The 53,600-nt window shown below is 69.7% G+C and carries 55 protein-coding genes, 1 tRNA gene and 2 pseudogenes (1 of these 58 running past the window's edge); 26 read left to right on the plus strand and 32 right to left on the minus strand.

Going from position 1 to position 53,600, the window contains the following annotated elements; all coding sequences use genetic code 11:
* Positions 1-225 precede the first annotated feature (225 nt).
* Complete coding sequence (locus tag ACFYZ4_RS35200) at positions 226-402, plus strand: hypothetical protein (protein ID WP_158711848.1); 177 nt, start codon at positions 226-228, stop codon at positions 400-402.
* Between the two features lie 233 nt (positions 403-635).
* On the opposite strand, the gene ACFYZ4_RS35205 is transcribed toward ACFYZ4_RS35200, so the two are convergent.
* The 6 genes from ACFYZ4_RS35205 to ACFYZ4_RS35230 form a co-directional block, all read right to left on the minus strand.
* The gene (locus ACFYZ4_RS35205) at positions 636-998 is read right to left on the minus strand and encodes a transposase (protein ID WP_390785850.1); all 363 of its coding nucleotides are present in this window, start codon (positions 996-998) and stop codon (positions 636-638) included.
* Entirely contained in the window at positions 889-2,304 is a 1,416-nt protein-coding gene (locus tag ACFYZ4_RS35210; protein ID WP_390785851.1) for an ISL3 family transposase, read from the minus strand. The genes ACFYZ4_RS35205 and ACFYZ4_RS35210 overlap by 110 nt, the downstream gene beginning before the upstream one ends.
* Positions 2,305-2,526: 222 nt before the next feature.
* Positions 2,527-2,600: transfer RNA gene (locus ACFYZ4_RS35215), tRNA-Met, on the minus strand.
* A 231-nt stretch (positions 2,601-2,831) separates the two neighbouring features.
* Entirely contained in the window at positions 2,832-3,587 is a 756-nt protein-coding gene (locus tag ACFYZ4_RS35220; RefSeq protein ID WP_390785852.1) for a hypothetical protein, read from the minus strand.
* Between the two features lie 607 nt (positions 3,588-4,194).
* Positions 4,195-5,565 (minus strand): hypothetical protein, encoded by a 1,371-nt coding sequence (locus ACFYZ4_RS35225; protein ID WP_351295943.1) that lies wholly within the window; start codon positions 5,563-5,565, stop codon positions 4,195-4,197.
* Between the two features lie 361 nt (positions 5,566-5,926).
* Positions 5,927-6,055, minus strand: a complete 129-nt coding sequence (locus tag ACFYZ4_RS35230; protein ID WP_390785853.1) for a hypothetical protein — start codon at positions 6,053-6,055, stop codon at positions 5,927-5,929.
* A 464-nt stretch (positions 6,056-6,519) separates the two neighbouring features.
* On the opposite strand from ACFYZ4_RS35230, the gene ACFYZ4_RS35235 reads away from it, so the two are divergent.
* The gene (locus ACFYZ4_RS35235) at positions 6,520-6,726 is read left to right on the plus strand and encodes an EF-hand domain-containing protein (RefSeq protein ID WP_351295940.1); all 207 of its coding nucleotides are present in this window, start codon (positions 6,520-6,522) and stop codon (positions 6,724-6,726) included.
* Positions 6,727-6,826: 100 nt separating this feature from the next.
* Here the strand turns inward: ACFYZ4_RS35235 and ACFYZ4_RS35240 are convergent, their stop codons facing one another.
* Positions 6,827-7,054, minus strand: coding sequence for a hypothetical protein (locus ACFYZ4_RS35240; protein WP_390785943.1), 228 nt, complete (start codon positions 7,052-7,054; stop codon positions 6,827-6,829).
* Between the two features lie 218 nt (positions 7,055-7,272).
* Between ACFYZ4_RS35240 and ACFYZ4_RS35245 the strand changes: the two genes are divergently transcribed.
* Positions 7,273-7,473 (plus strand): hypothetical protein, encoded by a 201-nt coding sequence (locus tag ACFYZ4_RS35245; RefSeq protein WP_351304391.1) that lies wholly within the window; start codon positions 7,273-7,275, stop codon positions 7,471-7,473.
* A gap of 29 nt (positions 7,474-7,502) precedes the next feature.
* Here ACFYZ4_RS35245 and ACFYZ4_RS35250 read toward each other — a convergent pair.
* A pseudogene (locus ACFYZ4_RS35250) lies at positions 7,503-7,622 on the minus strand (DUF5994 family protein); the annotation flags it as partial.
* 312 nt (positions 7,623-7,934) lie between these two features.
* Here ACFYZ4_RS35250 and ACFYZ4_RS35255 point away from each other — a divergent pair.
* From ACFYZ4_RS35255 to ACFYZ4_RS35265, 3 genes are all read left to right on the plus strand, one after another.
* On the plus strand, positions 7,935-8,507 hold the full coding sequence (locus ACFYZ4_RS35255) for a DUF5994 family protein (RefSeq protein ID WP_390785854.1): 573 nt from the start codon (positions 7,935-7,937) through the stop codon (positions 8,505-8,507).
* A gap of 5 nt (positions 8,508-8,512) precedes the next feature.
* Complete coding sequence (locus tag ACFYZ4_RS35260; RefSeq protein WP_390785855.1) at positions 8,513-8,701, plus strand: hypothetical protein; 189 nt, start codon at positions 8,513-8,515, stop codon at positions 8,699-8,701.
* Positions 8,702-8,797: 96 nt separating this feature from the next.
* Positions 8,798-9,067: a hypothetical protein gene (locus tag ACFYZ4_RS35265; RefSeq protein ID WP_351299047.1), complete on the plus strand. Its 270-nt coding sequence runs from the start codon at positions 8,798-8,800 to the stop codon at positions 9,065-9,067.
* A 131-nt stretch (positions 9,068-9,198) separates the two neighbouring features.
* Here the strand turns inward: ACFYZ4_RS35265 and ACFYZ4_RS35270 are convergent, their stop codons facing one another.
* A complete protein-coding gene (locus ACFYZ4_RS35270; RefSeq protein ID WP_390785856.1) occupies positions 9,199-10,467 on the minus strand; it encodes an ATP-binding protein in 1,269 nt (422 codons plus the stop codon).
* 1,129 nt (positions 10,468-11,596) lie between these two features.
* Here ACFYZ4_RS35270 and ACFYZ4_RS35275 point away from each other — a divergent pair.
* A complete protein-coding gene (locus ACFYZ4_RS35275) occupies positions 11,597-12,430 on the plus strand; it encodes an ABC transporter ATP-binding protein (protein WP_390785857.1) in 834 nt (277 codons plus the stop codon).
* On the opposite strand, the gene ACFYZ4_RS35280 is transcribed toward ACFYZ4_RS35275, so the two are convergent.
* Both ACFYZ4_RS35280 and ACFYZ4_RS35285 read right to left on the minus strand, forming a co-directional pair.
* Positions 12,357-12,731, minus strand: a complete 375-nt coding sequence (locus ACFYZ4_RS35280) for a hypothetical protein (RefSeq protein WP_390785858.1) — start codon at positions 12,729-12,731, stop codon at positions 12,357-12,359. The two genes, ACFYZ4_RS35275 and ACFYZ4_RS35280, sit on opposite strands and share 74 nt — an antisense overlap.
* A 58-nt stretch (positions 12,732-12,789) precedes the next feature.
* Positions 12,790-13,107 (minus strand): annotated as a pseudogene (locus tag ACFYZ4_RS35285) (carboxylesterase family protein); the annotation flags it as partial.
* A 218-nt stretch (positions 13,108-13,325) separates the two neighbouring features.
* Between ACFYZ4_RS35285 and ACFYZ4_RS35290 the strand changes: the two are divergent.
* The 4 genes from ACFYZ4_RS35290 to ACFYZ4_RS35305 all read left to right on the plus strand — a co-directional run bounded on the left by ACFYZ4_RS35290 (position 13,326) and on the right by ACFYZ4_RS35305 (position 17,015).
* On the plus strand, positions 13,326-14,096 hold the full coding sequence (locus ACFYZ4_RS35290) for an MBL fold metallo-hydrolase (protein WP_390785859.1): 771 nt from the start codon (positions 13,326-13,328) through the stop codon (positions 14,094-14,096).
* Between the two features lie 3 nt (positions 14,097-14,099).
* Positions 14,100-14,993 (plus strand): LysR family transcriptional regulator, encoded by an 894-nt coding sequence (locus ACFYZ4_RS35295; protein WP_390785860.1) that lies wholly within the window; start codon positions 14,100-14,102, stop codon positions 14,991-14,993.
* Positions 14,994-15,050: 57 nt separating this feature from the next.
* Positions 15,051-16,106, plus strand: a complete 1,056-nt coding sequence (locus ACFYZ4_RS35300; protein ID WP_390785861.1) for a tartrate dehydrogenase — start codon at positions 15,051-15,053, stop codon at positions 16,104-16,106.
* A gap of 363 nt (positions 16,107-16,469) precedes the next feature.
* A complete protein-coding gene (locus tag ACFYZ4_RS35305; protein WP_390785862.1) occupies positions 16,470-17,015 on the plus strand; it encodes a GNAT family N-acetyltransferase in 546 nt (181 codons plus the stop codon).
* A gap of 82 nt (positions 17,016-17,097) precedes the next feature.
* Here ACFYZ4_RS35305 and ACFYZ4_RS35310 read toward each other — a convergent pair whose 3' ends face one another.
* Positions 17,098-18,342, minus strand: coding sequence for an MFS transporter (locus ACFYZ4_RS35310; RefSeq protein ID WP_390785863.1), 1,245 nt, complete (start codon positions 18,340-18,342; stop codon positions 17,098-17,100).
* Between the two features lie 457 nt (positions 18,343-18,799).
* Here ACFYZ4_RS35310 and ACFYZ4_RS35315 point away from each other — a divergent pair, with 457 nt between their 5' ends.
* Positions 18,800-19,522, plus strand: coding sequence for a phosphatase PAP2 family protein (locus tag ACFYZ4_RS35315; protein WP_390785864.1), 723 nt, complete (start codon positions 18,800-18,802; stop codon positions 19,520-19,522).
* 882 nt (positions 19,523-20,404) lie between these two features.
* Here ACFYZ4_RS35315 and ACFYZ4_RS35320 read toward each other — a convergent pair.
* Positions 20,405-21,775, minus strand: coding sequence for a cytochrome P450 (locus ACFYZ4_RS35320; RefSeq protein ID WP_390785865.1), 1,371 nt, complete (start codon positions 21,773-21,775; stop codon positions 20,405-20,407).
* Positions 21,776-21,947: 172 nt separating this feature from the next.
* Between ACFYZ4_RS35320 and ACFYZ4_RS35325 the strand changes: the two genes are divergently transcribed.
* Positions 21,948-22,955 (plus strand): LacI family DNA-binding transcriptional regulator, encoded by a 1,008-nt coding sequence (locus ACFYZ4_RS35325; protein WP_390785866.1) that lies wholly within the window; start codon positions 21,948-21,950, stop codon positions 22,953-22,955.
* Between the two features lie 7 nt (positions 22,956-22,962).
* On the opposite strand, the gene ACFYZ4_RS35330 is transcribed toward ACFYZ4_RS35325, so the two are convergent.
* Both ACFYZ4_RS35330 and ACFYZ4_RS35335 read right to left on the minus strand, forming a co-directional pair.
* A complete protein-coding gene (locus ACFYZ4_RS35330; RefSeq protein ID WP_351299008.1) occupies positions 22,963-23,469 on the minus strand; it encodes a phosphatase PAP2 family protein in 507 nt (168 codons plus the stop codon).
* A 339-nt stretch (positions 23,470-23,808) separates the two neighbouring features.
* Positions 23,809-24,747, minus strand: a complete 939-nt coding sequence (locus ACFYZ4_RS35335; protein ID WP_351299005.1) for an alpha/beta hydrolase — start codon at positions 24,745-24,747, stop codon at positions 23,809-23,811.
* A 264-nt stretch (positions 24,748-25,011) separates the two neighbouring features.
* Here ACFYZ4_RS35335 and ACFYZ4_RS35340 point away from each other — a divergent pair, with 264 nt between their 5' ends.
* From ACFYZ4_RS35340 to ACFYZ4_RS35375, 8 genes are all read left to right on the plus strand, one after another.
* Entirely contained in the window at positions 25,012-26,634 is a 1,623-nt protein-coding gene (locus ACFYZ4_RS35340; RefSeq protein WP_390785867.1) for an AMP-binding protein, read from the plus strand.
* Positions 26,635-26,656: 22 nt separating this feature from the next.
* Entirely contained in the window at positions 26,657-27,154 is a 498-nt protein-coding gene (locus tag ACFYZ4_RS35345; protein ID WP_351298999.1) for a thioesterase family protein, read from the plus strand.
* Between the two features lie 102 nt (positions 27,155-27,256).
* Positions 27,257-29,575, plus strand: coding sequence for an FAD-dependent monooxygenase (locus tag ACFYZ4_RS35350; RefSeq protein WP_390785868.1), 2,319 nt, complete (start codon positions 27,257-27,259; stop codon positions 29,573-29,575).
* Positions 29,576-29,587: 12 nt separating this feature from the next.
* The gene (locus ACFYZ4_RS35355) at positions 29,588-30,622 is read left to right on the plus strand and encodes a carbon-nitrogen hydrolase family protein (protein WP_351298994.1); all 1,035 of its coding nucleotides are present in this window, start codon (positions 29,588-29,590) and stop codon (positions 30,620-30,622) included.
* Positions 30,619-31,731 carry a cupin domain-containing protein gene (locus ACFYZ4_RS35360; RefSeq protein ID WP_390785869.1) on the plus strand — a complete coding sequence of 371 codons (1,113 nt, stop codon included), beginning with the start codon at positions 30,619-30,621 and terminating at the stop codon, positions 31,729-31,731. Before ACFYZ4_RS35355 ends, ACFYZ4_RS35360 begins: the two co-directional genes overlap by 4 nt.
* A 190-nt stretch (positions 31,732-31,921) precedes the next feature.
* The gene (locus ACFYZ4_RS35365; RefSeq protein ID WP_351300475.1) at positions 31,922-32,827 is read left to right on the plus strand and encodes a fumarylacetoacetate hydrolase family protein; all 906 of its coding nucleotides are present in this window, start codon (positions 31,922-31,924) and stop codon (positions 32,825-32,827) included.
* Between the two features lie 9 nt (positions 32,828-32,836).
* Positions 32,837-33,628, plus strand: coding sequence for an Asp/Glu racemase (locus ACFYZ4_RS35370; protein WP_384341635.1), 792 nt, complete (start codon positions 32,837-32,839; stop codon positions 33,626-33,628).
* 118 nt (positions 33,629-33,746) lie between these two features.
* Complete coding sequence (locus tag ACFYZ4_RS35375) at positions 33,747-34,586, plus strand: PaaX family transcriptional regulator C-terminal domain-containing protein (RefSeq protein ID WP_390785870.1); 840 nt, start codon at positions 33,747-33,749, stop codon at positions 34,584-34,586.
* 213 nt (positions 34,587-34,799) lie between these two features.
* Here the strand turns inward: ACFYZ4_RS35375 and ACFYZ4_RS35380 are convergent, their stop codons facing one another.
* The 7 genes from ACFYZ4_RS35380 to ACFYZ4_RS35410 all read right to left on the minus strand — a co-directional run bounded on the left by ACFYZ4_RS35380 (position 34,800) and on the right by ACFYZ4_RS35410 (position 42,780).
* Entirely contained in the window at positions 34,800-36,380 is a 1,581-nt protein-coding gene (locus tag ACFYZ4_RS35380) for a carboxylesterase/lipase family protein (protein WP_390785871.1), read from the minus strand.
* Positions 36,381-36,394: 14 nt separating this feature from the next.
* On the minus strand, positions 36,395-37,741 hold the full coding sequence (locus ACFYZ4_RS35385; RefSeq protein ID WP_390785872.1) for a M20/M25/M40 family metallo-hydrolase: 1,347 nt from the start codon (positions 37,739-37,741) through the stop codon (positions 36,395-36,397).
* 543 nt (positions 37,742-38,284) lie between these two features.
* A complete protein-coding gene (locus tag ACFYZ4_RS35390) occupies positions 38,285-39,433 on the minus strand; it encodes a PP2C family protein-serine/threonine phosphatase (RefSeq protein WP_390785873.1) in 1,149 nt (382 codons plus the stop codon).
* Between the two features lie 167 nt (positions 39,434-39,600).
* Complete coding sequence (locus ACFYZ4_RS35395; protein WP_390785874.1) at positions 39,601-40,320, minus strand: alpha/beta hydrolase; 720 nt, start codon at positions 40,318-40,320, stop codon at positions 39,601-39,603.
* 176 nt (positions 40,321-40,496) lie between these two features.
* Positions 40,497-41,393 carry an MBL fold metallo-hydrolase gene (locus ACFYZ4_RS35400; RefSeq protein WP_390785875.1) on the minus strand — a complete coding sequence of 299 codons (897 nt, stop codon included), beginning with the start codon at positions 41,391-41,393 and terminating at the stop codon, positions 40,497-40,499.
* Positions 41,394-41,487: 94 nt separating this feature from the next.
* A complete protein-coding gene (locus ACFYZ4_RS35405; protein WP_390785876.1) occupies positions 41,488-41,916 on the minus strand; it encodes a hypothetical protein in 429 nt (142 codons plus the stop codon).
* A gap of 18 nt (positions 41,917-41,934) precedes the next feature.
* Positions 41,935-42,780, minus strand: a complete 846-nt coding sequence (locus ACFYZ4_RS35410) for an alpha/beta fold hydrolase (protein WP_390785877.1) — start codon at positions 42,778-42,780, stop codon at positions 41,935-41,937.
* A 105-nt stretch (positions 42,781-42,885) separates the two neighbouring features.
* Here ACFYZ4_RS35410 and ACFYZ4_RS35415 point away from each other — a divergent pair, with 105 nt between their 5' ends.
* Positions 42,886-43,497, plus strand: a complete 612-nt coding sequence (locus tag ACFYZ4_RS35415; RefSeq protein ID WP_390785878.1) for a TetR/AcrR family transcriptional regulator — start codon at positions 42,886-42,888, stop codon at positions 43,495-43,497.
* A 211-nt stretch (positions 43,498-43,708) separates the two neighbouring features.
* On the opposite strand, the gene ACFYZ4_RS35420 is transcribed toward ACFYZ4_RS35415, so the two are convergent.
* The 3 genes from ACFYZ4_RS35420 to ACFYZ4_RS35430 all read right to left on the minus strand — a co-directional run bounded on the left by ACFYZ4_RS35420 (position 43,709) and on the right by ACFYZ4_RS35430 (position 46,115).
* Positions 43,709-44,755: a nuclear transport factor 2 family protein gene (locus tag ACFYZ4_RS35420; RefSeq protein ID WP_390785879.1), complete on the minus strand. Its 1,047-nt coding sequence runs from the start codon at positions 44,753-44,755 to the stop codon at positions 43,709-43,711.
* A 164-nt stretch (positions 44,756-44,919) separates the two neighbouring features.
* Entirely contained in the window at positions 44,920-45,714 is a 795-nt protein-coding gene (locus ACFYZ4_RS35425; RefSeq protein ID WP_351300508.1) for an SDR family oxidoreductase, read from the minus strand.
* Positions 45,711-46,115, minus strand: coding sequence for a heme-binding protein (locus ACFYZ4_RS35430; protein ID WP_351300511.1), 405 nt, complete (start codon positions 46,113-46,115; stop codon positions 45,711-45,713). Before ACFYZ4_RS35430 ends, ACFYZ4_RS35425 begins: the two co-directional genes overlap by 4 nt.
* A gap of 306 nt (positions 46,116-46,421) precedes the next feature.
* Here ACFYZ4_RS35430 and ACFYZ4_RS35435 point away from each other — a divergent pair, with 306 nt between their 5' ends.
* Positions 46,422-47,381 carry a GlxA family transcriptional regulator gene (locus tag ACFYZ4_RS35435; protein ID WP_390785880.1) on the plus strand — a complete coding sequence of 320 codons (960 nt, stop codon included), beginning with the start codon at positions 46,422-46,424 and terminating at the stop codon, positions 47,379-47,381.
* Positions 47,382-47,697: 316 nt separating this feature from the next.
* A complete protein-coding gene (locus tag ACFYZ4_RS35440) occupies positions 47,698-48,330 on the plus strand; it encodes an HD domain-containing protein (RefSeq protein ID WP_390785881.1) in 633 nt (210 codons plus the stop codon).
* Between the two features lie 117 nt (positions 48,331-48,447).
* Here ACFYZ4_RS35440 and ACFYZ4_RS35445 read toward each other — a convergent pair whose 3' ends face one another.
* From ACFYZ4_RS35445 to ACFYZ4_RS35470, 6 genes are all read right to left on the minus strand, one after another.
* Positions 48,448-48,822 (minus strand): nuclear transport factor 2 family protein, encoded by a 375-nt coding sequence (locus ACFYZ4_RS35445; RefSeq protein WP_390785882.1) that lies wholly within the window; start codon positions 48,820-48,822, stop codon positions 48,448-48,450.
* A 69-nt stretch (positions 48,823-48,891) separates the two neighbouring features.
* On the minus strand, positions 48,892-49,467 hold the full coding sequence (locus ACFYZ4_RS35450) for an NAD(P)H-dependent oxidoreductase (RefSeq protein WP_351300523.1): 576 nt from the start codon (positions 49,465-49,467) through the stop codon (positions 48,892-48,894).
* Between the two features lie 121 nt (positions 49,468-49,588).
* On the minus strand, positions 49,589-49,873 hold the full coding sequence (locus ACFYZ4_RS35455; protein WP_390785883.1) for a hypothetical protein: 285 nt from the start codon (positions 49,871-49,873) through the stop codon (positions 49,589-49,591).
* Between the two features lie 108 nt (positions 49,874-49,981).
* Positions 49,982-50,605: a TetR family transcriptional regulator gene (locus tag ACFYZ4_RS35460; protein ID WP_351300529.1), complete on the minus strand. Its 624-nt coding sequence runs from the start codon at positions 50,603-50,605 to the stop codon at positions 49,982-49,984.
* 70 nt (positions 50,606-50,675) lie between these two features.
* Complete coding sequence (locus ACFYZ4_RS35465) at positions 50,676-51,386, minus strand: pirin family protein (protein ID WP_351300532.1); 711 nt, start codon at positions 51,384-51,386, stop codon at positions 50,676-50,678.
* A gap of 206 nt (positions 51,387-51,592) precedes the next feature.
* Complete coding sequence (locus tag ACFYZ4_RS35470; protein ID WP_351289028.1) at positions 51,593-52,063, minus strand: nuclear transport factor 2 family protein; 471 nt, start codon at positions 52,061-52,063, stop codon at positions 51,593-51,595.
* Positions 52,064-52,251: 188 nt separating this feature from the next.
* Between ACFYZ4_RS35470 and ACFYZ4_RS35475 the strand changes: the two genes are divergently transcribed.
* Positions 52,252-52,635: a hypothetical protein gene (locus ACFYZ4_RS35475; RefSeq protein ID WP_390785884.1), complete on the plus strand. Its 384-nt coding sequence runs from the start codon at positions 52,252-52,254 to the stop codon at positions 52,633-52,635.
* A 25-nt stretch (positions 52,636-52,660) separates the two neighbouring features.
* Complete coding sequence (locus tag ACFYZ4_RS35480; protein WP_390785885.1) at positions 52,661-52,978, plus strand: nuclear transport factor 2 family protein; 318 nt, start codon at positions 52,661-52,663, stop codon at positions 52,976-52,978.
* 92 nt (positions 52,979-53,070) lie between these two features.
* Here the strand turns inward: ACFYZ4_RS35480 and ACFYZ4_RS35485 are convergent, their stop codons facing one another.
* Positions 53,071-53,600, minus strand: partial view of an SDR family NAD(P)-dependent oxidoreductase gene (locus ACFYZ4_RS35485; RefSeq protein ID WP_390785886.1) — the 3' portion only. It continues 361 nt past the right edge of the window; 530 of the gene's 891 nt are visible here — the last part of the coding sequence; its start codon lies off the right edge, out of view; the stop codon is at positions 53,071-53,073.

The raw sequence follows: 53,600 nt of genomic DNA on the forward strand, positions 1-53,600 counted from the left end.
TGTGCAACCTCCTCCAGGCCGGATAGCCAGCAGACCTGGCCTCCGGGACGACGGCACGTCCACCCCGTGGAGATCGATTACGGGACAGCCCTTAGCACTGGCTCAAGACGGAGAAGTTCCTCGGCGGAACAGTCGGAATCAGGGTCTTCTACCAGGCAAAGAATGAATCCTCGTTCGTCCCGTCGGACCAGAGCCGACAAAAGACAGGAGTCCTTCGGAGAATCGATGCGCAAGGAGACGGTGTCGCCGCTGGTGAGCGCATCGTCAGCGAAGGAGGAACCCGCGTCGTTCGGCGAGCTGAAGAAGCTCCAGTGCCCGGTTGCAGCGTCCGGGCACGATGTGCCCCCCAACATCGCACTGTTCAGGCTTTCCCCCGTCATACCGTGGTCCGCCCGCAAGTGAAGAAGACCGCCACCCGGGCTACTCCACTCGCCCACAAGCGCCGACTGATCAATGCGAGCCGCGTCTCCACCTGCATCAGCGCAAGCAACGCAGGCCCACGCCAACGCGGCGACCAGAGCCGGCCACCGCCTCATTGAAGTGCTCATTCACATCCCACCTCGCACCCGACTGAACGCGTTCAGAATAGACGGCGGGCTCAGACGATCTCATAGCGGGAGGTCCCTGTCGCAGGGTCATGGGCCCAGGAGTATGCGTTGGCGTAGGAGGTCGAGGTTTGCTCGGCCGTAGCTCATGCGCTTGATGAGTTTGACGCGGGTGACGTGGCCCTCGACCTGGCCAGAGCTCCATGGTGTGGAGAGTCCTGCGGTGACGGCGTCGAAGTCGCGTCGCAGGCCGCTGACCAGTGAGTGGAGGGCTGGGAGGTCGTCAGCGAGGACTCGCTCCATCCAGTCGGGAAGTTGGTCTCCCCGGAGGTCGTGGAGCATTTCAGCGAAGTCGTGGACGTGCCGTGCGGCGGCGTCGAGGTGAGGGCAGGCCGTACGGATCTCCTTCAGTTCCGCGGCGTCGGCGGCCGCGAGGTGCTGGGGGTTCGTCATGATTCAGCGGACGACGCGTCGGGATTTCGGGGCCAGCCCGGGCCGCGGTCGGGACACCGGCTGCTGCTTCCTGCCTGGTTGGCGGGGAGGTCTGAAGGCGCGGAAGTAGCGGCGGAGGCACTGGACGCTCCCGGCGAATCCGCGCTCGCGCAGTTCCCGGTGGAGCTGGGGAATGTCGTGACAGCCCTCCAGCCAGCGGGCGTGGAGGTAGGGCGTGCTCGTCCAGGACTGACAGCCGTCCGGTGGCTTTGGCCAGGAGTTCGTCGAGGCTGGTGGCGCGGGCGAAACGGCGGACGGTGGAGTGGTCCAGCCGCAGTGTCCGTCCGATCGCCGCCAGAGACTTCCCCTCGGCCAGCAATGCCTGAACCGCCGCGTATCTCTCCGTGGTGCGGGCCACCAGGCGCCGGGGTTGGCCGCTGACGTCGAGCGTGCCGTCCGGCGGGACGAACGGCACGGCCAGCGGCCTGGACGGCTCCGGCGTGACCAGGTCCTTCGCGGTTGTCTCCGCTATGACCGGGGGCTCTGCGAACGCGGTCTGGATGCAACCGTGGTGAGAGCCGACCGTCCTCTCCACCGCCTCGGCGATGTTCCGCCACAGATGCCAGGCGTCGGCGACCTGCATCGCCTGCGGGGCACCGTTTCGGGCCCCCTCCGCGTAGGCACCGGCCCGGTCCCGGCAGATCACCTCCACTTCCGGGTGCCGGCGAAGCCAGGCTGCCAGGGGCTCAGCGTCCCGGCCAGGCAGGACATCGACAGGGCGGCGGGCTTCCAGATCAACCAGAATCGTCGCGTAGGAGTCGCCCTTGCGCAGAGCAAAGTCGTCCACTCCCAGGAACCTGACGGCGCCAACTGGTGGCTGCGGAACCGAGTGGAGCAGGTCCAGCAGCGCGTCCTTGGCGATGCGGATCCCGAGGGCCGCGGCCAGGCGGGCACCGGGACGGCCCGCCAGGCACAGAGCGATCGAGGCGAGCATCGACCGCAGTACCTGGGTCTGCCGGGCATGCGGCCTGGTCAGCCCCTCGATCTGCTCGGCGAACGTCACGGCCGGGCACCGACTGCTCAGACACTTGAAGCGGCGCACGGTCAGCTCGATGACTACCCGGCTGCCTGCCACGGGCGCATCGCCCAGCCGGCGGACGTACCGGCCGTGCACCCGCCACGACGGCATACCGCATCCCGGGCATCTCACCGGCAACGTCTGACACCCCGCGCGAAGCGTGATGACCCCGGCCGTTCGCTTGATCGACTCGATGACAACACCGGACAGATGCGGCAACAACCGCCCCAACACCCCTGAACCGCACATCCAGAGACTACCCAGCTCAGCCCGGCGACATCACAAGATCCCCGACAGAGCCGAATTACGCGAACGTCGACAGACGCCGGGATCGACAGGATCAGGGGGCTGGGGCGGCTCTGGGCTCGGAAGGCAGGGGGCATGAAGGGCGTAGCGCGCACATAAGAACGTCGGCGCCGGAGGCAACAGAAGGGCCCGGATCCTGTACGGAATCCGGGCCCTTCTGAGCAGTAGCGGGGACAGGATTTGAACCTGCGACCTCTGGGTTATGAGCCCAGCGAGCTACCGAGCTGCTCCACCCCGCGTCGATGGCTCAACCATACGGCACCGCTGGCCTGGGCTTCGCCAGGTTTTCCTGCCCGACCTGCTGTCGCAAGTGCTCGCAGCTCGCAGGGCAATCAGGGTCTCTGCATGGCCCAGGTGCTCTCACGGACGTACGGGGATTCCGGCGGCGAGGGGGCTTCGAGGTCTTCAACGGTGTTCTCGAACGCCACGCAGAGGCCAGTGACAATCGCCAGTTTCGTGGTGGCCCAGGCCTACCGGGCGGCCTTGCTGTCTGTCTGAGTTCCACGGAGGGCGTCGGCGCGAAAGGTCAGATGAGGGAGGGCAGGATGCCGCAGGGGCCAGTGCCCGAGCCAGAACGCGGCGGCTGAGGGACGGTCCTGGGCTTCGGTTGAACCGTCGTGCAGCAGGTACTCGGTGTCGGATGATGCGGATGAGACGGCCGCGATGCCCAGCAGCTGGAAGGGACCTGAGGGCGGGGGCTGAGGCAGGCGCGCGGTTCGGTGCCCGCGATCAGGAAGCCCCGGGAACGAGAGTCCCCCAGATGGGTTTGCCGGGAGGGAGTTCTCTGAGAGCCCAGCTGGGTCCGGGCCTTGGGCACCGGGGTCAGCACTGCCTTCCTGATTCTGTACCTTCGTACCCTCCACCCGCACCGTCAGACACTCTTGGCAGACGCGGTCCGCGAGCGTCCGGACAGCCAGGGCGTTGCCCCACAGTGTTGCGGCGCCCCGGCCTCGGGGCGCCATGCCCCAGTCCTCCCAGTCGATGATGGAGAACTCGGGTCCCATCACGTTGGCCCAGGTCAAGTCCGCATGAGCCGGCGCCCATCGCTCGATCCCTGTTTCGGCGAGGCACGGGAAGGCCTCCGCGAGGGTCTGCGTCACCTGCTCCTGCGTGATCGTCACCGTGCCAGGGGTGGCGAGCCGCCGGGTCTGCCGTGCGGCAAGCGCGTCCAGTGAAGCATTCAGCGCCTCCCGCCACGCATCAGGCAGGCCCGGGTCATCGAGCACCAGGGCGCTCTTTCCGACGGGCGGCGACGTCATCAACTCCAGCTCACCCCTTGCCACATGACCGGCTCGGCCCGCTCGCGCCATGCCAGGCCCTGGTACCACTCGGGCATCGCGCCCCGTGGGACACGATCGTGGCCGAAGAGCAGCCTCGGCAAGCGCAAGCCCGCGGTGCCCGTCCTGCTCTCCCACAGCGCCCTGGACGACGTCGTTCTCCAGCAGGTCGGCAAGAATCTGGCCGCTGACTGGTGCCGACAGAGGGTGACGGTGAGGTTCGCCGGCAACCACACACCTGCTGACCTCGGCAGTCCCCTCCGAAACGACTGCGGACACAGGACCGCAGGCGGGGAGCGACGCCTCGGTCCCCCGGGAAGGAACCGTGCCGGCAGGCTGTCGTTGTGTCGCCGGACCGTCGGCCCGAACATCCGGGGGAGGGCGATGGACCGGAGAAGGCTGACGCGAAGGGCCCCCGCGCTGCGTGCGCGGGGGCCCGGTGGCGGTGGCTCGGTCCTTGTCGGGCCGGCCGGGAGGGATCAGGAGCTCCGACGGGTCGGTCAGCCCGGTGTTGTACTCGGTACGGCTCCGCCCGTGCCGGTGGCGGCGGGTGCGGTCAGCCGATGAGTTCGGCGAGGATCCACTCGGCGAGGCGCTCCGTCACGAGGCTGTGCTCGGAATTGGTGTCGTCGCAGTGGAAGGCGTCCAACTCGCTACGGCCGGGGGGAAGGTCGTTGAGGTCGGTGGTGAGGTCGACGTCCCAGGTGACGGGGTCGTACTTGAGGGCGACGGCGCTGACCGAGGGCACGAAGCAGCCGGAGCGGTGGCGCTCGTCGATCGTGGCGCCGAGCGCGTCGGCGAGCATGCCGTAGGAGGCGAGGGTGCCGCCGGGCGCGCCGTCGAGCGGGGGGATCTCGCTGGTTCGGCTCGTACGGTAGCCGAGGATCAGGGCTGACATCCGTACGACTTCCTGGAGCTGGCCGAAGGCCGGCTGGGTGCGCAGTACCGCGCGGGCGACGTTCGGGACCGCCCAGTCGAAGACCAGCTCGTCGGGCAGGAGCGGGCCCTGAGTGCCGTCGCCGGTGCCGTTGGCGACGCCGATCCTGCGCAGGCCCGGCTTGGACGGGAACCATCCGATGTCCTTCAGCTCCTGGAGGAACCGGACACGCTTCTCGCTCCAGGTCGCGACGGCGCCGGAGTCCTTGGCGTTCGGTACCCAGGCCCACAGGAGCTGCTGGGCGGCGGCGCTCCTGATCAGCTCGGCCTGCTTCGGCTTGCCGGAGGGGTCCGGGACGGACTCGAAGAAGTACGCCAGCTGCTGGAGTGCGATCGGGATCCAGGCGCCGTTGTGCGGGGAGTCGTAGGACAGGTAGATGCGGCTCTCGTGGTCCTCGCCCTCGTTCTCCATCCAGGCCAGCGCGTACCGGGTGATGAGTCCGCCCATGCTGACGCCGCCCACGATCAGGGGGGCGCCGCCCTCCTGCCGGTCGGCGATGGCCTTGCGGATGGCGCTGACCGCGACGGCGGCGTTGGCCTGGATGTGGGTGTGGCGCTCCTTGAAGCCCAGCAGGATGACGTCCACGCCCGCGGCGAGCAGCTGGCTGAGCAGCCGCTTGCCGTCGGCGTTGTAGGGCGCGTCGAGGTGGGCGTAGAGATCGCCGAGTTCGCTCTCGCCGTAGTTGAACCCGTCCGCGAAGATCATCGGGTTGACGAGGCCCTTGTGGGGCGTGCCGTCGGGGGCGAGGCCGTAGTAGACGGCGGCGGTGCCGGTGGCCGTCTCGCCCTCGTACTCCCACGCGCCGGTGAGCTGCCACACCGTGTTCGGCTTGTTCACCTTGCGGGCCGTGTCCGCCCGCAGTGCGGGGGCAAACAGCACTCCCTGCCGGAGTGATTCCGGCGCGCTGCCCTGCGACTTGTCGGCGCCTTCCGCGTCCGTCCACGGATCGGGGCTGACGTCGACCCTCGGTTCGCCACTGCGCATAGCCATGTACTGCCGCCTTGCCTTGTCAGTCGGATGAGTCACCGCAGGGACCGCCTTCGGCCGGGTGGTGCCGCGCCCCGGTGGCGGTTCTGGCTGCCCGGGTACGCCTGGCGCCCGCGCCGGTGTCGCACCACCGATGGCCTGCGCGGTCCTGCCAACGGGAAGGTATGTGCGCTGATCGGGTCCGGGCGGAAGCGACACCGGGCGCGCGCACCGCGCCAAGGCGCACCGACCCGTCGGACCCCGCGCCCCCGTGCGCCTCCGGCAGCGCCTCCAGGACCGGGTCCTCCAGGACCGGGTCCTCCAGACCACGAAGACCGAATAGCCGGCCGGGATTTCCTGTACCTCACCGGCACCATCGACCGACCTACCCGGCCTCGCCGAGCAGGGCCTGCGCAACGCGGGTGCGCCACCGCGGCCTCCGGCCGACGACGTCGCGGTCCTGGCCGCACACCCCAACCCACTGCTCGGCCGCGACCTCCGGTTTCCCGGGCATGTGACGGGACTCTGCCGGGCGGTGTAACTGAGCGCCGCGGCTGACGCCGTTGGACAACTCCGATGCTCAGGATCGGGCGCACGTACCGGAGGTTCGACTTCCCGCCGCGTACGAGGCGCTGCCGGCCCCGGGTCCGGAGATCCGGGGCCGGCGAGGGTTGCTGGCTGTGGAGGTGGTCGCCAGACACCTTCCGGCCGACAGGCCAGGATGCCCTGTTCCCGGTGGCCCGCAATGGGCCCCAGCCTCAGCGGCCGGCAGGTATGTCACATGCCCCGGACCCGAGCATCGAGTTGTCCATCCAGGTCAGAACCAGGCGGGACGCGCACTGCGCGGACCGTGTCCCGTCCGGTTGGGGCGGCGTAGTCGCGTGCGATCACTCGATTGGCCGTCACGCCATGTGAACTCACGTAATGAATCTGTCACTGTGTGTGGACGATCATCCTGTGATGCGAGAGGGAAGAGCCATGACCGAAGCCGAGGCCAGGGAAATCTTCGAGCAGATCGACACCGACGGCGACGGACAGATCAACATCGTCGAACTGGCCAACCACTTCAAGCGTGAGGGCCACCAGGGACAGCTCAGGGAGAAGGTCAAGGACGCCATGGAAGCGGACCAGAACCGCGACCGCGTGCTCGACTTCAGCGAATTCCACACCCTGGTCAAGCAGTAGGCCGCATCTGCGCCTTTTCACCCGCCTCTCGGCGGGTGAAAAGGCGCAGCGAAGCTCCCCCTGCTGCCTGAAGTCGCCACAGCGAGGCTGCGGCCCGCACCTACCTCGTGGGCGAACCCACATCTTCCCTGATTCTTCTGCGACATGATGACGCGTCACATTCGGTGATGCATCTGTCGCATGCGGCAGTGCCGGCCACCAGCGCCACGATCGCGCCCTGGATGCCCGACACCGTCGTGCCCACGTCCTCGGCCACCTTCGCGATCGAGACGTTCATGACCGAGCTGTCGAGCGCCATCAGGAACTGGCCGGCCGCGCGCGTCAGCAAGACGATCTGCGCTGTCCCAGCCCACATCATCAGGGGGCGCCGGACCAGTCTGACCGGGAGCCATCGGCGGCCATTCGCGCAGTTCAGAGACATACACGGCCCCCGGGTGTCGTCCTTCGTGTGCCTCGCCTCGCGGTCGACATGATGCAGACCGTCGCGGTGCGTGTCAGCGTGATCGGAGAGGAATCCGTACCTTCGCATCACGAGGAGTGGCCGTCATGGACGGTAGGCAGGACAAGCGCCAGGAGCCGGGCAAGGGGCGCGAGGCGCAGGAACACCATCGCCCCGGAGACCCCGCGCAGCCCCAGCCGGGCAAGGCGTCCCGCGAGAAGGGACAGAAGTCCGGCCCGAAGGAGACATCGCGCCGCCGTGAGGACGATCTTCTGCGCGAGGAGGACCTGCACGACGAGGGGCTCTGATTCGGCGCACCACTCGGACACTGCCAGGCGGAGGTGTCCAGGCCTACCCGCGTGATCGGCCAGAGGTGCGCGGTCGGTGCCGCGATCGGTGCGGGCAGCTCGATCGTGACGTCCCTGGAGCGCGGCCACCAAGCGCCGTCCAGTAGCCCTTGGCGTGTTTCGCGGTGCGGCGGGCACCCCGTTCGACGGCCGGCAGCGGCGTCGAAAAGGCTGTTGAGCTGGGGAACGTCTCCGTCGCTTCACGGAACTCCGCCCACCCTCACGTGCGGCGAAGGGAACCGACTGCGCCGCTCTCGCCGTCTGCGCCGGAAAATACCTGGTCAGAAGCGGCTTCCTGGATCGCGAACCGGAGTACGGTGAAGAGACCGGGAGTATTTCGCACACCCGCTCCCACGCGGACGTCGTTTCCGGCGATCACTGCACCGGGCCGTTCGCGAACGGTCCGGGGACGGGTCCGCGCCATGACGATGACCCTCGACCGTGCTGCGCAGCCGGGTGTTGTCCTGCGCCCGGCACGCTTGTCCCTCACCCCGAAGACCACCCTCGCAGGTCAGCTGGACGGTGCCTGGTGGCCGTACTCGCGTGACCTCGAAGCCGAGCTCCCGGCGCTGGCCGCCGCTCTGGAGGAGCCCTGGGGGCGCATCACGCGCGTCAGCGTGAACCCCGGCCGCTGGCCTGTCGTCCCGCGTACGGTTGCCGTGGCCGGGCGTGTGCTGCATGTGGGCTGGTTCACCGAGCAGGACCCCGACAAGCTGATCCTGCTCTCCTACACCGTCGGCCGCTGGGATCTCCTGGTGATCCCGCCGGAGACCGAGCCGGCGGCTGCGGCCCGGTTGATGGCCGCCGCCGCGATCCCGGGCAGCGCTCTGGCCGCGGGGGTCCTGATGGCCAACGAGACCGTCATCGGGCGCGGCATCCGCGACGCCCGCCGCCGGGAAGCCGCCTGGGAGGACGAGGGCGGGGCCTTCATGTCCACCTTCGGGGAGCCGTTCGGACGAAGCGCCCTCCCACTGTCCGCGAACGGCTGGAGGTGAGCTTCGTGGAGACGATCGTCCTCATCGTGGTGATCATCCTCATGATCGGCGTCGGAATGCGCTGGATCCACCTGTTGAACGCCCAGCACGATGCGCGGATCGAGGTCTACCGCTTCAGCGCCCCCCTGCCGAGGCCTCCCGGCCTGCCGGACGACACCGGTCGTCGAGCCCACCACACGGGTGCCGACCGGTGAGGAACAGACCTTCCTCCGACCGGGGGCAGCGGTCGGGGCGCCTCGGCGCCCCGACCCGCCGGCCTCCTCACCCACTCCGAAAGGGAACACGCCTACGTGAAGTACATCGAGACCCAGACACTGCCCTCGCTCGGGCACGCCGAGGTCCGGATCATCGCGCACACTCCGGAAGCCGCCCGAGCGGTCGCGGAGGCGCTCCGTAGCTGTTTCGCCGGGGCGGAACAGCGCAGCTACCCCGCTCTCGACGGCAACACCCGCCTCCACCTCACCGTGGACACGGCGACACCCTCGGGCCCCGCACGCCCGTGGCTGGCCGCCAGCAGGACCCCCTCCGGTACCGGCGCGCACTCCGACGAGATCTGCTGATCACCGTCGACTGGGAACCCGGCAACACCCCGGCGATGGTCACCCTCACCCACGAGGGAATCCGGCGCATGGAGGCCGAGGAGGAAGGGACGGCCACGGCCGCGGGCCCGGCTTGATCCCAAAGACAGGCCCTAGATGCGGGCGAACTTCTCGGTCTGCTGGGCGAACGCCTGGGCCATGGCCGCGCTGACCGTGGGCCTGGTGTCGCCGATCGTGCGCAGGTAGTCCTCGGTGGTGGGGCGGGCCCGGGTCCCGGTGTCGAAGGTGTGCTCGAACTGGACCTGGGAGACGGTGCGCGCCACATGGGCGATGTCGGCGGGGGTGAACCCCTCGCTGGCGTCCGCCAGCGCCGCGCTGTCGGCCTGCGCGCCCGCCCGGGCCAGGTAGCTCTCCCACAGAGCCGTCCGCGCGCGGTGGTCCGGGGGGCCGATCGGCAGGACGTAGTCGAAACGGCCGTGGCGCAGGAACGCGGAGTCGAGCGTGGTCACGTCGTTCGTGGCGCAGACGAGCAGTCGCCCGTCCTGGCCCCGGAACCGGACGATCGCCTTGAGCAGTTCGTTGACGACGCCGACCGCGGTCGCGTCGGCGCCGCTCCGAGTCCCCGCGATCTCCTCGACCTCGTCGATGAAGACCAGGACGTGGTCGAGCCGGGCGATCTCGTCGAAGCGCCGGTTCAGCCCGCTGGCCAGCCCGTATTCGGCGGCCAGCCGGGCGGGGAACAGTTCGAGGAACGGCCATCCCAGACGGCTGGCGATCGCGTGCGCGAACGTGCTCTTCCCCGTCCCGGGCGGCCCGAACAGCATCACCGCCCGCGGCAGCTCCACGCCGTGCTGGGAGGCCATTTCGGGATGCGCCAGTGGCAGGACCAGGCGCCGCTCGATGAGCTCCTTCTCCCGGTGCATGCCCGCGACCTTCTGCCACAGTCCCCCGGGCGGCAGCTCCGCTCCCAGCGACGCGAGCATGCTGACCGCCTGAGGGGTCACCCGCCCGCGCTTCTCGAAGAAGACCAGGCCCGGACGGGCTCCGAAGCCGCAGTTGTACAGGGCCGCGGCACCGGTCTCGCCGTCGGGCAGGACCGCGTGCACCGTACGGACACCACCCGCGAACAGCCGGTGCTCCAAGGCCGTGATCAGGTCGCTGCCCAGCCCTTGGTGCCGCCAGGCGGGCGCCATGCTGATGCGCAGGATCCACGCCCGCTCACCCTCCACCCTGCTCACCGCGGCACCGACCACCACGTCGTCCGCCGTGGCCACCACCGCCGGGTGGAGGGCCTGGAGGGCCGCCACGGCGTCCGACAGCGGGAAGAGCGGTGGCTCTTCGGCCGTGCCGCTCTCGGCGTCGACCCGGATCACCGCTTCGAGATCGTCCTGGGCGTAGTCCCTGACATGCCAACCCGTCATGGTCAGCTCCGCGTGTTCGGCCGTACTCCCATCATCAGCCGATGCGAGCCGGGGCGCGCGCGGCAGCGACGGCGCGCGCCCCGGCAGTGCCGTTGAGGGTGGAGCATCGAAGCCATGTGGCGTGCCCGTTCGCCGGGGAGCGTCCTGGGGCCACGCCGCCCTGCCGAACCGACTCGAGGATGTCGGCGGCTTTGCCGATGGAGCCGGGCATGAGGTGGCGGTAGATCACCATGCCGTCGGGGCTGTTGACCTCGTCGGCTCGCTTGATGCGCTGCCACTGGTTCTGGAGGTAATGGGCGAGACACGGCTTCGTCGGGTCCAGGGGGTGGCGCAGGAGGTAGCCGTCGACGGTGCCGAGTTTGTCGGCGTACCACTCGAGGGCTACGACGGCCCTCCGATCCCTGCCCCGCAGCTCCCGCTGAAGGTGCGTGGGCGGGTGCGCTGACCTTTGGTTTTCCGAAGCAGGTGACCCATAGAGATCAGTCGAGGAGAGGCCGTATCCCGCGAGGAGATCATTCGGACGAGGCGAGCTACGGGGGGCTCCGGGAGGGCCTCTCCAGACCGTCGACGTTTCCCAGGTGTGACCAGCTGGGGTCAGCTTTGCCGGGACCAATGCTGACTCAATGCCGACTTTGGTGACGGTTCGTCAGGCCAGTCGGTCTCCTGCGACGGTCGTGAAGTTGGCGTGGACTGGGCGCGCAAGGTCGGCGCGACACCCTGCGCGGAGCGTGACTGTAGGGGCTTTGGTGCAGGGCTTGGATGCGTGTGGCGCGCTTGCGGGCGGGTCGCACGACGCTTCTTCGGCCTGCTCGCCGGCCGCGCTGCGGTAGCGGATCGCGTATTCGGGGCCCAGGCGGCGCTGCTTGCGCCAGGTCGGCAGCTTCACGGGCGAAGCCGTCGTGTGGTGCCGCGGCCGACTGCATGCCCGGCACCCGTCACTGATATCGTGCAATATTGGCGACCGACACGATGATGCAATATCGTGCATGATCGGGCGAGGGGATGCGCGCGAGCGGTCGGGACGCCTGCGCAACTGTCCCTTCTGTATGCCGGCTTGCCGCAGGCCACGCATCGTAGGCGTGGCTTCTAGAGCTATCGATGCGCGCATCAGCGCAGGCAGGGAGCGCCCATGGACACGCCCGCGCAGCCTCGGACCGTCGCCGCGCTCAACGCCGCGAGCGTGCGCCGCTTCACCACCGGGCTGGTGATCCTCGACCGGATCGACTGGACCGTACGCTCCGGGGAGCACTGGGCGTTGCTCGGCGCGAACGGCGCGGGAAAGACGACCGTGCTGCGCCTGATCGGTGCGCTGATGCACCCTACCGACGGAACCGTCGAGGTCCTCGGCCACCGGCTCGGCCGCGTGGACATGCGCGCACTGCGGGCGCGCATCGGCCTGGTCTCCAGCGCGCAGCGCGTTCCCGAGGACGAGACCGCGCACACGATCGTTCTGACCGGAGCCACCGGGACCGTTCAGCCGCTGTGGCGCATGTACGACGCCGCGACCCGCGAGCGCGCCCACGACCTGCTCGCCGAGCTGAACTGCAAGGACTTGGCCGACAGGCCGTATGGCGTGTGCTCGGGCGGCCAACGTGCCCGCATCCTCATCGCCCGTGCGCTCATCGCCGACCCGTCCCTGCTGCTCCTCGACGAGCCGTTCAACGCGCTCGACCTGCCCTCGCGCGAGGACCTGATCGACGCCCTGCACCGCCTCGCCACCGGGCGCCCGGACCTGGCGACCGTCACGGTCACCCACCACGTGGAGGAACTGGCCCCGAGCACCAGCCACGCGCTGCTGCTGCGCGAGGGCCGCGTCCATGCGACGGGCCCGGTCGCCTCCGTCCTGACCGGAGACCTGCTCACCACGTGCTTCGGCCGCCCGATCGAGGTCAGCCGCCACGACGGCCGCTGGGCAGCGCGGTCGGGCCGCGGGCAACGGCCCCTGAGCGCCGAAGCACGATGACCGGCCTGTAGCCGGAGGCGCCGCCGCCCGCGATGCTCGGAACGACTTGTCGAAGTTGTCGAAGACGAAGGGAGGCGAGGAGTCCGGCGGTGGCCCCGACCAGTCGCGGCCACGGCAGCGTGCGTAGCTCGCCCGCGTCCTTCGCGTCGACGATCTCCAGATAGGCGGCGATGTTGTCCCGGACCCGGTGCAGCGCGGTGAGTTGGTCGGTCAGCCAGGCGTTGTGGTGTTCGCTGCCGTCGTCCGGTGCGCAGGACAGGGGGCCGAGCGGTCCGAGCCCGTTGTTGAGGTTCACCACCACCAGGTCGCCGTCCCGGGCAACGTCTCGCCCGAGTAGTTCGGCATCGCGCCGGACCGGAGAGGAAGGCGCCGCCGTGGATCCGGACCAGGACGGGACGGCGGGCGTCGTCGGTGCCCGGAGTCCACACGTTGAGCGTCAGGCAGTCCTCGTCGAAGGGCGGGAGGTCGTGGCTGCCGAGCATCGGGTCGCCCTCACGTACGACCTGCGGCGAACCGGGGCCGTACGCCGTCGCGTCGAGGGTGGTGCTCCATCCGTGATGTGGTTGTGCCGGGCGCCACCGGAGGGGCCCGACGGGCGGCGCCGCGTACGACACACCCCGGGACACGGCCAGGTCGTCTTCCATGGCGCCGCGGATCGGGCCCGAGCGAGTGTGCACGACGGGCGCGGCGCCGTCCTGCGTGAAACCCGTGCAGTGCGTCCTTCCAGGCCGGGGTCGAGGGGCTTGGGCCTCCTCGTTTATTGCGAATTTATGGCGAGCGTCAATATTATTCGATCCATCATCAAGTGGAGGATCGAATGGCGACGTGGCGTATCGGTGCGACGACGATTCACAAAGTGCTGGAGGCGGAGGTACCTGTTCCTGTTGCTGGGGCCTTGCGGACGGATGACACCGGGCTCCTGAAGAGGTACCCGTGGCCCGCCCCCGACTTCAGCAGGGCCGACGGCACCTTCGTGCTCTCGGTGCACGGGCTGGTCGTCGACACGGGTACGCGCAGGATCCTCGTGGACACATGCGTGGGCAATGCCCGGCCGTCGGTGCCCTTCCTGCAGATGCTGGACACCACGTGGCTCGACGACCTCACCGCCCTCGGCTACCCGCCGGAGTCGATCGACACCGTGGTGTGCACCCACCTGCACTTCGACCACGTCGGCTGGAACACGCACCTGGTGGAAGGGAAATGGGTGCCGACCTTCCCTCGTGCACGTCACCTCGTCACACGCCTGGAATGGGACCACTGGGCGAACGAGGCGGACGCGGACCTCCACGACACGATGCAGCCGTTGATCGATGAGGGTCTGGTCGACTTCGTCGGAACCGATCACCAGGTGTGCGACGGCGTACGCCTGGAAGCCGCTCCCGGGCACACCCCGGGCCAGGTCGCGGTCGTGGTCGAGTCCGGCGGGGAAGGTGCCGTGATCACCGGTGACCTCGTGCACCACCCGGTGCAGTTCATCGAACCCGATGTGGCCGGACTCGCCGACACCGACGTGGCGCAGGCCGCTGCGACCCGGCGGGCGTTCGTCGACCGGTACGCGGACACGGGAACGCTCGTGATCGGCAGCCACTTCCCCGCCCCCACCGCCGGCCTGCTCCGGCGCGGCGGTGACGGGAGCGTGCGGTTCGTCGCGGACGGCCTGCGCTGACCCGTGGACTTCCGGCAGCTGACGTACTTCCTCGCCATCGTGGACCACGGCGGCTTCAACCGCGCGGCTGCGGCACTCTACGTGTCGCAGCCGTCCCTCTCGCAGGCCATCCAGGGCCTGGAACGCGACCTGGGCAGCCCCCTGTTCCACCGGATGGGCAGGAGGGTGGTCCTGACCGAGGCCGGTACCGCCCTGGTTCCCCGGGCACGGGAAGCTCTGCACGCCCTGGAGCTCGCCAGGGCCAGTGTCGGTGCCGTCCGTGAACTGCGCGGTGGGCGCCTGGAGATCGCCGCCATGGCCTCACCCACGGTCGAACCCCTCAGCACCATGATCCAGCGCTTCACCGAGCGCTACCCGGCGGTGTCGCTCAGCCTGCGCGTCGCCCTCACCCGCGAGGACGTGGTCGACACGGTGCGTACGGGAGGGTGCGAGCTCGGACTGCTGACCACTTCGTCGCCACTGCCGAATACGGACGTCGTCCCGCACCACGTCGGAGAGGACCGGCTCGTCCTGGTCACCCCGATGGACGGCCCCTTCCCGGCCGGACGGGCAGTTCAACGCGAACAGCTCGAAGGGCACCGGCTGATCGTGGGGCAGCGGGGGACCGGGATCCGCGCCTACGTCGACGACCTGAAAGCACAGGGCATCGACGTCCGTATCGCGGTGGAGACCGAACACCGCATGGCGTTCCTGCCCCTGGAGCTCGCGGGCGTCGGGCTGGCGGTGGTGACGGAATCCTGGGCCGACCTCTCCCAGCGGGCCGGAGCCCTGGTCCTCGACCTGGAACCGGCTTCCCTCCAGCACAACATCCTGGTCAGCCGCAAGGGGCAGCTGACGCCGGCTGCCGGCGCCTTCCTGGAGATCGCCGTCCCGCCGGCCCATAGGAACAGCCTATGAGGGACATCGGGGATACGTGTTGGACCCGGACGGCGCCCGATTGCTGGAATGCGAGCCATGACCAACCACAACATCGCCCTCATACCCGGTGACGGCATCGGCACCGAAGTCCTCCCGGCGGCACGGGAGGTCCTCGACACGGTCGGGCAGCGCCACGGCATCACGTTCACCTACGAGCAGTTCGACTGGTCCTGCGAGCGGTACCTGCGCCTCGGTTCGATGATGCCCGAGGACGGCCTGGAGCAGCTCCGCCGCCACGATGCGATCCTCCTCGGCGCGGTCGGCTACCCGGGTGTGCCGGACCACGTCTCCCTGTGGGGGCTGCTCATCCCGATCCGCCGGGCCTTCAGCCAGTACGTCAACCTCCGCCCGATCCGCGTGTTCGACGGCCTTCCCAGTCCTGTTCGCGCGGCCACGTCCGGCGAGGTGGACTTCGTGGTCGTCCGGGAGAACACAGAGGGCGAGTACAGCGAGATCGGCGGCCGGATGAACCGCGGAGGTCCCGATGAAATGGCCGTACAGCAGGCCGTGTTCACCCGCAAGGGAGTGACCCGGGTCCTGGACTTCGCCTTCGGCCTCGCCGAACGGCGCGGCGGCCCCCTCACGTCGGCGACGAAGTCCAACGGCATCGTGCACACCATGCCGTTCTGGGACGAGCTGGTGGCCGAGCGTTCCGCCGAGCACCCCACGGTGGAGTGGAACCAGGAGCACATCGACGCGCTGGCCGCCAAGTTCGTCCTCGACCCCGCCCGCTTCGACGTCGTCGTCGCCTCCAACCTCTTCGGGGACATTCTCAGCGACCTGGCGGCGGCCGTGGCCGGCGGCATCGGCATCGCCCCGTCCGCCAACCTCAACCCGGAGGGCGAGTACCCCTCCATGTTCGAACCGGTCCACGGATCGGCCCCGGACATCGCCGGGCAGGGCGTCGCCAATCCGATCGGCGCGATCTGGTCCGCCGCGATGATGCTCGACCACCTCGGCCACCCCAAGGCCGCGGCCGACATCACCGACGCCATCGCCCGCGTCCTGGCCACCACCCCGGTGCGCACCCGCGACCTCGGCGGCAGCGCCTCCACCGCCGCATTCACCTCCGCGATCCTCCAGCACCTCTGACGGGTGCCGAGGCCAGGCACCGTCAACCGAGACGAGGGCGGAGCGCACATGCGCTCCGCCTTCACCTGAGGGCACGTGTCAGGGGCGCAGCCCGGCGAGCAGGACGCTCGTCCCTGCGCACGCTTCCGCGGGCGCCCTCCCGGGGAGGAGGGACGTACACGGCAGCAGGCCGGCCGGCGGCAGAACTCGCTTGTCTCGGCCAGCGGCAGCCTCCACATCCGGACCAAGCCCCTCTAAGCGGCGCTGCAAACAACCAGCTCGCTCATTCCGGCCTCGGTGACACCCTCCACAGCGGCGGCACCATTTACACACCCGCCTACCTCGCCAACTCCGGACACCGCCGGTTGGTGGCAGACTGAACGGGTGTTTCCACTGCGCCCGTTCGTCCTGGCCGGCCCGCGTGTCCGCCTGGAACCGCTGTCCTTTGGCCACGCTGAGGGGTTGTGGTCCGTAGGCGACGACGAGGTCTTCGCCAAGCTGCCGTACGACCGTCCGCCGACGGTGGACGCGATGCGGGAATGGATCGGGGCCGCACTGAGCCGTGAGGCGCTGCGCCTGCCCTTTGCGGTGCTGGTCGACCGGCAGGTGGCAGGGACCACGTCGTACTGGTACCCGGATCCGGTCCGCCGGCAGGTGGAGATCGGCTCCACATGGCTGGGGCGGGCGTGGTGGAGTACCGGCATCAACCAGGAGGCGAAGCGTCTCCTGCTGGAGCACGCCTTCACTGGGCTGGGCTGCGACAAAGTGATGTTCCGGACGGACCCTGAGAACATCCGGTCGCAGCAGGCACTGGAACGCCTGGGCGCGGTGCGCGACGGTGTGGTTCGTCGTGACTGGCCACGCCCGGACGGGACGTGGCGCGACAGCATCTACTACTCGTTGCTGCGTGACGAGTGGGCTTCGGCCTGACGCGCGCGGCTACGGAAGCTGGTCGGGCCACCGCACCTGATACCGGGCCACCCGCCGCGCTGGGAGGCGGCCCGGGAGGAGATCAGCGCACGGTGCGGATCGGCAGGATGGCGAGTGCGCCGAACAGCGAGAGCACGCCGCCGACCAGGAAGAGCGGGGTGTATCCGCCGAACGCGGTGACGATCGCCGAGGCGACGAACGGGGCGATGATCTGCGGTCCGGCATTGGCCATGTTGAGGACACCCAGGTCGCGGGCGGCGTCCTCGGCCCGGGGGAGGACCAGGGTGACGAGCGCGGTGTCGACGGCCATGAAGCACCCGAAGGCCAGACCGTTGAGAGCGTTGAAGACGATCATGCCGGTCCAGGTCGGGCTGATCACGGGGACCACCATGACGAGTCCGGCGAGCGCGGCCGAGACCCCGACGAACACCTTGCGCCGGTTCCAGCGGTCGGACAGCACACCGCCGACCACCGTGGACACGGCCATCGCGACCATCGTCACCGGCGTGAGGACGGCCATCGCGGCGGCGGGGGAGAGGCCGGCCGGCAGCTCGATGTGGTCGTCCAGGATGTACAGCTGGTATCCGATGACCGAGAAATAGCCGAGCACCATGAGCGCACGGCCGATGAAGGCCCACCGGAAGTCGTGGCTGGCCAGCGCCGAGAGGAATGCGGCGATCTTCTGGCGCATGGGCACGGCGGGTGCCGGTGCGGACCGGGGGACATCCCGGAAGAACGCGCTCAGCAACAGTGCCGAACCGGCGGCCAGGGCGCCGAAGACGAGGTATCCCGTACGCACCTGCCCCACGGTCTGCGAGGCGATCAACACACCGACGGTGCCGCCGATCGGCAGCGCCAGCCCGACCACCGCGGATGCGGTGCCGCGCTTGGCCACGGGGATCCGGTCGGGCACGAGGGCGGTGACCGCGGCCTGGTAGACGTTCATGGTGGCCTGGATCAGGCACCAGGCGATGCCGACGAGCAGCGCGGTCCGGACGGAGCCGAGGAAGGCCAGTCCGGCCAGGGAGGCCAGGGCGCCGCCCAGGATCCACGGGTTGCGACGGCCGGACCTGTCGGACAGGGCGCCGGCGATCGGGTTGAAGGCGGTCGCGAAGACGGCGCTGATCCCGCCGATCAGGCCCAGGAGGGCGACCTTGTTCGCCGGGTCGATCGCTGCGATCTGCGTGGGCAGCAGCACTGAGCCGACACCCATGTAGACGGCCAGCATCGATGAGTTGGCTACCAACAGCAGCAACAGGAGTCCGCGCTGCCGGGGCGCTTCGAGCGCCTCAGGGGTGCGCGGCTCGGTCAGTTCGTCGGCGGTCATGACGACTCCTCGGAAAGGGAGCAGAGGGGGAGGGGAGCCGCGGTATCGAGTGGCGCGCGGCGAGGATGGCTCCCGGATCGGGGGCGCACCTAGTTACACGTGTTATCAACGTGCGTGAACACTGTGTAGCACGCGATTCGCGGTCCCGGCTAGAGCGGGTATCGAGCTTCCCGATGACTGTGGGACGGCCGGTGATGTCCTAAAGTTATATTGCATCTGTGGCGGACGTCAGATATGCGCGATACTCTCCGCTGGCGCGACGCTACCGCCCGTTGCGACCGCGACCCGACCACCGCCCACCGGCGACGTCCTCGGTGTCGTTCTCCCCTGCGCCTCTCCGGCTCGTGCCGCGGAGCGAGACGTACCGCGCTCGCTCGCGTCCGCCGGATCCGTGCGTCCGTACTCCGCTCCCTTCCCGGCCTCGCATGCCGGGAGGGTGGTGTGACTGTAGGTAAAGGTGATCGAATTGACCCCTCTGGGGCACCCACCCCTGGTGCCGTCCTCTTCCCTTCCTCCGCACTACGTTCCCGCTCCCCCGCCGCGCGGCGCGCTGCCGGCCGGGTTCGCGCTCTTGTTGATGGCTCTGTCCGTCGGGCTCCTGCTCGGAGGTGAGCGGCCGCCGTTCTTCCAGGCGCTCGACGACAGCTGGGCGCGGTGGATGGACGGTGGGCGCAGCGGTACGGCTGCGGGCTTCGCCTACGCGCTCGACCGTCTGGGCGGCCCGTTGGGGATGATTTTTCCGCTCGGGCTGGCCGGTGGCCTGTGTGTCTACGGGCGCTGGAGGTCGGGGCTGTTCGTCTTCGCGGCCGCTGTCGCGGCGAACGTGCTGGTGGTTCTTCCGCTGAAGTCGATGGTCGACCGCCCGAGGCCGCCGCATCCGTTGGTGCTGGTCAACGACGGCTCGTACCCCTCCGGTCAGGTGTTCACGGCCGTGACGCTCGTGATCGTGGCCGGCGTCGTGCTGTTTCCTCCCCGTGCGAGGCGCTGGTGGTGGCTGGTCGGAGCCCTGTACGTCGCAGCCATGATGTGGAGCCGGACCTGGCTGCACGCCCAATGGCTCAGCGACGTGGTCGCCGGAGCCCTCGCGGGAGGTGGGACGTGCCTGTTGCTGCAGTGCGCCTTCGCCCGGCTGCTGGAGCGGGAGGCGGTGCTCGCTGCGGAGAATCGGCTGTGGCTTTAGAGCCCATAGGCTAGTTACACGTGTAATCTCTCTGTCGGGGACGTCGCGACGGGGGGAGCGGCGGGCCGGCCCCGGGTGCGGTGGGAGCGCCCGGGGCCGGTGAGACGACCGAATGCGGTCCGTCTGGAGGCGGCGGCCCCCAGCAAGGGCCGACCCATGGAGCCCCTTCGAGGCGGCCTTCGCCGCCGGCACCTCGCAGGTGATGGCGTATTACGCCATTCCGGTCGGGACGCCTTACGGCGAGGTGGGCTTCGGCTTCGACAAGGGCGTCATCACCGGTCCGCTGCGCGAGAAGTGCGGGTTCGACGGGATCATCTGCACCGACTGGGGCCCGGTCACCGACACGCAGATCTTCGGGGGGTCCCTTCCCCGCTCGTGCCTGGGGCGTGGAGGACCTGGACCGGCTCACCCGGGTGGAACGCGCCTCGACGCCGGAGCCGACCAGCTCGGCGGCGAGGCGGCCCCCGATCTCATCACGCGACTGTTGAGGGAGAGTTCGTCCTCGGCCTTTTCGACGATCCGTACGCGGACCCAGACCGGGCTGCCCGGGTCTGCGCCAACCCGGAGTTCACCGCGGGCGGCCCCGCCGCGCAGAGCCGCTCGATCGCCGTGCTCAAGGACCGACCTGGCGGTGCCGCGGAAGCCTTGCTGCCGCTCGCTCCGGGACCAGGATCTACGCCGCGGGCATCGACCCCGAGGTCGCGGCACGGTACGCGATCGTGGTGGAGACACCGGACGAGGACGATGTCGCCGCAGACTCGCTGTTCCCCTGCGGGCACGGCATCCGGCTCGGCTGACCGCGGCCGACCTCGGCTGCGCCAGGGGTGGCCGCCGCCCAGCAGCGGTCACCTCCGAGGGGCGGGCTGGTTCCGGTGAGTCGCCTCACCAGCCGTTCATGGAGTTCCACCAGCCCCACGCCTGCTGCGTCGAGCCGCTGTCGGCTGCCGGCGCGCCCCGCCGCTTCTCCGGTACGCCCATCACGGCGGGGACCACCGGCGCGGCGGCCGCGGTGATCGGGCCGGGCCGGATCGGTGTGAACGCCACCGGCAGTGCGTCCGGGGTGCCGCTCCACAAGGAGGGCTGCCAGCACAGAGCGGTGTCGGAATCGCCGGGGCGGACGAGACTCAGCCGACGCACGAGGACATCGACGGCAGTTTCGGCGATCGAACGGGCCGCGTCCTTGGCCGGGCATCCGTGAGAACCGGTTCCCCAGGACAAGTGGGCGCGGCTTCCGAGGTCTTGCGCGTCGTGGACGAGGAGGTCGGTGTTGGCGGCCGTCAGGCAGGGAATGAGCAGGTCCCCGGCGCGGACCTGGCATCCTGCGAAGGTGAGATCGCTCCGCGCCCAGCGACCGGCGATATTGGGTACCGGCGAGCCGTCCCACAGTGCGCGGTCGGCGGCGTTCGCGACCGTCGGCCGACCGTTGGCCACCGCGGAATTCAGGCGGGCATCGCCCATCAGCAGGCGCATCGTGCCACTGATCCAGTTGACGGTGCTCTCCCCTCCCGCGAAGAGGATCGCCGCCAGGTTGTGTGCGACCTCGGCCTCGGTCAGCTGGGCGGAGTGAGCCAGCAGCCATGAAGTGAGATCCGGGCCGGGCACGTCACGCTTCGCGGCGACCAGACGGTGCAGCGTCCGCATCAGTTCGGCCTCGGCGCGGGCCGCGTCGTGGGCTGTCCCGGCGATCGAACCGAGCAGCGCGGCGACCTTCCGCTCCTCGGACTCGGGAAGCCCGATCAGCACCCTGAAGGCGTACCCCACCAGGGGGCGCGCGTACTGGGTGACGAGATCGGCCGTGCGGTTCATTCCCCATCCGTCCACCAGCGTCTCGGCCTGCCGTCTGACGGCGCTGCGGAGCCGGCGCGTGTCGACGCCGTTCAAGGTCTCGGTCACGGCCTGGCGCTGACGCCGATGCGCCTCGTCGTCGAGGCGGTTGAGGGCCGGACGCCAGCCCAGAACCGCCAAGAGTGGGGAGTCCTCGGGCAGGGAGGCCTCGACGATCGTGTTCCAGCGCCGTGCGTCGCTGGAGAAGGCCCGCTCGTTCCATACGAGCTCAAGTACTTCCTGGTAGCCCATCACGAGCCAGGCTTCGACCCCGGGGCCGAGTTCCACGGGCGCGATCGACCCCCAGCGTCGGCGCAGGGCCTCGTAGACATGGCGCGGATCGTGGGCGAGCAGGCCGCTGTGCAGCGGAACCAGACCGCCGTGAACCGGAACGGGGCATTCATGTGGTGACTGGCTGCTCTGATCCATCGGGCTCCGTCCATGATTGTTCAGACAATCCGGCGATCGTCAATGAATGGGGGGAAAGGCAGGAATGTCAGGAATGCCGAGAAGTGCGCTTGGCGGCAGTGCCTGGCGTTACGCGTGTAACCTTGGAGGAGAAGCGGTCGAACGGCCGGAAAAGTGATCGAAGGGGGACGTCATGGCCAAAGAAACGCCGGGCGCTGCCTCCATCACCAGCACGGACGTGGCCCGCCTCGCAGGGGTGTCCCGCGCCACCGTGTCCTTCGTACTGAACGACACCCAAAGCCACCGGGTCAGCGACAGCACGCGAGCCCGAGTGCTGACCGCGGCCAAGGACCTCGGTTACGTGCCGCACGCCGCCGCCCGCTCTCTGCGTGCCGGGCGCAGCAACCTGGTGCTGCTGCCGGCATCGGTCTCCGCGATCGGCAGCCTGGTCAGCAGCTGGGTGGAGGATCTGCAGTGCGAACTCGACCGCCACGGTTACACGACCGTGCTCCACACGGGCCGCTTCCCCGACGCGGCGACGGCCGCGCGCGCGTGGGCGGAGCTGCGGCCCGCAGCGGTGCTGGCCATGAACGGCGACCGGCTCACCGGTGAGGCCGGTGGCATCCTGCGCCGCGCCGGTGTGCGCGGGCTGCTCGCTGTCGCCGCCCGTCCGGTGGACGGAGTCCACACCGTCGCGTTCGACCACGGGCGTATCGGCGAGGTCGCCGTGGAGCACCTCATCGCCCGTGGACGCAAGCGGATCGGCGTGGTCATGCCGCAGGAACGCGGCCTCGACGCCTTCGGCCAACCGCGGCTGGCCGGTGCCCGGCGAGTCGCCGCCCGGCACATGGCCACGGTCACACCGATGGAACTCGCCTACACGCGCGAGTCCGCCGCGGCCCTGGCCGCGCGCTGGGCGGACCTGGGTCTGGACGCCGTCTTCGCCTTCAACGACGAATACGCCGCTCTTCTCATGCACGCACTCCGAAGCGAGGGCATCGCCGTCCCGGAGGAGGTCGCCGTCGTCGGCTGCGACGACCTCGTACTCGCCACGCTGCAACAGCCGCCGCTCACCACGGTCCGCCTGCACCTGCCCACCGCGGCAACCATCGCCGACACCCTCCACGCACTGATCGAGAAGGGTGCCGCACCTGCGGTGCCGGACGTGGAGGCCGAGTTGGTGCACCGGCTGAGCTCCTGAAGCAGCCTCAGCCCCGGGAGGCGGCACCCTCGCGGGCCAGCCCACGTCTGAAGAGCCACCAGAACAACAAGGCCGCGCCGGCGCCGACCGAGGCGCCCGCCACGGTATCGCTGAGCCAGTGGGCGTACAGCCATGTACGACTCCACATCATGGCCAGGGTGAACAGTGCGCCCGCGATCCACCATGCGCGACGCCGCGCCGCCGGTACGAGGAGAGCGCCCACGATCACCACGAGCAGCGCGGCCCCGGCGGCGTGCCCCGAGGGGAACGAACCGTGGTCCACCCGGACCAAGGGGTTCGCCGGTCGGGGCCGGTCCACCAGGTGCTTGAGGAACGTCACGCAGGCCATGCTTCCCACCAGGTAGGTGGTGAGCAGGTAGGACAGGGACCACCAGCGCTTCCGCACGATCAAGAAGATCAGCAGGCTGACCGGGACGACCACTCCCAGGGGCCCTCCGAACCAGTTCAGGACGGCTGCCACGGCGGCGTAGAGGCCGTCGTGGGGACCCGTCATCCAGGTGAGCCAGCGCTCGTCCAGCCCTTGGAAGGGCGGACGTTCGGGACGCGAACCGACAGCGATCCCCAGCAGAGCGGTGACGAGAAGGAACAGGATTCCCAGGGGCAGTACGCCGCCTCGTGGGGGAGCCGGTGTGGACCGGCGGTTCCTGGGAGTGGCCGGGGCGGACGGGGGAGCAACCCGGATACCGGACATGACAGCCTCTCGGGGCCGCGGCAATGCCCGCGGCCCGTATCTGTGTGTCGTACGTGGACGTGCGACGCGAGCACCGGAAGGCATGGGGCGCCGCTGTGCAGCGCGTGGCGCCCCATGCCGCGACAAGCGCCTGGAGTGCGGTCAGGCGCCCAGGTGGCGGGCGAGGAAGGCGACGCTCGCGGTGACGATCGGAGTGACGTCGGGGGCGCCGAGGAAGATGTGGTCGGCACCGTCGACGGGCTGGAGGGTGACCTCGCCGCCGGCGCTCCTCAGCGCCTCGGCGAGCACCTCGCTCTGGCTGTAGGGCACGAGCTTGTCCGCAGTGCCGTGGATCAGCAGGAACGGCGGGGGAGTCGCTCCCTCCACGTAGGTGACGGGGCTGGCGGTCCGGGCCAGTTCAGGCTGTTCCGCGGGGGTGCCGCCCAGGAGCGCGGCGAACGGGTTGGGGAATTCCTGCCCCGGCGGACCCGACGGCAGGGGATGGGAGAGCAGTGATGCGATCTCGGACACGCCGTACCAGTCCACCACGGCGCGTACCGCGGTGTGCCCGTCGCGCACCCCCACGCCGCCTTCCAGGGCCTCACCGGCCGGGCCGTCGGGGCGGGTGAGCCCGGCGAGCGCGGCCAGGTGGCCGCCCGCGGACTCGCCCCAGACCCCGATCCGCTCCGGGTCGATGCCGAAGGTGTCGGCGAACTGCCGGACGTAGCGGATGGCGGCCTTCACGTCGTGGAGCTGTGCGGGGAAGGGGGCCTCGAGGCTGTGCCGGTAGTCGATGGAGACCAGGGCGAGCCCGGCCCGCAGGGCCGCACCGTGCAGCAGGTCGACGGGAACGGTCGGCGGGGGATTGCGCCGGTCGCCGTCCAGCCAGGCGCCGCCGTGTATCCAGATGACGGCCGGGACCGGTCCGTCGCTCGCGGGCACGTGGACGTCGAGCAGTCGGGGCCGGTAGCCAGGGGTGGTCGCGTAGGTGACCCCGTCGAAGTGACGTACGCCGTTCTCGGCCACCACGGGCGCCACGGGAGCCTGGTAGGGGGGTGGAGGCCACCCCAGGTCGAGCGCGGCCGGAAGTGTTTGCGGCATCGAGGCCTTCTCCAATCGACAGTGATCCAGAAATTCACGCTTCGTGACGTTTGTCCGAAATGCTTGAACTTCTTCAGGGGAGATGCCTAGCATGTTACACGTGTAACGACATCCTGACCCGGGGCGCATGCACCTCCTGGTGTCCGCCGGTGGCGGCGCAACATGCTGTTAACAAAATGAAGTATTGCGCATCATTGACGGTCGCAAGTTTGGCGAGATACTTACTTCACTCTCCCCGCTGCCCCGAGATTGAGGTGCCGCCCCATGGAGCTCTCCCTGTCTGCTCATGTCGACACGTTCTGTCGTGATCGACTTCCGCCCTTCGCCCAATGGCCCGAACTCCACTTCGATCTACCGGAGTTGGACTACCCGGACCGGCTCAACTGCGCCCAGCGACTGCTGGACGACGCCGTGGCACGCTGGGGGGCCGACCGGCCCTGCCTGCTGTCTCCCACGGAGCGGTGGACCTACGGCGACCTGCTGGAGCGTGCCAACCAGGTCGCCCAGGTCCTCACCGAGGACTTCGGCCTCGTTCCCGGCAACCGTGTCCTGCTGCGCGGCCCCAACAACCCCTGGCTCGTGGCCACATGGCTCGGGGTGCTGAAGGCCGGCGGCGTCGCCGTCACCACCATGCCGCTCCTGCGCGCCGGCGAGCTCGCGGAGCTGAACGGGATCAGCCGGCCGACCGTCGCCGTGTGCGACCACCGCTACCTCGACGAACTCACCGCCATCGGCGCTCCCGGCCCGGCCGTGCTGGCCTACGGCGGCCTTGGTGAGGAAGACCTGGTCGCGCGCTGCGCCGCGAAGGACGGGCGGTTCTCCGGTGTCGCCACCGCAGCGGATGACGTCGCGCTGATCGCCTTCACTTCGGGAACGACCGGCCGGCCGAAGGCGACTCTGCACTTCCACCGGGACGTACTGGCCAACGCCGACACCTTCTCCCGCCATGTCCTGCAGCCTCACCAGGACGACGTCTTCACCGGAACCCCGCCCCTGGCCTTCACATTCGGGCTCGGCGGACTGGTGGTCTTCCCCCTGTCCGTGGGCGCGGCCACCCTGCTCATCGAGCAGGCCGCGCCTCAGCAGCTGGCCGACCTCGTGGAGGAACACGGAGTCACCGTGCTCTTCACGGCGCCCACCGCATATCGGGCGATCATGGCGGCGGGTGCGGCCCGCCAGCTGTCGGGCCTGCGTCGCTGCGTGTCCGCCGGAGAAGCGCTGCCGGCAGCCGTGTGGGAGGAGTTCCACGCCGCCACCGGGCTGCGCATCATCGACGGCATCGGCGCCACCGAGATGCTCCACGTGTTCATCTCGGCCTCCGACGGCGAGATACGTCCCGGCTCGACGGGCAGGCCGGTCCCCGGATATCGCGCCCGCGTGGTCGACGAAGCGGGCGAGCCCGTTCCCGACGGGCAGCCCGGTTTCCTGGCCGTCACCGGCCCCACGGGCTGCAGGTACATGGAGGACCCGCGTCAGACCGTATACGTCCGGGACGGCTGGAACATCACCGGCGACACCTACGTCCGGGACGCCGACGGCTACTTCTGGTACGTGGCCCGGAGCGACGACATGATCGTCTCCTCCGGCTACAACATCGCGGGCCCCGAGGTGGAGAAGGCCCTCGCCACCCACCCCTACGTCGAGGAATGCGGCGTGGTCGGGGCCCCCGACGAGAAGCGCGGAATGGTCGTCAAGGCGTACGTGATCCTGCGCCCTGGTGTCGCGTCCGACGCGGCGACCGTCAAGGAACTCCAGGACCACGTGAAGCGGACCGTCGCGCCCTACAAGTACCCGCGCGCCGTCGAATTCGTCACCGACCTTCCGCGCACGAGCAACGGAAAGCTCCAGCGCGCCGAGCTGCGCAAGCGCGCCCAGCACACCCCTTAGCGACCGAACGAAAGGCACGACCATGGACACATCCAGCCCGCAGCGGGCGGATTCCGCGGCGACGGACAGCTGTGCCGCAGGATGCCCCGAAGCCCTCGCGGAGAACCTGCCCAGCGTCGTCATCGAGCGGCGCGTCGAATGGCCCGACACGGATGCGGCCGGCCACTACCACCACTCCACGGTGGTGCGCTGGGTCGAGGCGGCGGAGGCGGTCCTGTTGCGGCGGCTGGGCCTGGCCCATCTCTTCGGCAGCACGCCCCGCGTCCACTTCGAGGCCGACTACCGGGCCCGGCTGTGGTTCGGCGAGACCGTCCGTACCGAACTGAAGATCACCAAGGTCGGCACCAGCTCCCTGCACTACGCCTTCACCGTCCTCGGTGAGGGGGAGGAGCCGGCCGCCACCGGGCGCATGGTCATCGCCCACTCGGCCTCGCGCGCCACCGGGTCCATGGCCTGGCCCGATGACGTGCGGGAGGTCCTCACGAAGGCCGGTCCGCAGGCCCCCGAACTCTTCGCGTGATCCGAGGCGACGCGCCAGACGCACCACACAGAATGTGTTGAATTCTTGACGCTCGCCAAATCTGCAACATATTCTGTATCCGGAACCACTAGGAGGAACACCGTGCGTGTAGCAGTCATCGGAGGAGGGCCCGGCGGGTTGTACTTCGCGGCCCTGGCCCAGCAGCTCTCACCGGAGTGGGAGATCACGGTCTGGGAGCGCAACGCCCGCGACGACGCGTTCGGCTTCGGCGTCGTGTTCTCCGACGAGACGCTGGACGGCATCGCGCAGGCCGACCCCGCGGTGTTCGCGGCCATGTCCGCGGAGTTCGCCCGGTGGAGCGACATCGACGTCCGCTATGACGGCGAGGTTCACATATCCGGAGGCCACGGCTTCGCCGCCCTGGACCGCAACCGGCTGCGCGAGATCCTGCAGAAGCGCTGCGCGGAGCTCGGGGTGCAGGTGCACTACGGCACCGAGGCGCCGCGTGTCGAGGAGCTCTCCGCCGGCTATGACCTGGTGGTCGCCGCGGACGGAATCCGCTCCACGGCCCGCGAGACGTACGCCGACACCTTCCGACCGGACCTGGACGAGCGTGACTGCCGCTACATGTGGCTGTCCACGGACCGGGTCTTCGAGGCGTTCACCTTCATCGTCGAGAAGCGGGACTTCGGCAGTGTCCAGGTCCATGCGTACCCGTACGACGACAAGCGCAGCACGTTCATCGTGGAGGTCCCCGAGGACGACTGGCGGCGGGCCGGTTTCGAGGCCCTCGCCGACCGGGAGTTCGCCCGGGGTGAGAGCGACGAGGCCAGCGTGCGGCTGTGCGAGGAGATCCTGGCCGACCATCTCGACGGCCACCGCCTGATCCCCAACGCCTCGAAGTGGATCCGCTTCACGACCGTCCGCAACGCCACCTGGCGTCACGGCAATGTCGTCCTGCTCGGCGACGCCGCCCACACCGCCCACTTCTCCATCGGCTCCGGCACCAAGCTCGCCATGGAGGACGCGCTCGCGCTGGCCGCCTGCCTGCACGAACACCCCGACGTGGCCTCGGCGCTCGCCGCCTACGAGAGCGAACGCCGGCCGGTCGTCGAATCCACCCAGCGCGCCGCCCAGGCCAGCCTCGAATGGTTCGAGAACGTGGGCCGCTACACGGCGCAGGAGCCCCCGCAGTTCGCCTTCAACCTCCTCACCCGCAGCCGCCGCGTCACCTACGACAACCTGCGCGTGCGCGACGAGGAGTTCACCACCGCCGTCAACGCTTCCGCGCCCGTGCCGCCCATGTTCCGCCCCTTCCGGATCGGCGGACTGCTCCTGCGCAACCGGGTCGTCGTACCGCCCATCGCGCTGTACACCGCACGCGAGGGAGTCCCGGGCGACTTCGACCTCGTCCACCTGAGCACCCAGGCCCTCGGCGGCAGCGGTCTCGTGTTCGCCGGAATGACCGCGGTGAGCGCCGCCGGGCGCGCCACCGCGGGTTGCCCCGGCCTGTGGAACGACGAACAGGAAGCGGCCTGGCGGCGCATCACCGACTTCGTCCACGGCCAGCTCGACACCTGCCTGGGCATCCAGCTCACCCACGCCGGCCGCCGTGCGGCGGCCCACGCCGACGGGCCGCCGATCGCCGCCTCCTCGCCGGCGTGGGACGAGCTGAGCCCGGCGCCGCGCGAGGCAACCCGCGCCGATATGGACACCCTCGTACGAGACTTCGTACGGGCGGCCCAGCGAGCCGACCGGGCAGGCTTCGACGCTCTGGAACTCCAGTACGGTCACGGCCACTTGATCTCCGGATTCCTCTCCCCGCTGACCAACCAGCGCACCGACGAGTACGGCGGAAGCCTGGCCGGCCGGCTTCGCTTCCCCCTGGAAGTGCTAAGAGCCGTACGGGCGGTGTGGCCGGCCGGCAAGGCGCTCCTCGTGCGGATCTCCGCCGCCGACTGGGCCGAGGGCGGCACCAGCGAGGCCGACGCGGTCGCGATCGCCCGCGCGCTGGCCGAGGCGGGAGCCGACGCCGTCGACGTCTCCACCGGCGAGGTCGTCTCCCACGAGCGGCCCCGTTACGGCCGCAGCTACCAGACCCCGTACGCGGACCTGATCCGCAACGCCACGGGCATCCCCACCATCGCCGTCGGCGCGATCTCCACGTACGACGACGTGAACTCGATCATCCTGGCCGGCCGGGCCGACCTGTGCGCCGTCGGCCGAGCCCAGCTCCACGACCCGCTGTGGACCCTGCACGCCGCCGCGGCCCAGGGTTACAGCGGCCCGGGGGCACCATGGCCCGCCTCCTGGCGAGCAGGCAGCGGGCGCCCGCCAGGTGCACGCGCCGACCGGATCGCGCCCCGGCTCCAGCTGCTCCGCGAGGCTTCCGCCCCTGTGCACCAGCGCTGGGTTCCGCCCCTCCGCGCTTCCGCAACCGCTGCCGCATCCGCCGGCTGACCTGGAGAACCGATGGACAATCTGCCACGCTTCACCGCCGCGGCCGTACAGGCGGCTCCCGTGTACCTCGACCCTGCGGCGACCGTCGACAAGGCGATCGCCCTCATCGCGGAGGCGGCGGCCGCCGGCGCCGAACTGGTCGTCTTCCCCGAGGTGTTCGTCCCCGGGTATCCGTACTGGAACTGGACGATGAACCCGGTCCAGGGCTCGCCCTGGTTCGAGCGGCTCCAGCGCGCCTCCATCGACATCACCGGCCCGTACGTCGACCAACTGCGAGCTGCCGCCCGCCAGTACGGTGTCGTGCTCGTCATCGGGGTCAACGAGCGGGCCGCGCACAGCCTCGGTGTCCTCTACAACACCCTGCTGACCATCGGCTCCGACGGTGCACTCATCGGCGTCCACCGCAAGCTGGTGCCGACCTGGGCCGAGAAGCTCACCTGGACCGGCGGGGACGGCAGTTCGCTCAAGGTGCACCAGACGCCCGTCGGCCCGCTCGGCGCGCTCGCCTGCGGCGAGAACACCAACACCCTGGCCCGCTTCGCCCTCCTCGCGCAGGGCGAACTCGTCCACGCCTCCTGCTACATCGCCCTGCCGGTGGCCCCCGCCGACTACGACATGGCGGACGCCATCGCCGTGCGCACGGCGGCGCACAGCTTCGAGGGCAAGGTCTTCTCCGTCGTGGCCTGCTCGACGATCTCCCCGGAGATCGTGGACGCCATCGCGGGCGACGACGAGGACGTGCGCCGCATGCTCGCCCGCCCCCGCAGCGCCCTGTCCGGCATCTTCGGCCCCGACGGCCGGCCCGTCACCGAGCCGCTGATCGACGCCGAGGGCATCGTGTACGCCGAGATCGACCTGGCCAAGTGCATCCAGCCCAAGCAGATGCACGACATCGTCGGCCACTACAACCGGTTCGACGTCTTCCAGCTCCACGTCGACAACCGCCCGCGCACCCCGGTGACCTTCGCGACGGACCCGGCGCACACCACGACGCCCTTCTCACCCCTCTCCACCGAAACCACCGGCACCACGAAGGAGGACGCATGACCACCGAGTACGACGACGGCCAGCTGGGCCGGGCCCGGGTATCCGACTCCCCTGAACTCGCCGCGTTCTACAGCGAACTCGCCCAGCTCGAAGCGGGCGCGCTGTGGACCGTCGCCAACGACATCGAGCCCTGGTACCCGCAGCCGAAGTCCGTGCCCGTCCTGTGGCGCTACGACGATCTGCGCCCCCACGTCCTCAAGGCCCTCGACCTGGTCAAGGCCGACGACGCCGGCCGCCGCGTGGTGATGCTCGTCAACCCGGGCCGCAAGGACGTCAGCGCCGCGGTCGGACTCCTCTACACGGGCCTGCAGATCATGGGACCCGGCGAGGCCATGACCGCCCACCGCCACCAGGCCGCGGCCCTGCGCTTCGTCCACGAGGGCACGGGCGCCTGGACCATCGTCGACGGTCAGAAGCTGAAGGTCGGCCCCGGGGACTTCGCGATCACCCCGAACGGCACCTGGCACGAGCACGGGAACGAGGCCGACGACGCCCCCGTCATCTGGCAGGACGGACTCGACATCCCGCTGGTCAACGCCCTGGACGCCGGGTTCTACGAGGTCCACCCCGAGCTGTACCAGACCCCTGGAAAGGTGATCAACTCCTCGGTGCTGACGTACGGCGCGAACCTGCTCCCGTACGGAGTGGAGAAGTGGACCCGGCCCTACTCGCCGCTGCTCGCCTTCCCGTGGGAGCCCACGTACGAGGCCCTGCTGAACCTGGCCAAGGCCACCGAGGGATCCCCGTACGACGGAGTGATCGCCGAGTACACCAACCCGGTCACCGGCGGCTCGGTCATGCCCACCATGGGCGCCCACATGCAGCTGCTGCGCCCCGGCCAGGCCACGCAGGCGCACCGCCACACCGGGTCGGTCATCTACACCGCGGCCAAGGGGCGCGGTGTCTCGGTGATCGCCGGACAGCGCTTCGAGTGGAAGCAGGGCGACATGTTCTGCGTGCCGTCCTGGGCCTGGCACGAGCACCACAACCTCGACCAGACCGAGGACGCCTGCCTCTTCTCCTTCAACGACTTCCCCGTCATGCGCTCGCTCGGTTTCCACCGGGAAGAGGCGTACACCGACAACGGCGGGCACCAGCCCACCGCCTGAACCGCTCCCCCTGAACCGCTCCGCCGTACCGGACGCCGCCGGCCCTGACACCGGCGCCGGCACGGCGGAGCACCGAGCCGGGCGCGATGCAACGCCCCGCACCGCCCGGACCGGGCCGGCGGCGGCACCACCTGGGTGACGCCGCCGGCCCGACCCTCCGCACCATTCCCCTCAAACGCAAGGAGCCCCCATGCGGCTGGTCAGCTACACCCTCAACGACGCGTCCCCGCGCCTCGGGGCCCAGCTCGACGACCTCGTCGTCGACCTCGCCACCCTGGCCGAGCGCGCCGCCGTGGAACTGCCCCTGGACCTGCTGTCGTTCATCCAGGCCGGCGCGGCCGCCCAGGAGACCGCGCGCGGCCTGCTGGCCGGCGGCCCGGCGGCGTGGCCCGCCGATGCCGTGCACCGGCTCGACGACGTGTCGCTGCGGGCCCCGCTGCGCCCCGGCAAGATCATCGGAGTCGGGCTGAACTACGTCGAGCACGTCGAGGAGTCCAGCCGCAGCCTGGACACCGACAAGGAGCGTCCCTCGCGACCGGTGCTGTTCAGCAAGCCCGCCACGGCGGTCACCGGGCCGGGTCAGCCGATCCTGCACAACGCCGACCTGACCACCCAGCTGGACTGGGAGTGCGAGCTCGCCGTCGTCATCGGCCGCGCGGCCTTCCGGGTCAGCGAGGAGGAGGCGTACGACCACATCTTCGGCTTCAGCATCGTCAACGACATCAGCGCCCGCGACCAGCGCCGTTCGGGCCAGTGGTTCTTCTCCAAGGGCCAGGACTCCTACGCCCCCTTCGGCCCCGCAGTGGTCACGGCCGACGAGATCCCGGACCCGATGGACCTCGACCTCTCGCTGCGCGTCAACGGCGTCACCAAGCAGAAGTCGAACACCCGCCACATGCTCTTCCCCATCGCCCGCCTCATCGCCGACATCTCCTCCGGCGTCACCCTCGAACCGGGCGACGTCATCGCCACCGGATCGCCCGCCGGTGTCGGAGCGGGCATGGTCCCGCCGGAGTTCCTGCAGCCCGGCGACACCGTCGAGGCCACGGTCGAGCTGATCGGCACCCTGACCAACCCCGTCGTCGACGCCCGCTGAGGAGCGCACATGTCCCCGCGTACCTACCGCATCGGCCAGATCGTGCCGAGCTCCAACGTCACCATGGAGACCGAGGTCCCCGCGATCCTGCGCGCCCGGGAAACCGTCGCACCGGAACGCTTCACCTTCCACTCCAGCCGGATGCGCATGACCCACGTGACCCCGGAACAGCTCAGGGCCATGGACGCCGACTCCGACCGCTGCGCCGTCGAGCTCTCCGACGCGCACGTGGACGTACTCGGCTACGCCTGCCTGGTCGCCATCATGAGCATGGGCCTCGGCTACCACCGCACCTCCGAGGAGCGCCTGCACCTTCGTACGGTGGAGAACGGAGCCGCCGCCCCCGTCGTCACCAGCGCCGGAGCCCTGGTCCACGGCCTGCACACCCTCCAGGCGAAGAAGATCGCGCTGATCGCCCCGTACATGCGCCCGCTGACGAAAACCGTCGTCGACTACCTCACCCACGAGGGCATCGAGGTCCTGGACTACACCGCCCTGGAGATCCCCAACAACCTCGATGTCGCCGCGCACGACCCCGCACGCCTCCCCGGGCTCGCCAAGGCCCTGGATCACAGCGGCGCCGACGCCGTCGTGCTCTCCGCCTGCGTGCAGATGCCCTCGCTGGGCGCCATCGAGGAAGCCGAACAGCTCCTCGGGAAGCCCGTCGTCTCGGCGGCCGTGTGCACGGCCCACCAGATGCTGCGCGCCCTGGACCTCCCGGCGGTGGCTCCAGGCGCTGGCCACCTCCTGGCCGGCGCCTATGCGGAAGCACCGGTGTGGCAGTCGCCCGCGGCGCGATGACGAGGACCCGCCGGCCCTTCGTTGCGCATCCGCCGAGCCGTGGCCGTGGCCAGGGCCTGGACGGTGCGCCGTTCCGCCGGCTGGGTAGGATCGCGACCGCATACGACGGAAGGCGATCATGGCGGACAGTCCCCTCAGGCCCAGCTCGTTGATCAACACGGTCTACGGGGCGTTTCTGCGTGGCCTCGGAGGCTGGATCTCCGTGGCCGACCTGATCACCTTGCTGTCCGAACTGGACGTCGACGGTCCGGCGGCGCGCTCGGCGATCTCCCGGCTGAAGAAGAAGGGCGTCCTCGAAGCGGAGCGACGGGGGGCCACCGGGTACCGGCTGAGCCCCGCCGCGCACCCCGTCTTCGACGAGGGCGACCGGCGCATCTTCGGCAGTCTGGAACCGGCGAAGCTGAGCGACGGCTGGGCCATGGCCGTCTTCTCCGTACCGGAATCCGAGCGCTCCTACCGCTACCAGCTGCGCACCCGGCTGACCTGGCTCGGCTTCGGCAACATCGCCCCCGGGGTGTGGCTGGCGCCCGGCCGGCTCCTGGACGGCGCCCGCGACATGCTCGTCCGGCGCGGTCTCAGCGACTACGTCCATCTGTTTGCCGCGGACTACGCCGCCTTCAGCGACCTACCCGGGACAGTGAGCACGTGGTGGGACTTCCCCGCGATCCAGGAGCAGTACGCGGGGTTCACCCAGGCGTACGGCCCCGTCGCCGCCGGCCTCGCGCAGCAGCAAGACATCGACAGCGGCGAGGCCTTCCGCCACTACGTACCCATGCTCACCCAGTGGCGCCGACTGCCCTACCTCGACCCCGGGCTGCCGGGCGAGCTGCTCCCGGCGGACTGGAACGCGGTCACCGCGCGTCAGATCTTCCAGCAGCTGCACGGTGTCCTCGCCGCGCCGAGCCTGCTGCACGTGCGGGAAGTCACTGGCCTGGCAGGGACGCCGACCGAGTCATAGCGACTGGCCTCGGCCGGTTTCCGGCAAGTTCCGGCAAGTGCCGGCGGAACAGGGTGCCCGTTCTGCCGGCATTTACCGGGCCCCGTCGCAGCCTGCGAGACGAGCACCGAACCGGAGCTCGTCTCGCAGCCATTCTCTGATCATTCGTCAGGTGAACGGATGGGATGCGGGCGCGGGCGGCACGCCACCCGGCCTTGATCCGTACCCGGGTCGTCAGAGACCGGACTCCTTGTGCCAGATGCGGCGGGATGCCGAGAGCGGGTCCTCGACGACGGAGGGTTCGGTGTCCCAGAGTTGAGTTGCCGGCTGTTCCGTTGTGAAGGGTGCCCAGCCGGGATCCCCCGTGGCGGCGAAGGAGATCCAGGAGGCGCGGAGCCGTTCGGACAGGCGGGTGAAGTCCTCGGGCGGGACCTTGCCGCCGAACAGGAACCCGGCCAGCGGCCCTCGCGTGTGGCCGAAGGTCGTCGGGATGTCCATGGTGTGGCAGGCGCCCAGGGCCCCGCCGAAGGCCGGGCTGCTCCACGTGAAGTCGTAGAGCCAGGCGCGGCCGCCCGCGGCGGCGTGTGCCTGCGCCAGCCATGTCGCGGGCATCCGGAACAGTGCGTCGGAGAACATGGTGACGTACAGCTGGGGGTCGTTCAGGCCCGGGTGGGCGGCGCGGTAGTCGGCGGCGGCCTGGCGGCCGAGCCTCAACCCTTCGGTGACGGCGCCGAGGTCGAGGTCGCGGATCTTCGCCGAGGGCTGCGCCGGCTTTCGCGATGCCCGGTCGCGGAATCCCGCGCGTGCCGTCGACAGCATCATGGGCATGGCCTTGATCATCGCGCCGAGTTTGATCTTGACGAGGCCGCGTTCCATGGCGAACAGGGTGAACTCGTCATGCGTGTAGCCGGAGATCACGTCGACGTCGCGTGCACATCCTGAACGGATGGCGAGCCATGGCTTGTCGACCACGGTGATGCCGTCGATGACGGGCGAGAACGCGGTGATGGCCTCGGGCGTCGTCCAGTTCGCCGGATTCGCTCGCATCGCGGGCAGGGCCACGTCCTGTACCGCCAGCAGCGCCTCGGGTGACGCGGAAGCCAGACCGTCGAGCCCCACACCGGCCGCTTCCCCGATCATCACGGCGATCCGGCGGGCTTCCTCCTCGGGCAGGAACCGCCCGGCCATGCTCTGGACGATGGCGCGACGGAACAGGCCGCGCGCGGCCGGTGCGGACAGCAGGGCGGCGGCGGACGCGCCTCCGCCGGACTCGCCGAAGATCGTCACGTTGTCCGGATCGCCGCCGAAGGCCGCGATGTTCTCCTGTACCCATACAAGTGCTGCGGCCTGGTCGAGGAAACCCCGGTTGGCGGGTGCCCCGGGTACGTAGCCGAATCCCTCGAACCCGACCCGGTAGTTGAACGTCACCATGACCACGCCGCCCCGGGCGAGCACCTCGCCGTCGTAGCTCGGATCGGCGGAGTGGCCCGTCTTCCACCCGCCGCCGTAGATCCACACCATGACCGGCAGCCGGTCGCCGGCGCCTCCCGGGGTCCAGACGTTCACGCTGAGGCAGTCCAGGCCGTCCTCCGGTCGCCAGGCCGGGGGCATGCCGGGAACCATCGGCAACTGCGGTGGTGCGGCGCTGAACGACGTGGCCGGCCGGACCCCTTCCCAGGCGGGGACCGGGGCGGGCGCCTGGAACCGTAGAGGCCCTTCTGGCGGAAGCGCGTAGGGAATGCCCCTGAAGACCGACAGCCCGTCTTCGGCCGTGCCCTCGACCTTGCCGGTCAGGGTCTCGATGACAACACCCATGGAGGTGGCTCCTTTCATGTGGAGAGTCTGAGGACCGCGTCGAGCAGGCAGCGCCCGCCGAACATCAGGTCGGTGATCCGGGCATGCTCATCAGGTGCGTGGATGAGCCGCATGATGTCCGCGTCACTCGCGGAGGGAAAGAACCCGAGGACCTTCGTCTCGGGGAAGGCTCGGGCATCCGTGGCGGCCGGATTGATGTACGGCAGCAGCCGCGCCCCCGGTTCGTGGGCCGCGACGGTATCGCCCAGGACCCGCAGGAGCTCCGGGTCGTCGTGGACGGCGTGGCTCACTCTGCCGTGCAGCAGCTCCACCTCGACCCGGTCTCCGACCGCCCGCCGGACTTCGGCCACCCATCGATCGGGCAGTTCGCCCGGAAGGAGACGCCCGTCCAGCACCACGCTCGCCTCGACGGGCACCACGTTCTGCCGCTGCCCCGCGGACAGCAGCGTCGGAGTGGCGGTGTTGTGCAGCCCCGCGACGACGAACTCCCGCAGGACCGGATCGATGGGCAGGTCGTTCGCCCGCTCCCAGCTCGGGTCCCGCAGCAGCTGCCCGATGGCCTGCGCGCCCGCGCCCGGGTGCAGGTCCGCCAAGATGCCGAGCATGCGCCGCGAGGCCGGATGCAGCACCGACTCCGGGGCGAACGCACGTAGCCTCAGCAGTGCCTCGGCCAAGGTGAAGACCGCTGACTCGGAGCGCGGGACGGAGGCGTGGCCGCCCTGCCCGTGAGCGGTGATCCGCAGGCGGGCGCTGCCCTTCTCGGCCACCTGGACGGTGTAGACGGGGCCGCCCGGCGTCAGGAAACGCTGCCCGCCGCCTTCATTGAACGCGAACCCGGCTTCGACGAGGCTGCGGTGGTTCTCCCACAGCCAATAGGCACCCAGCCGGCTGCCGGCTTCCTCGTCGGCGGTGACGACCAGCAGCACATCCCGGTTCAGCCGGATTCGGTGCGCGGCGAGGAGTTGCATGATCAGCAGGCTCGCGGCGATCTGACCCTTCATGTCGAGGGCTCCACGGCCCCAGACGCGGCCGTCGGCCACCTCGCCCGAGAAGGGGGGCCGGGTCCAGCCGCAGGGCTGGGCGCCGACCACGTCGGCGTGACCCAGCAGCATGAGCGGCGGTTCCTGGCCCGAGCCGGGCAGCCGGGCGACGAGGTTGGCCCGTCCGGGCTCGGACTCCAGGACGCTGTGTGAGATGCCGGAGCGGGACAGCTCGTGGGCCAGGTAGCGCGCGACGGCGATCTCCCGGCCCGGTGGGTTCGAGGTGTCCAGGCGGATCAGCGCCGAGAGGTGGCTGACGAGGTGATGTTCCTGGTCGGCCCACGAGAAGGGCAGCGGCATCGGCCGGGGTGAGGTGGGCATCAAGGCTCCGGAGTCGCTGCACACGGCGCAGGGGCGGTTGTTACACGTGTAACCATTCGTGATGGTTCTGTGTAGCACCCTTCGGAGCCCTGCGCCAGCCCCTGCCGGTCTCGCGGGCCGAATGGGAGGGTGCCTGCTAGGCCGAGTGTGTCGTGGAACGCCGGGTCGACCGCACTGCCATGAGGAGGCCGCTCGCCCAGGTCATGCGAACCGAGTGGAAGTCCTCTCGTTCTTCCAGACAGCTCAGCAGGCGCTGGACAGACGTGCTGTGGCTTTCCGGCCGGCCGGGCTGCGCGAGGAGGTCGTCGATCAGATACGTTCCGCCGGGGGCTGGTCCTGAAATGGTCCGGATCTTGGTCCGGGCGGCCTTCGGGCGCAGGTGACGGGGTGGGGTGGGATGTTCTGAGAGTGATCGGGAGCGGCGGGCTGTCGGACGGGGGCAACCGAGGCGAAGCCGAGCTGCGTACGGCCGTCGGATGCGGCCCGGCGCAGCCGCTGGAGCGGCTTTGTGGCGGGCTCGATCGCACGGCGCGCCACCTTCGTTCACGGGGACGGGTCGGGTGGCGGAGGGGCGGACGCGGTGCGGCGGATTGCGACGACGGCCGCGTCGTCGTCGAGGTGTGCGTTGACGTGGGTCAGTAGGTCGGCCTGGAGATGACGCAGGAGTTCGGCGGGGTCGTCCGTGGTCCACTGTGGCACGCGCTCGGTGAAGGGGTAGAAGCGTCCGTCGGTGTTGCGTGCCTCGATGACGCCATCGGTGTAGAGGAGCATCAGGTCGCCGACCTCGAATGGGAATGTCTGGACGTCGTAGTCGGCGGTGCCGAAAGCCCCGCCGAATCCGATCGGAAGGTGGCTCGCCTCGGCCACGAGCGGGATGACCCGGTGTCCGCGGAGGATGAGCGGTGGTGGGTGACCGCAGCTGATGAGGTGGACGACAGGGTCGTGGTCGGGGATGTCGAGCAGCATGGCGGTGGCGAAGTCCTCGACGGTGTCCTGCTCTGTCTGTGGCCGCCACTGGCTGGTGTCCCAGCGGAACGCGGCGTCCAGGTGGACGGCGAGGCGGGGAAGGGTGGCCTGGCGGTGGGCGGCTGCTCGGAAGGCGCCGAGCAGCAGGGCGCTGTTGCTGATGGCGCCCAGACCACTGCCGCGCACGTCGCCGATGAGGAGCCGGGTGCTGTGGTGGGTGGTGCGTGCGGCCGCGTAAAGGTCTCCGCCCAGTTCGGCTTCCTCCTCGGCGGGGATGTACAAGCCGGCGATCTGCAGCGGGCCGGCGTGTGCGGGCAGCGGCTGCAACAGCACTCTTTGGGCTGCCTCGGCCACCGACCGCACCTGGTGCAGCTGCTGCTCGCGTCGGCCCCGCACCACACAGACGGTGACACAGAGGGCCGAGACGACGATCAGGGCAGCGATCTGGGCCTGGATGTTGGCGGTGCCCGAGACTCCCCTGAGTACGCCGATCAGCACCTGGGCTGCCACCGCGAGAGCCCCCATTGCCGCTGTCGTAAGGGGGCCGGCGAACGCCACCGTGATCGCGGGCGCTGCCACGAGCAGTGGACCGAGGTGGATGTGCGGCGGAGCCAGTACATCCACTACGCACACGGTGACGATCAGCCCGAGCGGGATCACGAGCAGCGCGGGCGCATGCCCCGGCCGCCAGGAACGCCGGACGTCCAACCATGCTCGAAGGGCCATGCCCCAAGCCTTCCATCCGGCTCCGCAACGTGAGAACGCGGCGCTCCGGGGAGACCGCTGTCCGTGGCTGTGCGAGACGGGACATGCACGCTAAGAATGCCCGACTGCCTCCCCCCTGCCCCCCGCGACCACGGGGTCGCGGGGGTCGGCGCGCGCGGGTGATCTGGTCAGGGTGTACCTGGCTGCGGCATCCGGACCTGTTCGGTGATCCACGATTGCGCGAGCTTTGTCCACGCCGCGGCTTGGCCGGCATCCTCGGCCAGACCGAGGCTGTGCGGGCCGTGGGCGAAGACGTGCACGGTGTGCGGTACCTCGTGCGCGGCCAGTGCCGAGGCGAGCCGGTAGGTGTGTTCCGGCGGTACGTAGAGGTCCTCGGAGGTGTGCCAGAGGAAGAAGGGCGGCGACGCCTCGGTCACCAGCGCGTCGAGGCTTGTCAGGCGGCGTAGCTGCTGTGAGGCGTTCTCGCCGAGCAGGATCAGCCGCGCGGGTCGGTAGGTCTCGGTCTCCATCGATGTGATCGCGTAGCCGAGGAGGGCGAACTGGACGGACTCGAGTGGATCGTTGCCGGGTGCGAGTGCGGCCAGGCCCGCGAGATGCCCGCCGGCCGAAAAGCCGATCAGCCCGATGCGGACCGCTCCCTGTTCGCGTCTGCGGCGGATCTCGGCTTGCAGAGCGACCAGAGGTTCGGGATGGGGCACGTGGAGCGGGTAGCGGAAGACGCTCGCCGACAGGCCCAGCGTGGAGAGCCACGCGACGATCGGCTCCGCCTCGTGCGTGGCATGCGTCGCGTAGCCCCCGCCCGGCAGCACGATCAGATGTGTCGTAGCGGGGTGCACCTGTTCGGTCTGTCCGCGAGACGCCGGTGCTGTCTCGGATGGAATGTTCATGCCCACCTCCGCGCTTGCTCTCGGGCACCGCGAGCGGCCCTGGCCACAAGGCTGTACCAAGGTCGGCGCCGCACCGGGTCTTTCGGTATCGCGCGACAGGGTGAGTCGTGCGGCCTCCGTGCCCGACGCTCCGGGTGGGGCCACCCGACCGGCCGCGTCGTGAGTGAGGGGCGCTGCTAGAACCAGGCTCCCACGGAGGCGGCGATGGGGTCGGTGCCCGGCTCGCGCAGGGTGTAGAGCGCCTTCGCGCCGACCCACAACAGGGTCTTGCCGTAGGGGAGGTCGGGGTGGCGGTCGAGCATCGTGTGGAAGAACTCGGGCGCGGAGGAGCACTCCTTCAGCGCCGCCTCGGCGTCGTCGAGGTACCGGCGGGTCGCGGCGATGACGCGGGTGGCGTCGTCGTCGAGGTCCTTGTTCTTGTGGCCGGCGACGACGTGGCGGGGCGCGAGGGCCTCGACGGTGCCGATGGCGCCCCGCCAGGCGTCCAGGCCTCCTCCGGCCGACTCGCCGATGTACATGTGGGCGCCGTTGTAGAGCACGTCGCCGGCGACCACCAGGCCGAGGTCGGGGACGTGCAGGACGCTGGTCTGCTCGGTGTCGGTGTGGCCGACCTCGACGAGGTGCAGGTCGTGTCCTTCGAGGGTGAGGGTGTTGTCGGGGACGGTGACGGCGGTGACCGGGGCGTCGGGGATCTGCCCGGGCCAGAGCTTGTCCCAGGCGAACGGGCGGGCCGCCACGTTGCCGTGCATGACGGCGATGGTGCCGGCGGTGGCCACGACGGGCGCGTCGAACCGCTCGGCGAGTTCGTTGTCGCCGAACCAGTGGTCGCCGTGTCCGTGGGTGGCGATGATGGCGGTGATGTTCTTCCCGCTGGCGGCCACCCATACGGCGACCTCCTCGATCTGGTCCGCGGTGAACGGCGGGTCGACGAGGACGGCGTCCCGCTCGCCGTGGACGAGGGTGGTCGAGATCGGCTGGAACGTGCGCCCTTCGCCGTTGGGTAGGGGTTCGGTGACGCTGATCGGGAGCGGGTCGGAGACGTGTACGGCGTATCCGAGAGATCGCGCATTCATGAGTGCTGACCCTTCTGATGGGTTGGAGCAGTGCGGTCCGGGTGGCTGGGCGCGGGCACCCGCCGGGGTGTCACGAGTGGGTGTCTGGGGGTGATCAGGCGAAGGTGAGGTCGCTGAGGTCGATGGAGACGAGCAGCGGCTCGGCCAGCGCCTGGCCTTCGGGTGTGCGCGGGAGGATGCGGCGCTCGGTCGGGAGAGTGATCCCGGCGACCTGCGTGAAGCCCGCGATGTAGTGGGCGCCGGGGCTGCCGGCCATGATGTCGACGTCGTAGTCCTCGCGCCGGATCAGGCCGTCGTCGTCGACGTAGACGGTCTGGACCCTGTTGTGGGTCGCCAGATGGGCCGGCCAGACCACGCGGAGCCGTCGCCACTGCTCGATGCGGACGTCGTCGAGCACGCCCTGCCGGCCCTTCAGCCCCCACACGGCACCGCCCTGGACCAGGTGCGCGGAGACCGTCTCCAGTTCGTTCCAGCGCGCGAGACCGCCGTGGGCCTCCACGATTTCATCGAGCAGATCCGTCATCACTTCTCGTCCTTCCGGCTACTGCGGATCAGCGAGGAACGCCTCGACGTCGGCGGCGAACTCGGCGTGGTGCTGGAACAGGAACCCGTGGGCCGCGTCGGGGTAGATCTTCAGTCGTGCCTGCGGGATCAGACCGGCGAGCAGATGGGAGTAGCGGGGGAGGATCATGGGGTCGCTGTCGCCGTTGGCGACGAAGACCGGTGTCTGGATGGCCGTCACCCGCCCGAGGAGCGAGATGTTGGGAATGCCCCAGGCGGTGACCGCGTCGTACTGTGCCTGGCGTGTCTGCCATGTCGTGGGTGTGTCCAGCTCTTCCCGGGTGAACATCCGCCCCATGGCCTGCTCGCCGGCCGAGCGGCTCTCCGGGGAGTGGGTGTAGAAGACGTCGAGGACCCGGGCGGGATCGATCTCCGGCGCACCGACCGCGTCGATGACCCAGTTCGTCCACCCGTGCATACCGGGTGCACCCTGCGGCGCCGCCGAGGCGAGTACCACGCGCCGTACGAGAGCGGGCCGGATCAGCGCGATCTCCTGGGCCACGAAGGAGCCCAGGGAGAAGCCGAGGATGTCGACCTGGGGCAGGTCCAGGGCATCGGTGAAGGCTATGGCGTCCAGAGCCATCTGCGCGATCGTGCCGGGGGTCGTGCCCGTGGAGCGGCCGACGCCGGTGTTGTCGAAGCCGATGACGCGCCGGTTCTCGGCCAGGGCGTCGACCAGAGCGGGATCCCAATAGTCGAGGTTGCCCCGGAAATGGATGAGCAGGACCAGCGGCACACCGCCTTCGCCGACCTCGCGGTACGCGTACTCAATGCCGTTGGCGGCGGACACCATCCGGATGCGCGTCTGGGCGTAGGACCGTGTCATGGGGTTCTCCCCTGCTGACTCCGTCATGGTATAGCGATCGCTTTACCTGAGGTCGACGCTACGCCCCCTCGCCGCGAAAGTAAAGCGTTCGCTATACTTCCGGGCATGGGGGCAACGGAATCGACGAACAGGACGGCTCGTGGCGGACGCGGCGCACGTGAGCGCATCCTGCGGGCGGCGGAGGAGCTCTTCTACACCCGTGGCATCCACGCCACCGGTGTAGCGGCGCTGATCGAGGCCGCGCACGTCTCGCCCCGGACCTTCTACGCACACTTCCCGACCAAGTACGCGCTGGTGGAGGAGTATCTCCGCCGGTTCGAGTCGGAGAAGTCGATCGCTTCGGAAGCGGAGTTGGAGCGCGAAGACCTGCCCCCGGCTCAGCGGCTGTTGGCGATCTTCGCCCCCATCGAGGCGGATTCGCCGACGCTGATCCGCGGATGCCCTTTCCACAACGCCGTCATCGAGGGGGCCGGAGAACTCCCGGGGGTAGCCCGCCTCGCGCAGCGGCACAAGCAGGACTTTCGCGATCGCCTCGTGGCCACAGCCGCAGAAGCCGGTGCGGTCGACCCGGACGCCCTCGGCAGGCAACTCGCCGTGCTCTTCGAAGGTGCCAACGCGCTGGCGGCCTCCTGCAACGACGCGCAGGTGTTCACGGATGCCCGGCAAGCAGCCCGGACGCTGCTGGATATTGCCTTGGGTGCCGCACCCGGAGGGTGAGCGTTCCCGTGCCCAGGGCTGCGGCCCGTAGGGCGGCAGCAAGGCGCGCCCGGTGGCGCTGCGGCGGCCGGCGCAGAGGGGGCGGTGGCGAGCCCGCAGCCCGCGGCCACCAGGTGCAGCTTCGCCATCCAGTCCCGGGCCGTGTGTACGCACTCGGGACGCTCGTCCAGCCCCGGCCACGCCCCCGGCAGGCGGACGGGCGGTGCCCGCTCTAGATGAAGAAGGGGTCGTCCACCACGTGGGCCCAACCGCCGTCCGGCTGGCGTCGGAGGACTTCCGTGGTGGTGGAGATGACCGGTTCGGGGCCGATACCGGTGAGGGTGGCGGTGTTCGATACCAGGGCGAGGTCGTCCACCCGTCGGATGTCGCGGAGTTCGAGCTTGAGGCGGGCGCCCGTGTCGATCAGCTGTTGCAGGCCCTTCCGGATGGACGCGGTGCCCACCAGGTGGGTTCCAGGGGTGGGGACGAAGTGGGCGTTCGGCTCGTACAGCGACATCAGGCCCTCGAGATCACCCGCCTCCAGGTACTCCATGAACAGGGACCCCACCTGCTCGGGCGTTTCGGCGCGGCGCCGGGCCGGGCCGCCGACGGGCTTGTCGCCCCAGCCTGCCGCGGCGACCAGTTCGTACCAGTCGGGATGGGCGCCGTAGGGCAGATGGTGGCGGAGAAGGGCGCCCGGGAAGGTCATCGGGGATGCCTTGTGGGGCTTGGCCTTGGCCTGGGTGACGATGGCGTCGCTGAGCGCGTAGGCCAGGTCCATGCGGGGGAGCAGGGCGTGCACCTCGTTGGCGAGGTCGGGCGGAAGGTCCTCACGCCGGATTCCGAGGATGTCGGTGCCGATGCCGGCCTGCGCCAGCGCCACCTCCCTACCCTTCCGCCCGGCAATGCCCTCCGAGGTGTGCAGGGCGATGGCGTCCCAGGCGATGGCGATGCGCCGTTCCTCGACGCCGCGTTCACGGAGGAAGGCTGCCGCGGTGTCGGCGCCGTCGACTTCGAATCGCTGGTCGCCGTTGCCCTCTTCGCTCACCCCGATGTCGTGCAGGACGCAGCTGAGGAACAGCAGTTCGTCGTCGTAGTCGGTACCGGCGTTCAAACCCTGGTTCCGGGCGTGGGCCCGGGCGAAGACGTAGCTGCGCACGCTGTGATGGAGGACGAAGTCCGGCGTGGCCCTGGCCACGTAGGTGTAGGCGTCCCGGGTGAGGCCCGTGTCGGGGAGGCGGAGCTGCTCGAAGACGGGCAGGGGTGCGTCAGTGGTCATGGCGTGGCTCTTTCGTTCGGCCGGTGAGACTGGAGCGGAGCGCGTGCAGTCGGGTGGTGGATCAGCAGATCTGCGCGGCCACTTGTTCGGCACGTCGATCGGCGGCTCGCCGGTCGGCAGTGCCTGCGTGACGAGCGTGGCCTACGCCCGGTGGTGGCGCCGGATCACACCTTGCGGGTCCAGGCTGCTTCCTGGACCTCCTTGATGAGCTCCTCGGTCGCCGGGGGCCAGACGTTCCGGTACTTTCCCTGCTCGGCGCCGATGATCTCGACCATCTTGTCGATCATGTCTTGAGGCTCGAACTGGTCGGCCAGGATGCCCGCGAAACGGGCCCTCACGTCCTCGGTCCGGTTGAAGTTGACCGTGTCGTCCAGCCAGCGGAAGGTCGTGTCCGCGATGCGGTCGTTGAACCCGGTCAGATACGCCCCGGGGTTGATGGTCTGAACGGTGATGCCGGTCGTCGCGAGCTCGTCGCGCAGGGTCGCCGCGATCGCCTCGAGCGCGTGCTTGGTCGCGCAGTAGGGCCCCAGGCCAAAAGCGGTCAGCAGGCCTCCCATCGAGCTGACGATGACGACGCGGCCCGCCGTGCCGGCGTCCACCCAGGTGCGGATCACGCGCTGGGTGAGTTCCAGGTTCGCGAAGACGTTCGTCTCGAACGTGCGCCGGACCAGCTCGACGGGAATCTCCGCCAGCGGCCCGCAGTGACCGATCGCGGCGTTGCTGACGAAGGTGTCGAAGTCCCAGCCGGAGACGGCCGCGATGTCGCGGGCGTCGAGGACGTCCAGCTTGTCGACCGTGACGCGGTCCTGCAGGCCGAGTTCCTCGATGTGCTTGCGCAGTTCGGTCACCTGCGGCCAGATCTCCGTGGCGGCGATGACCCGGTGCCCGGCCCGGGCCAGGCCGATGACGGTGCCGCGTCCCAGGCCGGTGCCGGCGCCGGTGATCAGGATCTTCTTCATCGTGCTTCCCTTCCGAGCGCGATGCGGGCGACCTCGCCGTCCTGGTCGGGCATGCCGCCCGAGACGCCGATGGCCCCGATCAGAGTGCCGCTGTCGTCGTACAGGGGAAGGCCGCCCGCGTAGGGGATCAAGCCGCCATTGGTGTACTCCGTCGCGGGAGCCGGGCCGCCGGGTTTGCAGAACTCCCACAGGTTTTCGCTCGGGCCGTTGAACAGGACCGAGGTCTTCGCTTTGGCCAGCGCGATCTCGATCGAGCCGAGGATCGCCCCGTCCATGCGGGCGAACGCGAGCAGATGTCCGCCGCCGTCGACGACCGCGATGTTCATCGCGACGCCCATCGCCACCGCGTGGACGCGGGCCTTCTCGATCACGGCTTGGGCCGTATCCAGCGTGATGCTCATGGCGCCTGCCCCTATCGGTAGCGGTCCGAGGTCGTGTCGCGCCTGGCGGGATCGCACGAAGCCGCCCTCTGCCGTACACCGGGGGAGGACGGTGGCGACCGAGCGGCCAACCATCTTGTCCATGACGACTCGCGGTGCAGGTCCGCTCAGGCGGATTCGCCGGTGCTGTAAACCCCTCACGGTGCCTGGCAGCGGCAGGCGACGTCTCTGTCAGTCATGAGACGACCGTAGGCGCGATCCGGGCGGGGGAGTCAGTGGCATGGATGCCATGCAGAGATAGAATCGTGCCATCGACTGGGAGGTGAGATGTCAGGCGGAAAGCACCGCGTGGTCGTGGTGGCACTCGAGAACGTTCTCGCACTCGACATCGGGATCCCGTTGCAGGTGTTCGGGAGTTGGCCGGATGGGCCCTACACGCTGACGGTGTGTGCGGAACAGCCCGGGCTCGTCGCGATGCACGGCGGCCCCGCGCTGTCGGTCGCCGACGGGTTGGACGACCTGGCTACCGCAGACACCGTGATAGTCCCTGGGTACCTGGAGCCCGAGGCACCCTCCGCCGCGGTCAGCGCCGCGTTCGCGGAGGCGGCAGCTCGGGGCAGCCGCATGGTGTCCATCTGCCTGGGTGCGTTCGCCCTTGCCGCCGCCGGCCTGCTCGACGGTCGACGGGCGACCACGCACTGGCAGTACGCGGCAACACTGGCGACGCAGTACCCGCAGGTGACGGTGCGGCCGGAGGCCTTGTACATCGACGAAGGCCGAGTGCTGACCTCCGGCGGCGTTACCGCCGGTCTCGACCTGTGTCTGCATCTCATCCGCCGCGACCACGGCACCCGACTGGCGAACCAGCGGGCACGCCTGCTGGTCGCCGCGCCTCACCGCATGGGCGGCCAGGCCCAGTTCATGGACCTGCCGGTGCTCCCCGACCCGGAACACGGACCGGCGCCGGTGTACGAGTGGGCCCTGCGCAACCTGCACCAGCCGCTCACTGTCGACCAGTTGGCACGCCAGGCCGGGATGTCGCGTCGCACCCTCATTCGCCGCTTCCACGCCGACACAGGGCGCCCGCCCATGCGTTGGCTACTCGACGCAAGGCTCGGTCTCGCACGAGAACTCCTGGAATCGAGCGACCTGACGGTGGAAGCGGTCGCACGGCGCTGCGGCCTGGGCACGCCGGCCAACTTCCGAACCCTGTTCAAAGCCAATGTCGGAGTACCGCCCCGCGCGTACCGGGAGACGTTCAACTCGGCCCCGCCGGGCAAGGCTTGACGTCCGGGCGTCCCTACCGGCGTCACCAGGAGGATGCTGATGCCGCGATGTGCTGGGGCGTCGGGATGGGGCCGGGCCAGGACGAACGTCAAGCTTGCCTTGCGCGCGCCGGAGGACCACAGCCTCGGCCCGTTCAGTAGCCACCGGTCGCCGTGCCGTTTGGCCCGGTCCGATCCGGCGCCCGGCTCGCAGGAGTCCTGTGCGAAGACGTACCCGCCGGAGGGGATCTCTGGTGGAAATCGAATGGCACGAATCTGGCGACACGTGTCACGCACGCATCTGCCGCGGTGTGAATCGGGACGCCTAGCCTGCACATATGGACCTCTCGCTTGAGCTTCCGACTGGCCCGTTGGCCAAGGCCGTCGTCTCCGCGGTGCGTGACTCCGAAACCACGTCCATCTTCAACCACAGCGTGCGGAGTTTCCATTTCGCCCAGCTCCTGGCCGAACGCGAGGGCTGTCTGGACGACGCCGAATACGATCGTGACCTGCTGTTCGCCGCGACCGTCCTGCACGATCTGGGCACCGGAAATCTCGCGAAGGGCGAAGCCCGCTTCGAGGTTGAGGGTGCCGACCTGGCGGCAGCTCTGCTGCAGGAACATGGCACTCCCGCAGCGGACATCGACCGCGTCTGGGAGGCTATCGCTCTGCATACCTCCCCTGGCATTGCTGAGCGCCGAGGGCTGCTCAGTTACCTCACTCGCGAAGGTGTGGGGATGGACTTCGGGCGCCATGCGGAGCTGGCCTCCGCATGGCAGGAGGAGATCCACGCCGCCTACCCCCGCCTCGACATGGTGCGTTCGTTGGTCGACGCCATCGTCGAACGAGCTGCTCGATCAGACGCCGCGGCGCCTCGCTACGCCATTGGCGGCGAACTGCTGCGCGAGCGTCAGACCGACGGTGTGACCAGGATCGAGTTGGCGGCGGCTTCATCTCCTTGGGGAAAGTGACCACTCGGCCGGCTGGGGAGCGAACGTTATCGGAGGCCGACGTGAGGCGGATGCTCATCAGTACGGGGACCAGCGACGTGTGCGGGCCCCGTCGCCTGGTTGGTCGGCAGGACACACCTAGGGTGCTTGGCAGATCTCCGTGATGATCGTGTAGAGCTCGATGATGAGGCCCTGCCGGGTGCGGGCGATGTCCATGCCGCTGACCACCGGTGGTCGGCCGTCGGAGGGGCCCCACTGGAAGCCTAGGTGGCCGATGTCGTCGAGCCCCGACGCGGGGCCGGCGGGCCGGAATACCCAGTCCGGGTTCCCGGCGAGCAGCTCCGCGGCGCGGCGTACGAATTCCGCGCGCCCGTGGATGATGCGGTCCGGTTCGTGCCACACCACGTCTTCGGCGTAGTGCTCGGCGATGACCGCGGCCCGGCGGTCCGGGTCGGGCTCGTTGAAGACCTCGAGGAGGTTGACCCGCATCAGATCGGCGGGGGATCTGGTCATGGTGAGTCCGTTCGTGTGGGCCGGCCTGTTGATGGGGTCGACGCTCACCGGCTCGCGCGGCCGGGTGGGTCAGATCGCGGCGGCCGGGGCCTTCCGTAGCGGTGCGAGGGCCGAGGTCCAGGCGATGACCTGGTCGAGCATGGTGTCGAGGGCACGCAGGTTGTGGTCGCCGGGCTTGAAGACGCTGAAGTTCTCGAACTCGGTGATGAGGGAGAGCGTGACCTGCTGGCGGACATCCGCCATCTGGAGTTCGGCGGCGACCAGGCGCAGGTGTTCGGCGGACCGTACGCCGCCGGCGGCGCCGTAGGAGACCAGCCCGAGGGCCTTGTTGTTCCACTCGGCGTAGAGGTAGTCCAGGGCGTTCTTCAGCACGCCGGGGATGCCGTGGTTGTACTCGGGGGTGACGATGACGAAGCCGTCGTATCCGGCGATGGTCTCGGCCCAGCGCCGGGTGTGCTCGTTCTCGTACTGCCCGAGGGAGGGCGGCATCGGCTCGTCGAGGTGGGGGAGGGGGTGGTCGCGCAGATCGAGGAGCTCGAAGCGGGCGTCGGTACGGTGTGAGGCGTGGTCGAGAACCCAGCGGGCCACCTGATCTCCGACGCGGTTGGGTCGGGTGCTGCCGAGGATGATGCCGATGGTGGGCATGGTCGTGCCTGCCTTTGCGTAGTGCCTCGTGTCTTCGGGACATGTGCTGCCCGGGAAGGTCGTTGACCTGGTGGGATGCGGTGCCCGGCGGCATGGAGTGAGGGCGCCCGAGGTGGTTCGGTCAGTCCGGGACGGCGTCCGGCGCCGTGGCGGCTGAGGCGAAGTCGGGCCGCTGGCCGAAGCAGTGGGGTTCGCGGTGAATGCCGGGGGCGAGCGCGCTCATGCAGCCGGCGTGGTCGCTGCGGTGTTCACCCCGGACGCTCTCGGCGGCGACGGTGTCACGGAAGGCGCCGTCCTTGGCCGGCCGGTGCACGAAGCCCCGTGAGCCCAGGACTCTTCCCTCGGCCGCCCGGGCTGCGGTCCCGGCGCCGCTGTTCATGGTGCCCTCCCGAACGAGAGAATCCATTCAAACCCTTGATTGAGAGTGTGGTCACCGAATAGTGGCGATGTCAAGCAGGTGCTTGATTTCATCGTGTGTGCGGGCGGTGCGCCCCCTCCCGGTCCTGTCGGCCGCCTACGGGGTTCCCCGGAGCGCGCCGGCCACCACGGGGACGAGCATCCGCTCCACCCGTTCGGCGGGCTCGGCCGCCAGCTCGGCCCCGATGGGGGCGAGCGCCAGCCAGTTCAGCATCCCGGCCGCGCAGCGGACCCGGAAGGCGAGCTCGTGCTCGTCGGCGTCGGGGAGGTTCGCCGCCAGGACCCGTACCGCCTGCCGCCGCGCCTGCTCGAACTTCCCGGCCAGCCGGTCCCACCCCGTCGGCGGATCGATCCCGACCCGTGCCACGGTGCGTATGACGGTCAGGTCTCGCCCGCCGGCCGTGAGCGCGCTCATCATTGGCCGGGCGAACGCCTCCGCCAACTCGTTCAGTGTGGCGGCGCCCGTCAATGCGTCGAGCTCCCGGATCTGTGCGTCCAGATAGCGCTCCAGCGCGTGCTCGATCGCCACGTCGCACAGGGATTTCAGTGATCCGAAGTGATAGCTCACCGCGGCGACGTTGGCTCCGGCGTTCTGGGTGATCTCGCGGAGGGTCACCCCCTCTTGCCCCCGTTGTGCGAGCAGCTCCAGGGTGGCTGTCAGCAGGTCGTTCCGGGTTCGCTGGCCTGCCTCGCGGCGAAGGTCCGTCTTTTCTGGCCTCACACGAGAACTCAAGCGGCTGATTGACTTCTTTGTCAAGCGGTGGGGGCGTGCGCAACCCCGTCGGTCGCCGTCAGCGTCGCGCGAGGTCGGCGTGCATTTCCCAGACGAGAATCTCGGCGGGGGCCGTGGCGGTGATCCGTTGGCCCCCGGTGGCGGTCAGCCGGACCGCGTCACCGGCGTGGAGGGTGCCGATGCCTTCGGCGTGGGCGGTGCCGCGGGTGACGAACAGGTGCAGGTACGGGGCATCGGGCAGGTGCACGGGGCGGCCGGGCAGCAGCCGGGCGGCGTAGAGGGCGGCGTGGCGGTTCCCGATGCGGATGGCCGCGGCGCTCTTGCGCTCGGGCATGCCGGACGCGACGGTGACCAGGTCGCCGGTCAGCAGATCGTTGTCGATCTCGAGTTGCTCGTAGCCGGGGGTCGTGCCCGTCTCGCCGGGGGCGACCCACATCTGGATCAGGTGGACCGGGTTGGTGTGGGGTTGGCCGCCACCCAGGCGCCAGGAGTCGTTCTTCTCCGAGTGCAGGATTCCGGTGCCGGCGCTCATGCGCTGGGCGAGCCCGGGGTGGATGACGCCGGAGTTGCCTGCCGAGTCCTGGTGGACGAGCGCGCCTTCCAGGACCCAGGTGACGATTTCCATGTCCTGGTGCGGGTGGGTGTCGAAACCCGTGCCGGGCTGGATGACATCTTCGTTGTGGACGAGCAGCAGGCCGTGGTGGGTGTTGCCCGGGTCGTGGAGCCGGCCGGGTACCCAGAAGGAGTGCCGGCCTCGCAGCCACGGCAAGTCGGTCTGCGACCTGCCACCGGAACGACGGACATCGATGAGAGGTGTGGGCGGGGTGCGCATGGTGGTGTCCCTTCCACGCGAGGCGGGTGGGCGGGGCCGGAGGTCGGTGCCAGGCGACCGGGCGTGAGGCGGCTGAAGCGGGTGGGGCGGAGGTGGGCGGCGGCCGGGGCCGACGCCCACCTCCGCCCCACCGGTCTTGCCGGTCAGCTCGCTTCGGTCGTCGCGGCGGCGACGGCGCCCGCGAAGTCGGGCTGGACGCCGAGCTGAGCGAGCATGACGCTCACGCCGACGTAGCAGTTGAACTCCTTGATCTTGCCGTCCTGCATGTACCAGAAGTCGGCGGTGGGGATGGACAGCTTGGCGCCGTTGGGCGGTATGACACCGGCGGGTGTCGGGAACGGCCCTCCGAAGGTGCCCTCGATCGTCAGCTCCACCGTGACGAGGTCGCCCGTGACGTGGAACCGGTGCAGTTCGCGGTGGACGTCGGGCATCAGCTGCCCCATCACGGCGACCAGGTCGCCGAGGTGCTCGCCGCGGTAGACCTCCCCGCCTACCACGTTGTTGAACACTCCGTCCTCGGTGAACAGGTTCTTGAAGCCCTCGACGTCCAGGACCGTTCCCTCGGCCGCGTGGTACGCCGCCCGGACGACGGTCTCCGCTGCGCTGGTGGTCATCTCGACCCCCTTCATGAAAGAAATCTAATGCTTGATTAACATGCTGGGAAGGGTTCGGCGAGTTGTCAAGCGATTGCTTGACTTGATTGCCGATCGGTCGTCTACTGATCGTGGGCGGACGTACCGGACAGTGCGGCGACATGTGCCGCCTCACTGTCCCGCGCCAACCAGCCAAGAGAGGTCATGCGTTGAAGGTGATCCTTTTCGGGGCACCCGGCATGGTCGGCCAGGGGGTGCTGAGCGCCTGCCTGGAGGACCCTGACGTGACCGAGGTCCTCGCTGTCGCCCGCCGCCCGCTCAGCCGCACCGCACCCAAACTCCGCGTGGTGCTGCATTCCGACTTCACCGACCTCACCCCGATTGCCGGTGAACTGGCCGCGGCCGACGCGTGCTTCTACTGCCTGGGCGTCTCCGCGGCCGGGCGCGACGCCGCCGAGTACGAGACCGTGACCTACACGTACACACTCGCGGCCGCCCGTACGGTCGCCGCAGGCAACCCCACGCTCACCTGCCTGAACGGCGCCGGGCCCCGCGTTCTGCGGACCGCTGACATCAACCGGCTCGCCGCCTGACCGAACCGAGGAACGAGGGACCGCCATGAGCACCCACGCGCCTGTCACCCCGGCGGAGGCTGCCGACAGGCTCGCCCTGCGCGAACTGGTCGATGCCTACGCGCACTGCGCCGACCGGCGCGACGCCAAGGGCCAGAGCGCCGTCACCCTGGATGGCGACCACGCGACCGGCGTGACGTACTGCCTCGCCCACCACGTCACCGAAGTTGAGGACGGCTCGCAGGCGCTGATGATCGCCTCGATCCGCTACCTCGACACCATGGTCAAACATCACGGTGCCTGGCTGTTCGCCGAGCGCCTGCTGATGGTCGACTGGACCGACACCCGCCCCTCCCAGCCCTGAAACCCTCTCCCCGCAGGTCTGCGCACGGTCACAACCCGGATGTTGTGCGGGCGAGGCTGGGCAGGTTCCTCCGTCAATGGCGAGACCGCCCGCTAGGCAGTGGCATCCGCCGGGAAGTCCACGGGGTAGGCCTCCGCGAAGTCCGCGGATCGCCCGATGGTGCTCCACTTCTCGTCCTGCGCCAGCAGCCGCCGGTCCTGTGCGAGGGAGGCCTCCGACGCCATCACGCCGAGCGCGAGATTGGTCGGGATGTCACGGCGCTTCGCCATCCGCACCAGGATCTCCGCGGCGCGCACCGGGTCGCCGGCCGGACCCTCGCTGTTCTGCCGGATGTGCCGGTTGATCGTGCCGACGGTCTCGTCGTAGCCCTCGGGCACGTCGTGCACGGTCATCGAGGAGCCGGCCCAGTCGGTGCGGAACCCGCTCGGTTCGACGACCAGTACGCGGACCCCGAACGGTGCGGTCTCCACGCGCAGCACCCGGCTGAAGCCGTCGATCGCGAACTTCGCCGCCTGGTAGGAGGCGATGCCCGGGGAGCCGCCGACGCGCCCGCCCATGGAGGAGAACTGGACGACCAGCCCGCCGCCCTGCTCGCGCAGCAGGGGGATCGCGGCCTTGGTGA

The sequence above is a fragment of the Streptomyces sp. NPDC001513 genome, assembly GCF_042894695.1.
GTDB lineage: Bacteria > Actinomycetota > Actinomycetes > Streptomycetales > Streptomycetaceae > Streptomyces.

Bases quoted from the DNA above. Each gene is read 5' to 3' on its own strand.
- ACFYZ4_RS35200 (WP_158711848.1), top strand. From the start codon at position 226: ATGCGCAAGGAGACGGTGTCGCCGCTGGTGAGCGCATCGTCAGCGAAG.
- ACFYZ4_RS35205 (WP_390785850.1), bottom strand. From the start codon at position 998: ATGACGAACCCCCAGCACCTCGCGGCCGCCGACGCCGCGGAACTGAAG.
- ACFYZ4_RS35210 (WP_390785851.1), bottom strand. From the start codon at position 2,304: ATGTGCGGTTCAGGGGTGTTGGGGCGGTTGTTGCCGCATCTGTCCGGT.
- ACFYZ4_RS35225 (WP_351295943.1), bottom strand. From the start codon at position 5,565: ATGGCTATGCGCAGTGGCGAACCGAGGGTCGACGTCAGCCCCGATCCG.
- ACFYZ4_RS35230 (WP_390785853.1), bottom strand. From the start codon at position 6,055: ATGCCCGGGAAACCGGAGGTCGCGGCCGAGCAGTGGGTTGGGGTGTGC.
- ACFYZ4_RS35235 (WP_351295940.1), top strand. From the start codon at position 6,520: ATGACCGAAGCCGAGGCCAGGGAAATCTTCGAGCAGATCGACACCGAC.
- ACFYZ4_RS35245 (WP_351304391.1), top strand. From the start codon at position 7,273: ATGGACGGTAGGCAGGACAAGCGCCAGGAGCCGGGCAAGGGGCGCGAG.
- ACFYZ4_RS35255 (WP_390785854.1), top strand. From the start codon at position 7,935: ATGACGATGACCCTCGACCGTGCTGCGCAGCCGGGTGTTGTCCTGCGC.
- ACFYZ4_RS35270 (WP_390785856.1), bottom strand. From the start codon at position 10,467: ATGACGGGTTGGCATGTCAGGGACTACGCCCAGGACGATCTCGAAGCG.
- ACFYZ4_RS35275 (WP_390785857.1), top strand. From the start codon at position 11,597: ATGGACACGCCCGCGCAGCCTCGGACCGTCGCCGCGCTCAACGCCGCG.
- ACFYZ4_RS35300 (WP_390785861.1), top strand. From the start codon at position 15,051: ATGACCAACCACAACATCGCCCTCATACCCGGTGACGGCATCGGCACC.
- ACFYZ4_RS35310 (WP_390785863.1), bottom strand. From the start codon at position 18,342: ATGACCGCCGACGAACTGACCGAGCCGCGCACCCCTGAGGCGCTCGAA.
- ACFYZ4_RS35320 (WP_390785865.1), bottom strand. From the start codon at position 21,775: ATGGATCAGAGCAGCCAGTCACCACATGAATGCCCCGTTCCGGTTCAC.
- ACFYZ4_RS35325 (WP_390785866.1), top strand. From the start codon at position 21,948: ATGGCCAAAGAAACGCCGGGCGCTGCCTCCATCACCAGCACGGACGTG.
- ACFYZ4_RS35330 (WP_351299008.1), bottom strand. From the start codon at position 23,469: ATGACGGGTCCCCACGACGGCCTCTACGCCGCCGTGGCAGCCGTCCTG.
- ACFYZ4_RS35335 (WP_351299005.1), bottom strand. From the start codon at position 24,747: ATGCCGCAAACACTTCCGGCCGCGCTCGACCTGGGGTGGCCTCCACCC.
- ACFYZ4_RS35340 (WP_390785867.1), top strand. From the start codon at position 25,012: ATGGAGCTCTCCCTGTCTGCTCATGTCGACACGTTCTGTCGTGATCGA.
- ACFYZ4_RS35345 (WP_351298999.1), top strand. From the start codon at position 26,657: ATGGACACATCCAGCCCGCAGCGGGCGGATTCCGCGGCGACGGACAGC.
- ACFYZ4_RS35355 (WP_351298994.1), top strand. From the start codon at position 29,588: ATGGACAATCTGCCACGCTTCACCGCCGCGGCCGTACAGGCGGCTCCC.
- ACFYZ4_RS35360 (WP_390785869.1), top strand. From the start codon at position 30,619: ATGACCACCGAGTACGACGACGGCCAGCTGGGCCGGGCCCGGGTATCC.
- ACFYZ4_RS35365 (WP_351300475.1), top strand. From the start codon at position 31,922: ATGCGGCTGGTCAGCTACACCCTCAACGACGCGTCCCCGCGCCTCGGG.
- ACFYZ4_RS35370 (WP_384341635.1), top strand. From the start codon at position 32,837: ATGTCCCCGCGTACCTACCGCATCGGCCAGATCGTGCCGAGCTCCAAC.
- ACFYZ4_RS35375 (WP_390785870.1), top strand. From the start codon at position 33,747: ATGGCGGACAGTCCCCTCAGGCCCAGCTCGTTGATCAACACGGTCTAC.
- ACFYZ4_RS35380 (WP_390785871.1), bottom strand. From the start codon at position 36,380: ATGGGTGTTGTCATCGAGACCCTGACCGGCAAGGTCGAGGGCACGGCC.
- ACFYZ4_RS35385 (WP_390785872.1), bottom strand. From the start codon at position 37,741: ATGCCCACCTCACCCCGGCCGATGCCGCTGCCCTTCTCGTGGGCCGAC.
- ACFYZ4_RS35390 (WP_390785873.1), bottom strand. From the start codon at position 39,433: ATGGCCCTTCGAGCATGGTTGGACGTCCGGCGTTCCTGGCGGCCGGGG.
- ACFYZ4_RS35395 (WP_390785874.1), bottom strand. From the start codon at position 40,320: ATGAACATTCCATCCGAGACAGCACCGGCGTCTCGCGGACAGACCGAA.
- ACFYZ4_RS35400 (WP_390785875.1), bottom strand. From the start codon at position 41,393: ATGAATGCGCGATCTCTCGGATACGCCGTACACGTCTCCGACCCGCTC.
- ACFYZ4_RS35405 (WP_390785876.1), bottom strand. From the start codon at position 41,916: ATGACGGATCTGCTCGATGAAATCGTGGAGGCCCACGGCGGTCTCGCG.
- ACFYZ4_RS35410 (WP_390785877.1), bottom strand. From the start codon at position 42,780: ATGACACGGTCCTACGCCCAGACGCGCATCCGGATGGTGTCCGCCGCC.
- ACFYZ4_RS35415 (WP_390785878.1), top strand. From the start codon at position 42,886: ATGGGGGCAACGGAATCGACGAACAGGACGGCTCGTGGCGGACGCGGC.
- ACFYZ4_RS35420 (WP_390785879.1), bottom strand. From the start codon at position 44,755: ATGACCACTGACGCACCCCTGCCCGTCTTCGAGCAGCTCCGCCTCCCC.
- ACFYZ4_RS35425 (WP_351300508.1), bottom strand. From the start codon at position 45,714: ATGAAGAAGATCCTGATCACCGGCGCCGGCACCGGCCTGGGACGCGGC.
- ACFYZ4_RS35430 (WP_351300511.1), bottom strand. From the start codon at position 46,115: ATGAGCATCACGCTGGATACGGCCCAAGCCGTGATCGAGAAGGCCCGC.
- ACFYZ4_RS35435 (WP_390785880.1), top strand. From the start codon at position 46,422: ATGTCAGGCGGAAAGCACCGCGTGGTCGTGGTGGCACTCGAGAACGTT.
- ACFYZ4_RS35440 (WP_390785881.1), top strand. From the start codon at position 47,698: ATGGACCTCTCGCTTGAGCTTCCGACTGGCCCGTTGGCCAAGGCCGTC.
- ACFYZ4_RS35445 (WP_390785882.1), bottom strand. From the start codon at position 48,822: ATGACCAGATCCCCCGCCGATCTGATGCGGGTCAACCTCCTCGAGGTC.
- ACFYZ4_RS35450 (WP_351300523.1), bottom strand. From the start codon at position 49,467: ATGCCCACCATCGGCATCATCCTCGGCAGCACCCGACCCAACCGCGTC.
- ACFYZ4_RS35455 (WP_390785883.1), bottom strand. From the start codon at position 49,873: ATGGATTCTCTCGTTCGGGAGGGCACCATGAACAGCGGCGCCGGGACC.
- ACFYZ4_RS35470 (WP_351289028.1), bottom strand. From the start codon at position 52,063: ATGACCACCAGCGCAGCGGAGACCGTCGTCCGGGCGGCGTACCACGCG.
- ACFYZ4_RS35480 (WP_390785885.1), top strand. From the start codon at position 52,661: ATGAGCACCCACGCGCCTGTCACCCCGGCGGAGGCTGCCGACAGGCTC.